53 protein-coding genes and 1 pseudogene (1 of these 54 running past the window's edge) are annotated in these 57,164 nt (G+C 63.8%); 30 read left to right on the forward strand and 24 right to left on the reverse strand.

The window, feature by feature from the left end; translation table 11 throughout:
- Positions 1-96: 96 nt before the first annotated feature.
- The 3 genes from AAE027_RS33065 (at position 97) to AAE027_RS33075 (ending at position 3,026) form a co-directional block, all read left to right on the forward strand.
- A complete protein-coding gene (locus tag AAE027_RS33065; RefSeq protein ID WP_370987954.1) occupies positions 97-489 on the forward strand; it encodes an endonuclease domain-containing protein in 393 nt (130 codons plus the stop codon).
- A gap of 314 nt (positions 490-803) precedes the next feature.
- The gene (gene glpK, locus AAE027_RS33070) at positions 804-2,309 is read left to right on the forward strand and encodes a glycerol kinase GlpK (RefSeq protein WP_370987955.1); all 1,506 of its coding nucleotides are present in this window, start codon (positions 804-806) and stop codon (positions 2,307-2,309) included.
- A 3-nt stretch (positions 2,310-2,312) separates the two neighbouring features.
- A complete protein-coding gene (locus tag AAE027_RS33075) occupies positions 2,313-3,026 on the forward strand; it encodes a helix-turn-helix domain-containing protein (RefSeq protein WP_370987956.1) in 714 nt (237 codons plus the stop codon).
- A gap of 17 nt (positions 3,027-3,043) precedes the next feature.
- On the opposite strand, the gene AAE027_RS33080 is transcribed toward AAE027_RS33075, so the two are convergent.
- Together AAE027_RS33080 and AAE027_RS33085 are read right to left on the reverse strand one after the other, a co-directional pair.
- Complete coding sequence (locus tag AAE027_RS33080; RefSeq protein ID WP_370987957.1) at positions 3,044-4,342, reverse strand: hypothetical protein; 1,299 nt, start codon at positions 4,340-4,342, stop codon at positions 3,044-3,046.
- A gap of 192 nt (positions 4,343-4,534) precedes the next feature.
- Positions 4,535-5,035: pseudogene (locus AAE027_RS33085) on the reverse strand (pyridoxal-phosphate dependent enzyme); the annotation flags it as partial.
- 247 nt (positions 5,036-5,282) lie between these two features.
- Between AAE027_RS33085 and AAE027_RS33090 the strand changes: the two are divergent.
- Positions 5,283-5,912 carry a glutathione S-transferase family protein gene (locus tag AAE027_RS33090; protein ID WP_370987958.1) on the forward strand — a complete coding sequence of 210 codons (630 nt, stop codon included), beginning with the start codon at positions 5,283-5,285 and terminating at the stop codon, positions 5,910-5,912.
- Positions 5,913-5,928: 16 nt separating this feature from the next.
- Here the strand turns inward: AAE027_RS33090 and AAE027_RS33095 are convergent, their stop codons facing one another.
- The 3 genes from AAE027_RS33095 to metF all read right to left on the reverse strand — a co-directional run bounded on the left by AAE027_RS33095 (position 5,929) and on the right by metF (position 12,239).
- Positions 5,929-6,825, reverse strand: a complete 897-nt coding sequence (locus AAE027_RS33095; RefSeq protein ID WP_370987959.1) for a hypothetical protein — start codon at positions 6,823-6,825, stop codon at positions 5,929-5,931.
- A gap of 629 nt (positions 6,826-7,454) precedes the next feature.
- Positions 7,455-11,312, reverse strand: coding sequence for a methionine synthase (gene metH, locus AAE027_RS33100; RefSeq protein WP_370987960.1), 3,858 nt, complete (start codon positions 11,310-11,312; stop codon positions 7,455-7,457).
- A gap of 6 nt (positions 11,313-11,318) precedes the next feature.
- Positions 11,319-12,239 carry a methylenetetrahydrofolate reductase [NAD(P)H] gene (gene metF, locus AAE027_RS33105; protein WP_370987961.1) on the reverse strand — a complete coding sequence of 307 codons (921 nt, stop codon included), beginning with the start codon at positions 12,237-12,239 and terminating at the stop codon, positions 11,319-11,321.
- Positions 12,240-12,609: 370 nt separating this feature from the next.
- Between metF and AAE027_RS33110 the strand changes: the two genes are divergently transcribed.
- Positions 12,610-13,626 (forward strand): LLM class flavin-dependent oxidoreductase, encoded by a 1,017-nt coding sequence (locus AAE027_RS33110; RefSeq protein WP_370987962.1) that lies wholly within the window; start codon positions 12,610-12,612, stop codon positions 13,624-13,626.
- A 143-nt stretch (positions 13,627-13,769) separates the two neighbouring features.
- Here the strand turns inward: AAE027_RS33110 and AAE027_RS33115 are convergent, their stop codons facing one another.
- Together AAE027_RS33115 and AAE027_RS33120 are read right to left on the reverse strand one after the other, a co-directional pair.
- Positions 13,770-14,627, reverse strand: coding sequence for a prephenate dehydratase (locus AAE027_RS33115; RefSeq protein WP_091890345.1), 858 nt, complete (start codon positions 14,625-14,627; stop codon positions 13,770-13,772).
- A 21-nt stretch (positions 14,628-14,648) separates the two neighbouring features.
- Positions 14,649-15,389, reverse strand: coding sequence for a 3-deoxy-manno-octulosonate cytidylyltransferase (locus AAE027_RS33120; RefSeq protein WP_370987963.1), 741 nt, complete (start codon positions 15,387-15,389; stop codon positions 14,649-14,651).
- Between the two features lie 219 nt (positions 15,390-15,608).
- Here AAE027_RS33120 and AAE027_RS33125 point away from each other — a divergent pair, with 219 nt between their 5' ends.
- From AAE027_RS33125 to AAE027_RS33150, 6 genes are all read left to right on the forward strand, one after another.
- On the forward strand, positions 15,609-16,163 hold the full coding sequence (locus tag AAE027_RS33125; protein WP_370987964.1) for a c-type cytochrome: 555 nt from the start codon (positions 15,609-15,611) through the stop codon (positions 16,161-16,163).
- A 211-nt stretch (positions 16,164-16,374) separates the two neighbouring features.
- The gene (locus AAE027_RS33130) at positions 16,375-18,276 is read left to right on the forward strand and encodes an extracellular solute-binding protein (RefSeq protein WP_370987965.1); all 1,902 of its coding nucleotides are present in this window, start codon (positions 16,375-16,377) and stop codon (positions 18,274-18,276) included.
- A 14-nt stretch (positions 18,277-18,290) separates the two neighbouring features.
- The gene (locus AAE027_RS33135) at positions 18,291-20,165 is read left to right on the forward strand and encodes an extracellular solute-binding protein (protein WP_370987966.1); all 1,875 of its coding nucleotides are present in this window, start codon (positions 18,291-18,293) and stop codon (positions 20,163-20,165) included.
- A gap of 2 nt (positions 20,166-20,167) precedes the next feature.
- Positions 20,168-21,277 (forward strand): microcin C ABC transporter permease YejB, encoded by a 1,110-nt coding sequence (locus AAE027_RS33140; RefSeq protein WP_128940026.1) that lies wholly within the window; start codon positions 20,168-20,170, stop codon positions 21,275-21,277.
- Entirely contained in the window at positions 21,277-22,455 is a 1,179-nt protein-coding gene (locus AAE027_RS33145; RefSeq protein ID WP_370987967.1) for an ABC transporter permease, read from the forward strand. Before AAE027_RS33140 ends, AAE027_RS33145 begins: the two co-directional genes overlap by 1 nt.
- 4 nt (positions 22,456-22,459) lie before the next feature.
- Positions 22,460-24,097, forward strand: a complete 1,638-nt coding sequence (locus AAE027_RS33150) for an ABC transporter ATP-binding protein (protein WP_370987968.1) — start codon at positions 22,460-22,462, stop codon at positions 24,095-24,097.
- 127 nt (positions 24,098-24,224) lie between these two features.
- Here the strand turns inward: AAE027_RS33150 and AAE027_RS33155 are convergent, their stop codons facing one another.
- Complete coding sequence (locus AAE027_RS33155) at positions 24,225-25,067, reverse strand: C40 family peptidase (protein ID WP_370987970.1); 843 nt, start codon at positions 25,065-25,067, stop codon at positions 24,225-24,227.
- Entirely contained in the window at positions 25,060-26,433 is a 1,374-nt protein-coding gene (locus AAE027_RS33160; RefSeq protein WP_370987971.1) for a leucyl aminopeptidase family protein, read from the reverse strand. Before AAE027_RS33160 ends, AAE027_RS33155 begins: the two co-directional genes overlap by 8 nt.
- Before the next feature lie 195 nt (positions 26,434-26,628).
- On the opposite strand from AAE027_RS33160, the gene AAE027_RS33165 reads away from it, so the two are divergent.
- Complete coding sequence (locus AAE027_RS33165; RefSeq protein WP_091881223.1) at positions 26,629-26,832, forward strand: hypothetical protein; 204 nt, start codon at positions 26,629-26,631, stop codon at positions 26,830-26,832.
- Positions 26,833-27,077: 245 nt separating this feature from the next.
- Complete coding sequence (locus AAE027_RS33170) at positions 27,078-27,890, forward strand: tetratricopeptide repeat protein (protein WP_370987972.1); 813 nt, start codon at positions 27,078-27,080, stop codon at positions 27,888-27,890.
- Between the two features lie 40 nt (positions 27,891-27,930).
- Here the strand turns inward: AAE027_RS33170 and AAE027_RS33175 are convergent, their stop codons facing one another.
- From AAE027_RS33175 to AAE027_RS33220, 10 genes are all read right to left on the reverse strand, one after another.
- Positions 27,931-28,905 (reverse strand): type II secretion system F family protein, encoded by a 975-nt coding sequence (locus tag AAE027_RS33175; protein WP_370987973.1) that lies wholly within the window; start codon positions 28,903-28,905, stop codon positions 27,931-27,933.
- A gap of 9 nt (positions 28,906-28,914) precedes the next feature.
- Positions 28,915-29,892 carry a type II secretion system F family protein gene (locus AAE027_RS33180; RefSeq protein ID WP_370987974.1) on the reverse strand — a complete coding sequence of 326 codons (978 nt, stop codon included), beginning with the start codon at positions 29,890-29,892 and terminating at the stop codon, positions 28,915-28,917.
- A gap of 13 nt (positions 29,893-29,905) precedes the next feature.
- Complete coding sequence (locus AAE027_RS33185) at positions 29,906-31,375, reverse strand: TadA family conjugal transfer-associated ATPase (RefSeq protein ID WP_091881232.1); 1,470 nt, start codon at positions 31,373-31,375, stop codon at positions 29,906-29,908.
- Between the two features lie 21 nt (positions 31,376-31,396).
- Positions 31,397-32,665 (reverse strand): CpaE/TadZ family protein, encoded by a 1,269-nt coding sequence (locus AAE027_RS33190; RefSeq protein ID WP_091881234.1) that lies wholly within the window; start codon positions 32,663-32,665, stop codon positions 31,397-31,399.
- The gene (locus tag AAE027_RS33195; RefSeq protein WP_370987975.1) at positions 32,662-33,396 is read right to left on the reverse strand and encodes a CpaD family pilus assembly protein; all 735 of its coding nucleotides are present in this window, start codon (positions 33,394-33,396) and stop codon (positions 32,662-32,664) included. The genes AAE027_RS33190 and AAE027_RS33195 overlap by 4 nt, the downstream gene beginning before the upstream one ends.
- Before the next feature lie 20 nt (positions 33,397-33,416).
- Positions 33,417-34,892 carry a type II and III secretion system protein family protein gene (locus tag AAE027_RS33200; RefSeq protein WP_370988019.1) on the reverse strand — a complete coding sequence of 492 codons (1,476 nt, stop codon included), beginning with the start codon at positions 34,890-34,892 and terminating at the stop codon, positions 33,417-33,419.
- A gap of 11 nt (positions 34,893-34,903) precedes the next feature.
- Positions 34,904-35,701, reverse strand: coding sequence for a Flp pilus assembly protein CpaB (gene cpaB, locus AAE027_RS33205; RefSeq protein ID WP_370987976.1), 798 nt, complete (start codon positions 35,699-35,701; stop codon positions 34,904-34,906).
- Between the two features lie 128 nt (positions 35,702-35,829).
- Positions 35,830-36,354 carry an A24 family peptidase gene (locus AAE027_RS33210; RefSeq protein WP_128940034.1) on the reverse strand — a complete coding sequence of 175 codons (525 nt, stop codon included), beginning with the start codon at positions 36,352-36,354 and terminating at the stop codon, positions 35,830-35,832.
- A gap of 118 nt (positions 36,355-36,472) precedes the next feature.
- Positions 36,473-36,613: a hypothetical protein gene (locus AAE027_RS33215; protein ID WP_370988022.1), complete on the reverse strand. Its 141-nt coding sequence runs from the start codon at positions 36,611-36,613 to the stop codon at positions 36,473-36,475.
- A 77-nt stretch (positions 36,614-36,690) separates the two neighbouring features.
- On the reverse strand, positions 36,691-36,855 hold the full coding sequence (locus AAE027_RS33220; RefSeq protein WP_014498224.1) for a Flp family type IVb pilin: 165 nt from the start codon (positions 36,853-36,855) through the stop codon (positions 36,691-36,693).
- 267 nt (positions 36,856-37,122) lie between these two features.
- Here AAE027_RS33220 and AAE027_RS33225 point away from each other — a divergent pair, with 267 nt between their 5' ends.
- Complete coding sequence (locus tag AAE027_RS33225) at positions 37,123-37,950, forward strand: sterol desaturase family protein (RefSeq protein WP_370987977.1); 828 nt, start codon at positions 37,123-37,125, stop codon at positions 37,948-37,950.
- 260 nt (positions 37,951-38,210) lie between these two features.
- The gene (locus AAE027_RS33230; protein WP_370987978.1) at positions 38,211-38,708 is read left to right on the forward strand and encodes a pilus assembly protein N-terminal domain-containing protein; all 498 of its coding nucleotides are present in this window, start codon (positions 38,211-38,213) and stop codon (positions 38,706-38,708) included.
- A 243-nt stretch (positions 38,709-38,951) separates the two neighbouring features.
- Here AAE027_RS33230 and AAE027_RS33235 read toward each other — a convergent pair whose 3' ends face one another.
- The 3 genes from AAE027_RS33235 to AAE027_RS33245 all read right to left on the reverse strand — a co-directional run bounded on the left by AAE027_RS33235 (position 38,952) and on the right by AAE027_RS33245 (position 41,323).
- On the reverse strand, positions 38,952-39,164 hold the full coding sequence (locus tag AAE027_RS33235; protein WP_370987979.1) for a cold-shock protein: 213 nt from the start codon (positions 39,162-39,164) through the stop codon (positions 38,952-38,954).
- 264 nt (positions 39,165-39,428) lie between these two features.
- On the reverse strand, positions 39,429-39,716 hold the full coding sequence (infA, locus tag AAE027_RS33240; protein WP_092292310.1) for a translation initiation factor IF-1: 288 nt from the start codon (positions 39,714-39,716) through the stop codon (positions 39,429-39,431).
- 23 nt (positions 39,717-39,739) lie between these two features.
- Positions 39,740-41,323, reverse strand: coding sequence for a DEAD/DEAH box helicase (locus AAE027_RS33245; protein ID WP_370987980.1), 1,584 nt, complete (start codon positions 41,321-41,323; stop codon positions 39,740-39,742).
- A 479-nt stretch (positions 41,324-41,802) separates the two neighbouring features.
- Between AAE027_RS33245 and urtA the strand changes: the two genes are divergently transcribed.
- The 15 genes from urtA (at position 41,803) to AAE027_RS33320 (ending at position 55,879) form a co-directional block, all read left to right on the forward strand.
- Positions 41,803-43,131, forward strand: a complete 1,329-nt coding sequence (urtA, locus tag AAE027_RS33250) for an urea ABC transporter substrate-binding protein (RefSeq protein WP_370987981.1) — start codon at positions 41,803-41,805, stop codon at positions 43,129-43,131.
- Positions 43,132-43,215: 84 nt separating this feature from the next.
- Positions 43,216-44,823, forward strand: a complete 1,608-nt coding sequence (urtB, locus tag AAE027_RS33255) for an urea ABC transporter permease subunit UrtB (RefSeq protein ID WP_370987982.1) — start codon at positions 43,216-43,218, stop codon at positions 44,821-44,823.
- Positions 44,820-45,989, forward strand: coding sequence for an urea ABC transporter permease subunit UrtC (urtC, locus tag AAE027_RS33260; protein WP_370987983.1), 1,170 nt, complete (start codon positions 44,820-44,822; stop codon positions 45,987-45,989). Before urtB ends, urtC begins: the two co-directional genes overlap by 4 nt.
- Positions 45,990-45,993: 4 nt before the next feature.
- Positions 45,994-46,755, forward strand: a complete 762-nt coding sequence (gene urtD, locus AAE027_RS33265; RefSeq protein ID WP_370987984.1) for an urea ABC transporter ATP-binding protein UrtD — start codon at positions 45,994-45,996, stop codon at positions 46,753-46,755.
- A 3-nt stretch (positions 46,756-46,758) separates the two neighbouring features.
- Complete coding sequence (urtE, locus tag AAE027_RS33270; protein ID WP_370987985.1) at positions 46,759-47,454, forward strand: urea ABC transporter ATP-binding subunit UrtE; 696 nt, start codon at positions 46,759-46,761, stop codon at positions 47,452-47,454.
- A gap of 31 nt (positions 47,455-47,485) precedes the next feature.
- Entirely contained in the window at positions 47,486-48,316 is an 831-nt protein-coding gene (locus AAE027_RS33275; RefSeq protein WP_370987986.1) for an urease accessory protein UreD, read from the forward strand.
- A 37-nt stretch (positions 48,317-48,353) separates the two neighbouring features.
- Positions 48,354-48,656 (forward strand): urease subunit gamma, encoded by a 303-nt coding sequence (locus AAE027_RS33280; RefSeq protein ID WP_027553946.1) that lies wholly within the window; start codon positions 48,354-48,356, stop codon positions 48,654-48,656.
- Positions 48,657-48,667: 11 nt separating this feature from the next.
- Positions 48,668-48,973, forward strand: coding sequence for an urease subunit beta (locus AAE027_RS33285; protein ID WP_035708642.1), 306 nt, complete (start codon positions 48,668-48,670; stop codon positions 48,971-48,973).
- 57 nt (positions 48,974-49,030) lie between these two features.
- Entirely contained in the window at positions 49,031-49,570 is a 540-nt protein-coding gene (locus AAE027_RS33290) for an HD domain-containing protein (RefSeq protein ID WP_370987987.1), read from the forward strand.
- Between the two features lie 34 nt (positions 49,571-49,604).
- On the forward strand, positions 49,605-51,320 hold the full coding sequence (gene ureC / locus AAE027_RS33295; protein ID WP_370987988.1) for an urease subunit alpha: 1,716 nt from the start codon (positions 49,605-49,607) through the stop codon (positions 51,318-51,320).
- Positions 51,321-51,448: 128 nt separating this feature from the next.
- Positions 51,449-51,748 (forward strand): putative quinol monooxygenase, encoded by a 300-nt coding sequence (locus AAE027_RS33300; protein ID WP_027553941.1) that lies wholly within the window; start codon positions 51,449-51,451, stop codon positions 51,746-51,748.
- 12 nt (positions 51,749-51,760) lie between these two features.
- The gene (locus AAE027_RS33305) at positions 51,761-52,390 is read left to right on the forward strand and encodes an urease accessory protein UreE (RefSeq protein ID WP_370987989.1); all 630 of its coding nucleotides are present in this window, start codon (positions 51,761-51,763) and stop codon (positions 52,388-52,390) included.
- On the forward strand, positions 52,371-53,099 hold the full coding sequence (locus tag AAE027_RS33310; protein ID WP_370988020.1) for an urease accessory protein UreF: 729 nt from the start codon (positions 52,371-52,373) through the stop codon (positions 53,097-53,099). Before AAE027_RS33305 ends, AAE027_RS33310 begins: the two co-directional genes overlap by 20 nt.
- Before the next feature lie 182 nt (positions 53,100-53,281).
- Positions 53,282-53,905: an urease accessory protein UreG gene (ureG, locus tag AAE027_RS33315; RefSeq protein ID WP_128936621.1), complete on the forward strand. Its 624-nt coding sequence runs from the start codon at positions 53,282-53,284 to the stop codon at positions 53,903-53,905.
- A gap of 315 nt (positions 53,906-54,220) precedes the next feature.
- Positions 54,221-55,879: a CHASE domain-containing protein gene (locus AAE027_RS33320; protein ID WP_091881277.1), complete on the forward strand. Its 1,659-nt coding sequence runs from the start codon at positions 54,221-54,223 to the stop codon at positions 55,877-55,879.
- 7 nt (positions 55,880-55,886) lie between these two features.
- Here AAE027_RS33320 and AAE027_RS33325 read toward each other — a convergent pair whose 3' ends face one another.
- Positions 55,887-56,501, reverse strand: a complete 615-nt coding sequence (locus AAE027_RS33325; RefSeq protein WP_370987990.1) for a TetR/AcrR family transcriptional regulator — start codon at positions 56,499-56,501, stop codon at positions 55,887-55,889.
- 180 nt (positions 56,502-56,681) lie between these two features.
- Positions 56,682-57,164 carry the end of an OpgC domain-containing protein gene (locus tag AAE027_RS33330; RefSeq protein ID WP_370988021.1) on the reverse strand. It continues 660 nt past the right edge of the window, so only the last 483 of its 1,143 coding nucleotides appear in the window; its start codon lies beyond the right edge, outside the window — the gene reads right to left on this strand; it ends in the stop codon at positions 56,682-56,684.

Below are 57,164 nucleotides of genomic sequence, written 5' to 3' on the forward strand. Positions count from 1 at the left end.
TTGCATTGGGGCCGCGCGCGCGCTGCCCTTCCCCCCCCGGGGCGGGGGGGGGTCGCGCGCGCACCGGCGCGCGGGGGGGGGGGGGAAGCCGCACAAATGGTCTCAACATCGATCCGACGCGCCGCCGCGAAAAAGCTGAGAGCCAACACCACGCCGCACGAGCGGATGCTATGGCGCGCACTCAAGGAAGTCCCGCTCGAAGGCTCGCACTTCCGCCGCCAAGCTCCAATCGGTCCCTACGTCGTCGACTTCTTCTTGCCAGCCAGGCGCCTCATCATCGAGTTAGATGGCGGACACCACAACGAAGACAATGAGACCAAGCGTGACCTCGTGCGCCAACGCTGGCTTGAGAATGAGGGTTACAGCGTCATCCGCTTTTGGAATTCGGAGATCGCTGCCGACCTGACTGCCGTGCTCGAACGCATCTATGTCGAGTTGTACGGGTCGCGCGAGGCAGAGACAGAACCCTTGAAACATCGCCGCCGGTAGCCACCCTTGTTTACCCTCCCCTGGAGGGGCAGGGTCGCTACGCATGCAGCGAAGCGAAATGCGTGGCGGGGTGGGGTGACAGACCATCCGCAGATGCGGTGCTCCCGTATGAACAGCGGCGTTCGTTCTGTCGACCTAAGCGAGACCACCTTTGTGGCTTCACCCCACCCCGCCCGCGCTCTGCGCGGTCGACCCTCCCCCTCCAGGGGAGGGTAAGCGAGAGCGAGCCTTGACCTTCCGCCTCCAATCCGCTCCCTTTGGCGCGACACAATGATCCCTCCAGGGAAAAAGCCAGAACGCCAAGGTAAGCCGCCATGTCTTTCGTCCTCGCCATCGACCAGGGCACCACCTCCTCGCGCGCGATCGTGTTTCGCAGCGACATTTCCATCGCGGCGAAGGCGCAAGCCGAATTCCCGCAGCATTTTCCGGCTTCGGGCTGGGTCGAGCACGAGCCGGAGGACATCTGGACCTCGACCGTGATGGTGTGCCGCGAGGCGATCGAGCAGGCCGGCATCACCGCAAAGGACATCGCCGCGATTGGCATCACCAACCAGCGCGAGACCACCGTGGTGTGGGACCGCGCCACCGGGCAGGCCGTGCACCGCGCCATCGTCTGGCAGGACCGCCGCACCGCCGACATCTGCGCGAAACTCAAGGCAGAAGGCCGCGAGCCCGTGATCTCGCAGAAGACCGGCCTGATCATCGATCCCTATTTTTCCGGCACCAAGGTGGCCTGGATCCTCGACCACGTCCCCGGCGCGCGGGCGCGCGCCGCCCGCGGCGAATTGATGTTCGGCACCGTCGATTGCTATCTGCTCTGGCGCCTCACCGGTGGCAAGGTGCACGCAACCGATGCCACCAACGCCTCGCGCACGCTGCTGTTCAACATCCACACCGGCCAGTGGGACGACGAGCTTTTGGAGATCATCGGCGTGCCGCGTTCGATGCTGCCCGAGGTGAAGGATTCCTCCGCCCGCTTTGGCGAGAGCACGCCGGACCTTTTCGGCGGCCCCATCGCGATCTCCGGCATCGCCGGCGACCAGCAGGCCGCGACCATCGGCCAGGCCTGCTTCCGCCCGGGCATGATGAAGTCCACCTACGGCACCGGCTGCTTCGCGCTGCTCAACACCGGCACCACGCCCGTGGTGTCGAAGAACAAGCTGCTCACCACCGTCGCCTATCAGCTCGGGGGAAAACGCACCTACGCGCTCGAAGGCTCGATCTTCGTGGCAGGCAGCGCGGTGCAATGGCTGCGCGACGGCCTCGGCATCATCAAGCACGCCGCCGAGACCGGCCCGCTCGCCGATCAATCCGATTCCATGCAGAGCGTCTATCTCGTCCCCGCTTTCGTCGGCATGGGCGCGCCCTATTGGAATCCGCGCGTGCGCGGCGCGCTGTTCGGCCTCACCCGCAACACCGGTCCCGCCGAGCTCGCCCACGCCGCCCTGGAAAGTGTCTGCTACCAGACTTTTGACCTCTGGGCGGCGATGCGCGCGGACTGGCCGAGCTCGGAAACCGCGAGCGTCGTGCTCCGCGTCGACGGCGGCATGACGGCGTCGGACTGGACCATGCAGCGCCTCGCCGATCTGCTCGACGCGCCGGTCGACCGCCCCGTGATCCAGGAGACCACGGCGCTCGGTGCCGCCTATCTCGCCGGCCTCAACGCCGGCGTCTATCCCGAGCCGACCAAGTTCGCCGACAATTGGCGATTGGAGCACCGCTTCAAGCCGAACATGAGTGACGCCACGCGGCAGCGGAAGCTCGCGGGATGGGCGCGCGCGGTGAAAGGCGTGCTGGCGAGCGATGAGGGGGAGGGGTGAGACTTGCTTACCGAACGCGAGATACTTGATGAGATCGATAACATTATCAGACACGACCAAGTTCACGGCTCTGCACACGTAAGCAGGCAGAGCGGCCGAAAGATTTTTGATTCATTGGCGCTTCCGGACAAGCTCTCGCGCTACATAAGAGAGTCGCGGCAGTCATCGTTGTCTGAGTTCTCTAAACTGACGGGCATAAGCGCGCAGACTCTTAGTTCGATCCTAAATGGCCGGAGCATTACCGAAAACATGCTCTTCCGCCTCCGGACCGGGCTTGAGTACGCAATTCAGCATCCGGGCCTTTCAGTGGTCGGGGACCGTGGCGATGTATTTCTTGGCGATTGGCGGACGACGGACACAGAAGGTATACAATCGGTTATCAACAACGTCGCCCTTCATCTCGTTGCGCTCAAGAGAGCGATTGAGACAAGCAATAGCTTGAATGGAGGAAATTCTCCGATAGACGCAATTCAGATTGCACAGCTTGTTGCATTGCTTGAGTCAACACTCGCCGCGATCAAGGCGCCGCTTGTTAATGTGCGGGAGACCAGCGGATTCTTTCGATGGTTACGTACGCTCGGAAAGCGAGCCGTTGAAAAAGGCGTCGAGGAGGGCGTTTCAGCGGCAATTCACAAAGCGGTAGATGCTGGCGGCGATTTGCTAGACAACTTAGAAGAGGGGTCTGTGATATCTGATTTGGGAAGTATTATAACGTAGTACTAATTCGCGCCGAACTACAGAACGGAGCTTATCACAAGAGGCCGAATGACATTCCAAATTGCTTTTAGGTCGGATCGACTAGGGTGAAAGTTGGCATTGTGGACATATTGATGCATTGAATGCGCCGATACGATCGGCTTGTCCCCTTCAAATTTCCGAATGATGCTTCGGCCCTTTACGTCGATAAAGCCGCGATTAAGCATGGAGTCTGCGACAGCGGAAACTCTCTTTGCGAATGGATCGTTCGGTCCGAAAACAATGCCTTGTGCCCTAGCGTAATGATTGATGGCGATCTCCAGCAGAACGCGCATCAGAACAGCAATCGCGTTGTCGTGTTCATCGAACTCCAGGTTGAACTGCAGCTCGCGCCATATCTTTTCCGCCCGCTCCAGCGGAGGAAATTTCACGAAAGGATTTTCGTCCGCTCGTGAGATCAGATTTCTTTCCTTGGATGCGCGACGCCTTTGCGCAGCCGGAGGCGGACCGTGGGGAGACGCTTCGGCCTTTTGTCCTTGGCGGGCCGGGACATTGTCAATCGACATTCCTTCGCTTTTTAGGCGGTCAAGGTACTGCCCCTTTTTCTCGTTATTCCATAGGTCGCCTAGCACAACGCGACGGTTACTCAAGTCGGTGGCGATACGCTGCAAAGTGGCGAGGTTGTCGGCCCTATTACCCAAATATGCGAGTGAGCCGCCAGCGAACGAAATCCCAGCTCGCCTCCGAATTGGTTCGGAGCTCAGAAGCCGTTCTATATTCGACCAAGGAAGTGCGGCCTCTGGAGGCAGCAAATTCTCAGATTTCAGAGCTTTCTCTATTGTCTCACCTAGCCCAATACTTTCCTTACCAGTTCGTTGTAAGAAGTTCGATTTCCCCTCCGGGTCCCATTGGCTTTGACCAACGCCTTCTTGACTGCCCGTGTGTCGCCGAAAGAGCTTTTCATCAATCACCGATAGGTCGTTCTCGATCTCGCAGTCAATCGTTGTGAAAGCATCGAGAACCTCTTCAGAAGATAGTTCAAGAAAGAACTCTTTCCATTTTGCGCTGGGCGCTAGGTCAGGATTTGCTAGGAGCTTGATGCAGCAAGTCCTGCGATTACCATCGAACACCGTGTAGGTATCGCGATCTTGACGAACAAGCGGATTTTCGTAGAGACGTTTCGTCCGCGCTAAATCGGTCGCGAGAGCGCGCATATGCATAGTGCGATTTTCAAGCAACCAGTGGATAGCCGCCGGTTCATCTCGCAGCGCACCATGTCTGTCATTGTGTGGATTAAGCCGAAGGCTCGATATTTCAATAGGAGCGATTTTTTCCATCAACTCACCCGAGCTAAGAACAAAATATCCCTCAACCTTGAATTGCTCTTAGACCGACGTCAAGTCAGCGGTACGCCAATCACCGTCTCTCAAAACTCCTCCGGCCGGTCGGGCGGTCCTGGGCGGCACCGATCATCGGCAGCGGGATCGATATCAGGATCAGTCCGCGCGGTCGCGTCATGTCATTCCCAATTAGCTATCGAAACTCACCGCCGTAGTGTTGGCGCCGCAAACCAGCACCGCAACCATTTCACCGGGTGACGGACGATAGCGCCCGGAGAGCAGCGCGGCAAAGGCGGCCGCGCCGCCGGGCTCGGTCACCAGGCGCAGGCCTGACCACAAGGCGGCTTGCGCCTGCCGGATCGCATCGTCGCTGACGAGGACAACGCGCTCGACATGGGCGCGTGCAATGGGAAACATCAGTTCACCGACGCGCCGCGGCGCAAGGCTGTCGGCGGCGATGCCGCCGGCCGGCGCATCAATCGGAGCGCCTGCCTCGAACGCGCTGTGCAAGGTCGGCGATTGCTCCGGTTCGACCGCGACGATGCGCGTCCGGCCGGCGAACCACGCGGCAATGCCACCGATCAGTCCGCCGCCGCCGACCGCCACCAGCAGCGTGTCGATGCCGGGCGCGTCCTGTTCCAGCTCCAGGCCGACGCTGCCCTGGCCGAGCAGGGTCTCGGCCTGGTCGTAGGTGCGCGCCAAGCGCATCAAGCAGTGGACGATGTACAAGCGCAACGAGACCGCGATCGCCGCCATCAAGCGCTCGATCCAGGACGGCCTTTGAGCGCGCGGCACGTGCCCTTTCGAGTGATGCTGCCGCGGGCGCTGTTGCAACCGGCGCAATGCTCCATTTCCAAGATCTTCCTTGCGCGGCAGCGGTCTTGTCGTCGACACTGATCGGCCCTGCCGTGTCCAACCATTGGGAAGAGCGAGAACGATGTTCCTGATCGGCCAATATGATTCCCCCTTCGTCCGCCGCGTCGCCATCGCGCTGAAGCTTTATGGCCTCGGCTTCGAGCACAAGCCGTGGTCGACCTTCGGTGATGCCGACAGAATCGCGCCGTATAATCCGCTGCGCCGCGTGCCGACGCTGGTGCTCGATGACGGCGAGGCGCTGATCGAGAGCACGATCATCCTCGATTATCTCGACGAGCTCGTTGGTCCCGACAAGGCGATGCTGCCGCGCAGCGGCGCCGAGCGGCGCAAGCATTTGCGCATCTGCGCGCTCGCCTCCGGCCTCGGCGACAAGGCGGTGAGCCTGCTCTATGAGCGCGTGCTGCGGAAGGAGCAGCTTGCGCTGTGGGTCGAGCGCTGCCAGGCGCAGATCGCGGACGTGCTCGCCGTGCTGGAGGCCGAGCGCGCCAAGGTGACGACGCCGTACTGGCTCGCGACGCGCATCGGCCATGCCGACGTTGCAGTCGCCTGCGTCGTCCGCTTCACCCGCGAGGCGCATCCGCAGCTGTTCGACGCGTCACGCTATCCTGCGCTGAGCGCGCATGCCGAGCGCTGCGAGGCACTGGCGCCGTTCAAGGAGATCGTGCAGCCGCTTGCGCCGCCGAAGGGGTGAACGCGCGGCGTCGATCCTACTCCCGCGTACAGGGCTTAGGCTTGCCGCTGGGAGAATCCAGAAGGATAGGATATGGCAACAGCCTTATGCCGAAGAACAGTTGCGAGCCGGCCACCTTGTCGTCCGCTCCCTGGTGTGCATCGAGGTCAAGCTTGGCTGCGATCTCGGATGTCAGCTTGGCCCGTTCCTCCATCGAAACCTTGTTGTGATATTTGATCTCGTAGACGACGTCGGCCTCGAGGACGGACCGGGTCTGGCACACGACGCCGCCGCTCGAAATGTTCTGAGTGACCGCGTCCGCGCATTCGGCCTTCAGCAACGCATTGCGCGTCGACATCAGCGACTCGTCGGAAACAAGCAGAATGTTGGCGTTCTCGAGCTTGAGGTGGATCGAATCGACCTGCTGCATGCCGGCGACGGCGGATAGCTTGTCCCTAACCTGTGCGGACACGTCGAGATTCTTCTCCAGCGATTGCTTCAACTCCCGGTCCACAGTCGGCGATTTCTGGATCTTGCCGGTCAGGAGCGCGGGATCGACATCGCAAGTCGGATGCAGCTCCAGCCGGCCGTTGCTCAGATACTCAATCGTGTTGATGGTGCCAGGGCCGCCGAACGTGCTCGGCGGCACCACCTCAAAATATCCGGTCTCGGAGAGGATGGCCGTGATCGTCTGCTTCTTTCGCGGGAATCCCGCCCAGGCTGCGATCATCACCAGTCCCACCGCGACAAAAACTCCGCTAGCAAGCCAAAACGATTTGCGGCCGGCTACTTTCCCGGACAGCACAGCTGATTTCGTTCGCCGCATGGCACGTAGCCTTTCGGACAGTCCGCCGCGGCAATCGTGGGCAGCACGACAAGAGTGATCGCAGCGACGAACAGTGCAATGACGTGTTTCATGTTCGATCCCGAGCAAACCACCGGTTTGAAGGTAGTACGCCGAGAGAGTATCGAATCTAGGTTGAGCGGCAAGTGATCCAGTTCACACCTCCGGTTCCCGCGCGAACACAAGCCGGTGATGCGAGCTGTGGGACTGCAATCCGTCTTGATCGTGTACGAGTGCGCTCAATGCGCGCACGCTAGGACCACTCGCACCGTAGCGCGAGCGTTGCCAGAAGCTGGATGCGTTTGAGATCGTGCCGCCGCTGGTACGACAACGACGTGACTCGCATCGCGAAGTGCGAAACTGGCCCGGCAGGCGATGGTGAATTGTTACAGGTGTTTTGCCCGACGGGTCAAGCATGCTGGCGGTCGTGGTCCCGTCGTCGACGATTTCGCTCGGCCCTGCAGTTCCGATAAAATTGTTCAGGCCTTTCAACCCCATCCCTACTGTGCATGGGGTTGTTTTTTCATTTTTTTGGTGATGGTCGGGCGCGCTACTCACCCTGACGTCGTCCCGGCCTAGCGCGCAATTGCGCGCGGGGGGCCGGGACCCATAACCACAGGATGTTGTGTGACGAAGATTGGTTGTTCGGTCTACGACCGTCCGCGATCGCGAGATCACGCGGTATGGGTCCCGGCCTTCGCCGGGACGACACCGTGCGCCTACCCCGCCCCTGCGCGCTTCTTCTGCCAGACCAGGTGCACCGCGCAGGTGCAGCCCGGCGGATGCGAGGCGAGGTCTTTCGGCATCTCGTCATTCGCCGGTGTTGCCGCGAAGGCCTTGTCGGTGCCCTGCTGGGAGGGAATGTAGTTCAGCACCGGCGCGAGCCAGCGCTCGGTCTCCGCCTCGCTCATCCCCTTGCGCGCGGCGTAGTCCTCGACCTGGTCGCGCTCGATCTTGCCGACGCCGAAATAATAGCTCTGAGGATTGGCGAAATAGAGCCCGGACACGGATGAGCCCGGCCACATCGCAAAGCTCTCGGTCAGCTTCACGCCGGCGGTCGCTTCTGCATCGAGCAGCGCGAACAGCGTCGCCTTCTCGGTGTGATCGGGCTGCGCGGGATAGCCGGGCGCGGGCCGGATGCCCTGATACTTCTCGAGGATCAGCTCCTCGTTGGTGAGCGCCTCGCTAGGTGCATAGGCCCAGAACTCGCGGCGGACGCGGGCATGCATGCGCTCGGCGAAAGCTTCGGCGAGGCGGTCGGCCAGCGCTTTGCACAGGATCGAGGAGTAGTCGTCATTGGCTTTTCTGAAGCGGTCGGCGACGACGTCTTCGCCGATGCCGGCGGTGACGACGAAGCCGCCGACATAGTCGGGTACGCCCGTGCCGGTAGGCGCGACGAAGTCGGCGAGCGCGGCATTGAAGCGGCCCTCGCGCTTCTCGAGCTGCTGGCGCAGCGTGTGCAGCGTCGCAATGCTCTTGGTCCGGCTTTCATCGGCATAGAGCACGATGTCGTCACCTTGCGCATTCGCCGGCCAGAATCCGATGGTCGCACGCGCTCGGAACCACTTCTCCTTCACGATGGTGTCGAGCATCTTGCGCGCATCGTCATAGAGCGAGCGCGCGACCTCGCCGACCTTGGCGTCGTCGAGGATGGCGGGGAAGCGTCCGGCGAGCTCCCAGGTCTGGAAGAACGGCGTCCAGTCGATGTAAGGCACGAGCTCGGCGATGTCGTAGTCGTCGAAGCTGCGGATGCCGAGGAAGGTCGGCTTCACCGGCTGGTTCGCAGCAAAGTCCACCGGCACCCGGTTGGCGCGCGCGTCCGCCAGCTTCAGCCGTTTCTTGTCGGCCTGCGCGCGCAGATGCGCCTCCGAAATCTTCGCGTATTCGGCGCGCACCTCGGCGGCATAGGCCTCGCGCTTCTCCGGCGAGAGCAGCGCCGAGGCGACGCCGACGGCGCGGCTGGCGTCGTTGACATGCACCACCGGACCGGCGCGATAGCTCGGGTCGATCTTCACCGCGGTATGCACGCGGCTGGTCGTGGCGCCGCCGATCAAGAGCGGCAGCTTCAGGCCTTCGCGCTGCAATTCGCCGGCGAAGAATGCCATCTCGTCCAGCGAAGGCGTGATCAGGCCGGATAGCCCGACGATGTCGGCCTTCTCCGCCTTCACGGTCTCGACGATCTTTGCCGCCGGCACCATCACGCCGAGGTCGATCACCTCGAAATTGTTACACTGCAGCACGATGCCGACGATGTTCTTGCCGATGTCGTGGACGTCGCCCTTCACGGTCGCGAGCACGATCTTGCCGGCGGACGAGGAGCCTTCGGTGCCAATGCCACTGGCGAGGTTGCGCGCCTTCTCTTCCTCCATGAACGGCATGAGGTAAGCCACCGCCTGCTTCATCACGCGCGCGGACTTCACCACCTGCGGCAAGAACATCTTGCCGTCACCGAAGAGATCGCCGACGACGTTCATGCCGGCCATCAGCGGGCCCTCGATCACGTCGAGCGGCCGCGAGGACAGTTTGCGGGCCTCTTCGGTGTCCTGTTCGATGAATTCGGTGATGCCATGGACGAGCGCGTGGCTCAGCCGCTTCTCCACCGGCCATTCGCGCCAGGCGAGATCGGCTTCCTTAGCTTCCGTCTTCTTGCCGCGGAATTTTTCCGCGAGCGCCAGCAGGCGCTCGGATGCGCCGGCATCGCGATTGAGGACGACGTCCTCGCAGGTCTGGCGCAGCTCGGGGTCGATGTCGTCATAGACGATCATCTGCCCGGCATTGACGATGCCCATGTCCATGCCCGCCTTGATGGCGTGATACAGGAACACCGAGTGCATGGCCTCGCGCACCGGCTCGTTGCCGCGGAACGAGAACGACAGGTTGGAGACGCCGCCCGAAACGTGCGCGCCCGGCAGGCTCTGGCGGATCCAGCGCGTCGCCTCGATGAAGTCGACGCCGTAATTGTTGTGCTCCTCGATGCCGGTCGCGATCGCGAAAATGTTGGGATCGAAGATGATGTCCTCGGGCGGGAAGCCGACGCGGTTGACCAGGATGTCGTAGGCGCGCTTGCAGATCTCGGTCTTGCGCGCGAACGTATCGGCTTGGCCGACCTCGTCGAACGCCATCACCACGACGGCCGCGCCATGGCGGCGCGCGATCTTGGCCTCGTGAATGAACTTGTCCTCACCTTCCTTCATCGAGATCGAATTGACCACCGGCTTGCCCTGCACGCATTTCAGGCCGGCCTCGATCACCGAGAATTTCGAGGAATCGACCATCACGGGAACGCGAGCGATGTCGGGCTCGGCGGCGACGAGGTTGAGGAAGGTCACCATCGCCGCTTCGGAATCGAGCAGGCCCTCGTCCATGTTGACGTCGATGATTTGCGCGCCGTTCTCGACCTGGTCGCGCGCGACCTGCAGCGCGGCGGTGTAGTCGCCGGCGGTGATCAGCTTGCGGAAGCGGGCCGATCCCGTGACGTTGGTGCGCTCGCCGACATTGACGAAGGGAATCGCATCCGTCAGCACAAACGGCTCGAGGCCGGAGAGCCGCAAGCGCGGCGCGATCTCCGGCACGATGCGCGGCTTGTGCGGGGCCACCGCGGCGGCAATCGCCGCGATGTGATCCGGCGTGGTACCGCAGCAGCCGCCGACAATGTTGACGAGGCCGTCGCGCGCGAACTCGCCGATCAGGCGCGCCATGTATTCCGGGCTCTCGTCATACTGGCCAAACTCGTTCGGCAGGCCGGCATTGGGATAGGCACACACGAGCGTGTCGGCGACGCGGCCGATATCGGCGATATGCGCGCGCAGGTCTTCGGCGCCGAGCGCGCAGTTGAAGCCGATGGTAACAGGCTTGGCGTGTCGCACCGAATTCCAGAACGCTTCCGGCATCTGGCCCGAGAGCAGGCGGCCGGATTTGTCGGTGATGGTGCCTGACACCATCACCGGCATGTCGATGCCGCGCTCTTCGGTGATCTCGGCGATCGCGTAGAGCGCCGCCTTGGCGTTGAGCGTGTCGAAGATGGTCTCCACCAGCAGCAGATCGACGCCGCCGTCGATCAGGCCGCGGATCTGCTCGCCATAGGATTTGCGCAGGTCATCGAAGGTGACGGCGCGATAGCCCGGATTGGAAACGTCGGGCGAGATCGAGGCGGTGCGGTTGGTCGGTCCGATGGCACCGGCGACGAAGCGCGGCTTGCCGTCCTCAGCCTCGACGCGCCTTGCCGCGTTGCCTGCAAGGCGGGCGCCTTCGCGCGCCATCTCGTAGACGATGTCGGTGAGGTCGTAATCGGCCTGCGCGATCGAGGTCGTCGAGAAGGTGTTGGTGGCGACGATGTCGGCGCCGGCACGCAAATAGGCGGCGTGGATGTCCTCGATCGCCTGCGGCTGGGTCAGGATCAACAAATCGTTGTTGCCGCGCAGGTCGCGATGAAAAGTCTTGAAGCGCTCGCCGCGGAAGGCGGCCTCGTCGAGCTGGAGATTCTGGATCATCGTGCCCATGGCGCCGTCGAGCACGAGGATGCGTTCGCGCGCGGCATTCAGCAGGGCAGTTCGCTTGGGAGAGGTGGCTACGGTCATCTGATCTTACGCAGCTTTCTGCGCGCTCTTGGCGCGAATGCCGAGCAAATGGCTGATCGCGAACACGAGATCGGCGCGGTTCATGGTGTAGAAGTGGAAGGTGTCGACGCCGTGCTTGGCCAGCTTCTGCACCTGGCCGGCCGCAACGGTTGCGGCCACCAGCTTGCGGGTCTCGGCGTCGTCGTCGAGGCCTTCGAATTTCGCGGCGAACCAGTCCGGCACGGTGGTGCCAGCGCGGGTGACGAAGGCTCTCGCCTGCTTGAAATTGTGCATGGGCATGATGCCCGGCACGACCGGGATGTTGATGCCGCGGGCGCGGACGCGGTCGAGGTAGCGGAAGTAGAGGTCGTTATCGAAGAACACTTGGGTGATCGCGCGCGTCGCACCCGCATCGACCTTGGCCTGCAGCGTGTCGATGTCGGCGTCGAAGTCGCGCGCCTCGGGGTGCTTCTCGGGATAGGCCGACACGCTCACTTCGATATCGCCATGCCGCTTCTTGATCCCCGCGACGAGCTCGGCCGAGCTCTGGTAGCCGTCGGGATGGCTGAAGTAGGGCGTGCCGATGCCGCCAACGGGATCACCGCGCAAGGCCACGATGTGGCGCACGCCGACCTCGTGATAGCGGTCGACGATCTCGTCGATCTCGCCGCGCGATGCGCCGACGCAGGTCAGATGCGCCGCCGGCAGCAGCGCGGTCTCTTTCAGGATGCGGGCGATGGTGGAATGGGTGCGCTCGCGGGTCGAGCCGCCGGCGCCGTAGGTCACCGAGACGAATTTCGGGTCGAGTGGGGCGAGCCGGTTGATGGTGTCCCAAAGATTCCGCTCCATCTCCTCGGTCTTGGGCGGAAAGAACTCGAAGGAGATCGTAGGCCGCTTCAGGTGCGCGTCTTGCCCGTTGGCCTTACCAGGCGTCGTCACGTCAGTCATGGCACCACTCACTCCAATTTCAGGCGGCGATCCGTCTACTTGGGAGACCTAAAATACGGCAAAGGCCGTTTGATCGACAGCCCATCGATGATGGGAAATTGCCCACTACGGGGTGAACAGAAGGAATTTCGTTGCTATTTGCGATCTTGGTGGGAAAGAGGTGGGAAGGCTATAATATGTTGATATAAAACGAATATTTTCGATAACTGCTCTTCAGCGATCCGATTCTGCCGGTGGGCAAATCGAAATTAGTTATACAGAAGCAACATTTGTCCCAACTAGAAGTCTCAGGGTGCCCGCCGGTCCGTACACGTCAGGCCTGCGCAGCCTGCCGTTGCCGCTGCCCGGCACTCCATTACGTTAACGCGCCATGATCCCGCTCTCAGTCCTCGACCTCTCGGTCGTCACCACCGGCACCAAGCCTGCCGCGGCGCTGCGCAACAGCATTGATCTGGCGCGCCATGTCGATGGGCTCGGCTATGTCCGCTACTGGCTCGCCGAGCATCACAACCTCGCCTCCGTCGCGAGCCCCGCGCCCGACGTGATGATCGGGCAGATCGCGGCGGTGACGAAACATATCCGTGTCGGCTCCGGCGGCGTGATGCTGCCCAACCACGCGCCGCTGGTGGTGGCCGAGCGCTTCAAGATGCTGGAGGCGCTGTTTCCTGGTCGTATCGACCTCGGTCTTGGCCGCGCCCCCGGCACCGACGGTGCCACCGCCTATGCGCTGCGCAGCCGGCTCGACCGCCGCGAGGGCGACGATTTCCTGGAGCGGCTGCACGAGCTGATTTTGTGGGAGACCCGCGAATTCCCCTCGGGCCACCCCTACAACAATGTCGTCGCCATGCCCGACGACACCAGGCTGCCGCCGATCTGGCTGCTCGGCTCGAGCGATTATTCCTCCGAGCTCGCCGCACAGGTCGGCATGGGCTTCGCCTTCGCCCATCACTTCGCCTCACACGATGCGATCGATGCGATGGTGCATTACCGCAACCGCTTCCAGCCCTCGGCCTGGCGCGCCCGCCCGCACGCAATCCTCGCGGTCGCGGCCATCACGGCCGACACCGATGAGGAGGCCGAAAGGCTCGCCAGCTCCTTCGACCTCAACCGCCTTCGCCGCGACCGCGGCCAATATCTTCCGCTGCCGAGCGTCGAGGAGGCGCTGGCCTATCCCTATACGGATGCCGAGCGCATCTCGATCCTCCGCAACCGCTCGCGTCTCTTCGTCGGCAGCCCGGAAACCGTGCAGAAGAAACTTCAGCCGCTGATCTATGCGAGCAAGCCGGACGAGCTGATGGTGATCACCGCCGTGTATGACCACGAGGCGCGGAAGAAGTCGTATTCGCTGCTGGCGGAGGCGTTCGGGCTGGCGAAAAGCGCGGCTTAAGGCGTCGTCCCGGCCTAGTGCGCAATTGCGCACGGGGGCCGGGACCCATACCGCGGAATCTTTCCGCGGAAACTCGATTTCAGAGACCTTCCGCAACAACGCGCAGCCGTGGTTATGGGCCCCGGCCTTCGCCGGGGCGACCTCTAATCCTGCGCCTCGCTGAACGTCGCACGGAACGGGTGTCCCGGATACACCCCGACGATGCGGAATTCGCGCGAGAAGAATTTCAGCTCCTCGATCGCGAAGGCGAGGCCCTTGTCATCGGGATGGCCGTCGACGTCGGCGTAGAACTGCGTGGCGAAGAAATTGCCGTCGACCATGTAGCTTTCGAGCTTGGTCATGTTGACGCCGTTGGTGGCAAAGCCGCCGAGCGCCTTGTAGAGCGCGGCCGGCAAATTGCGCACCCGGAAGACGAACGTCGTGACCAGCGGGCCCGAGCCTTGCGCGGCCCATTTCGGCTCGCGCGCCAGTACCACAAAGCGCGTGGTGTTGTGGGCCTCGTCCTCGACGTCCTCGGCGAGGATGTCGAGCCCATAGATCTTCGCGGCGAGGCGCGAGGCGATCGCCGCGACGGTCTTGTCCTTGCGCTCGGAAATGTCGCGGGCGCTGCCGGCGGTGTCGGCGTGCACAATCGGCTTGATGCCGAGCTTGCGGATGATGCGGCGGCACTGTCCGAGCGCATGGACATGGCTCTCCACGCTCTTGATGTCTTCTAGCTTGGTGCCCTTCACCGCCATCAGCTGATGCCGGACCGGCAGGAACCATTCGCCGATGATGAAGAGGCCGGAGGCCGGCAGAAGGTGATGGATGTCGGCGACGCGGCCGGCGACCGAATTCTCGATCGGGATCATGCCGAGATCGGCATCGCCCGACGAGATCGCCGACAGCGCGTCCTCGAAGGTGGCGCAGGGCATCGGCTCGGCGTCGGGATAGGCTTCGACGATGGCGATGTGGGAATTGGCCCCAGGCTCGCCCTGGAATGCGATTTTCAGCTTGCTCATGATCGGCCTTGTAACAGCGGCTCAGGATTTGGAAAGGATGCTACGCGCGGTTTCGAGATCGGGCGGCGTATCCACGCCACGTGGCACGCTGTCGACAATCATGATGTCGATGCGCATGCCGGCTTCCACCGCCCGGAGCTGTTCCAGGCTCTCCTGGCGCTCCAGAGCCGATGGCGGCAGCGACACGAACCGTTCCAGCGCGGCGCGACGGTAGGCGTAAAGGCCGATGTGGTGGTAACGCGGTCCGTTGCCGTATGGGGCTGTGGCGCGGGTGAAATAGAGTGCCCGTAGCCGCCTCGGCCCGATCGGCGAGCCCACAGCCTTCACGACGCTCGGGGCGAGATCCTCCTCCTCGGTGTGGATCTGCGAGGCCAAAGTCACGATATCGACCGCAGGCTCGGCAAAGGGTGGCAGCACCTCGCGGATGGTCTGGGGCGTGATTGTCGGGAAGTCGCCCTGGAGATTGATCACGATCTCGGCCTTGCCATCCGGATCGAGCTTTTGCATGGCCTCGTGGATGCGGTCCGAGCCCGAGGGGTGGTCCGGGCGGGTCATCACCGCCTCACCGCCATGGGCGGTCACCACGGACGCGATCTCCGGCGTGTCGGTTGCGACCGCGACCCGGCCGATTGCAGCGGCTTCTGCGCGGCGCAGCACATGTACGATCATCGGCAATCCAGCGATATCGGCGAGCGGCTTGCCGGGCAGGCGGGTGGCGGCCATGCGGGCCGGGATCAGCACCAGGATGCGGGGATCGATCATTGGGTCAAGGGCCTGGAAACGGTGCGTTTTCCGCGCCGAGAAATGGAGTGGGGACGGGCTGAAAGCCGGGTCGCTTATACGGGTTGCCAGACCCCGGGCAAACCGATATCTCAATGGCAAAACTCGGGGAAACAATAAGGAACGTTTTGATTCTCCCGAGGCTCGTCCTGGCGGCCGCTTGGGCCGCTGTTTCCTTGTTGCGGTGGGGCCTGGCCGGAAATGGACTCTTTCGAACTCAATAAGATTCTCGGTGCCGTGCTCGGCACCTGTCTCGTTCTGCTGGTGACGAGCTTCACCGCCCAGGCGCTATTCTCCCCCAAGATGCCGGAAAAGCCGGGCTTCGAGATCGCGGTCAAGGAAGATGCCAGCCACGGCAAGGAAGGCGGCGCCGCCGCTGCAGCCTCTTCCGAGCCGATCGAAAAGCTGCTCCAGACCGCCTCCGTCGAAAAGGGCGCGGCGGCTGCCAAGAAGTGCGGCGCCTGCCACACCTTCGAGAAGGGCGGCCCGAATCGCGTCGGTCCGAACCTCTATGGCGTCATTGGCGAGCCGAAGGGCGAAGGCCGCGGCTTCAACTTCTCGGCTGCCATGAAGGCCAAGGGCGGGACCTGGACGTTCGACGACCTCAACAAGTTCATTGCCAATCCGAAGGGCTTCGTCCCTGGCACCGCGATGGGCTTCGCCGGTATCCCGAAGGATTCCGAACGCGCCGACGTCATTGCCTATCTGAATTCGCTGTCGGAGCATCCGCAGCCGCTGCCGACGGCATCGAAGTAAGGCGTCGAAAACCTATCTTGGAATACGCGGCCAGGCTGAAAAGCCTGGCCGTTTCCGTATCCGGGCCTCGCGGCGACGTTATCGGGGCTTTTGGCCGCATCTGAGAGGCAGTCCGGGCTTCCAAGATGAGGAAAAAGCAACATATTCGGTCGAAACCTCGCCTATATTGGGAACTTAAAGGAGTAGCCTCCTTCAAGACAGGAATGTTGATTTGGCCATCACCCGACGCGATCTCCTGCTCACCGGCACTGCGGCCGCAGCGCTCCCCGCCCTCGGTTCCGTGGGCAGCGTTTCCGTCATCGGCACGGCACAGGCGCAATCGGGTGAGCTGCCTGGGCTTCCCTGGCGCCATGCGCTGTCGCTGTTCGGCGACATCAAGTATCCCGCCGACTTCAAGCGCTTCGATTACGTCAATCCGGATGCGCCCAAGGGCGGCGTCGCCCGCCTGATCTCGATCGGCACCTTCGACAATTTCAACCTCGCGGTCGCCGGCATCAAGGGCTCCCTCGCTCCAGCCGCGGCGATGATATACGAAACGCTGATGACCCGGGCGCAGGACGAGGTTGCGACCGAGTACGGCGAACTTGCCGAGGCCGCACAACATCCGGACGATTTTTCCTGGGTGATCTATCGTTTGCGCAAGGAAGCCCGCTGGCATGACGGCAAGCCGGTGACGCCGGAGGACGTCATTTTCTCGCTGGAGACGTTCAAGCAGCAGAGCCCGATGTACGCGTCCTATTATCGCCATGTGACCAAGGCGGAGAAGGTCGGTGAGCGCGACGTCAAATTCAGCTTCGACGGGCCGGGCAACCGCGAATTGCCGACCATCGTCGGCGAACTGATCGTGCTGCCGAAGCATTGGTGGGAAGGCACCGACGCGCAGGGCCGCAAGCGCGATGTCAGCGCGACCACGCTGGAGATTCCGCTGGGCTCCGGCCCATACCGGATCAAGGAATTCGTGGCGGGACGCTCGATCAAGCTGGAGCGGGTGAAAGATCATTGGGGTGCCAATCTCCCCAGCCAGATCGGCACCAACAATTTCGACGAGCTGCGCTTCGAGTTCTTCCGCGACAACATCGTGGCGCTGGAAGCCTTCAAGGCCGACCAGGCCGACTGGATCGCGGAAAACTCCGCCAAGCAGTGGGCGACGGCCTACGATTTCCCCGCGGTCGCGGAGAAGCGGGTGATCAAGGAAGAATTTCCGATCAACGATTCCGGCCGCATGCAGGCCTTCGTCGTCAACATCAGGCGCCCCCAGTTCAAGGACGCGCGGGTACGGCGCGCCTTCAACTATGCCTTCGACTTCGAGGAGATGAACAAGCAGCTCTTCTTCGGTCAGTACAAGCGCATCAACAGCTATTTCGAAGGGACGGAACTTGCCGCGACCGGTCTGCCCAAGGGAGAGGAATTGCAGATCCTCGAAACCGTAAAGGACAAGGTGCCGCCAGAGGTTTTCACCACGCCTTACCAGAATCCGGTCGGCGGCACCCCGGAGGCCGTGCGGGCCAATCTGCGCGAAGCGGCAAAGCTGCTGAAAGAGGCCGGTTTCGAAGTGCGCGACCACAAGCTGGTGGACGCCGCGGGCAAGGTCCTGACGGTCGAAATCCTGGTGCAGGATCCCTCATCCGAGCGGATCGCATTGTTCTACAAGCCGTCACTGGAGCGGATCGGCGTCAATGCGTCGGTTCGTACGGTCGATGATGCACAGTACCAGAACCGGTTGCGCAGCTTCGACTTCGACATGATCATCGACCAGTGGGGCGAGTCGCTCTCGCCGGGCAACGAGCAGCGAGAGTTTTGGGGCTCGCAGGCCGCCGACATGCCTGGTGCGCGCAACACCATCGGCATCAAGAACCCTGCTGTGGATGCCTTGATCGAGAAGGTGATCTTCGCCAAGGATCGCGCTGGTCTCGTCGCCGCCACCCATGCGCTCGATCGCGTGCTGCTCTGGAATTTCTACGTGGTGCCTCAGTTCACCTATCCGTTCGCACGCTATGCCCGTTGGGATCGCTTCAGCCACGCCGAGCCAATGCCGAAATATGGACGGTCTGGCCTGCCGACGCTGTGGTGGTATGACGCCGAAAAAGCGGCGCGGAACGGAAAACGCTCTTGAGGGAGCCTTTGCGCATGGCGCAGCTTTCACGCCGGCATGTGCTTGCCCTGGGTGTCGCCGGCGCGCTCGGCGCCGCCTGGCAGCGCGGCGCAACGGCGTCGGAAAGGCCGACCGAGGCCCACGGGATCTCGGCGTTCGGCGATCTCAAATATCCCGCCGATTTCCACCATTTCGATTATGTCAATCCGGGTGCGCCGAAGGGCGGCACGTTCTCGCTCATCCCGTCGGTGAAATCGTATAATCAGTCCTACCAGACCTTCAACTCGCTCAACGCCTTCATCCTCAAGGGTGACGGCGCGCAAGGCATGGACATGACGTTTGCGCCGCTGATGGTGCGGGCAAATGACGAACCGGACGCAATGTACGGGCTCGCCGCCAGATCCGTGCAGATATCGCCCGACAAGCTTGTCTATCGCTTCACCATGCGGCCCGAGGCGAAATTCCATGACGGCAGCAAGCTCACCGCGCACGACGCAGCGTTTTCGCTGACGGCGCTGAAGACCAAGGGGCATCCGCTGATCATCGTGCAGATGCGCGACATGGTCAGTGCGGAAGCGATCGACGATGCGACGCTCGTCGTCACCTTCGCCAAGGGGCGCGCACGCGACGTCCCGCTCTATGTCGCGGGCCTGCCGATCTTCTCGAAGACGTATTATGCGTCCCGCCCGTTCGACGAGTCGTCGCTGGAGGTTCCGCTCGGCTCAGGTCCGTACAAGGTCGGCAGGTTCGAGGTCAATCGTTACATCGAGTTCGAGCGGGTCAAGGACTGGTGGGCCGCCGATCTGCCGGTTTGTCGCGGCAGCTACAATTTCGACGTTGTGCGCTACGAGTTCTATCGCGACCGCGACGTCGCCTTCGAAGGTTTCACCGGCAAGAACTATCTCTACCGCGAGGAGTTCACCTCGCGCATCTGGGCGACGCGCTACGACTTTCCGGCCGCCAAGGACGGTCGGGTCAAGATGGAGGTCGTGCCCGACGATACGCCGTCCGGTGCGCAAGGATGGTTCATCAACACACGGCGCGATAAATTCAAGGACCCTCGCGTGCGCGAGGCCCTGATCAATGCCTTCGACTTCGAGTGGACCAACAAGACCATCATGTACGGCGCCTATGCCCGTACGGTGTCGCCATTCCAGAACTCGGACCTCATGGCCGGCAACGGGCCTCCGTCGCCGGAAGAGCTGAAGCTGCTGGAGCCGTTCCGCGGCCAGGTTCCCGACGACGTGTTCGCGGCGCCCTTCACGCCGCCAGTCTCCGACGGCTCCGGGCAGGACCGCAGCCTGTTGCGCAAGGCGCAGCAATTGCTGAACGAGGCCGGCGTATCGATCAAGGACGGCAAGCGGGTGCTGCCGAATGGCGAGATCTTCAGGATCGAGTTCCTGCTGGACGAGCCCTCCTTCCAGCCGCACCATGCGCCCTACATCAAGAACCTGGGGACGCTCGGCATTGAGGCGAGCGTGCGCGTCGTCGATGCCGTGCAGCACAAGGCGCGCCAGGAAGATTTCGACTTCGACATGACGATCCAGCGTTTCAGCATGTCGGCGACGCCGGGCGATGCCATGCGCGCGTTCTTCTCGTCGCAGGTTGCCAACACCAAGGGCTCGTACAATCTCGCGGGCGTCGCCAGCCCGGCGATCGATGCCATGATCGAGAAGATCATGACGGCCGACAGCCGCGAGGAATTGACGATCGCCTGTCGCGCCTTCGATCGCCTGTTCCGCGCCGGCCGCTATTGGGTGCCGCAATGGTATAACAAGACGCACCGGCTGGCGTATTGGGATCAGTTCAGCCATCCCCAGAAGCTGCCGCGTTACGCCAACGGCGTCGGTGCTCCCGACATCTGGTGGCATGATGGCGCCAAGGCGGCCAAGCTCGAGCAGGCGAAATAATCATGAGCGCCTATATTGCCCGCCGCATCCTCTTGATGATCCCGACGCTGCTGGGGATCCTCTTCGTGTCCTTCATCGTCGTGCAGTTCGCGCCGGGCGGCCCGGTCGAGCGCGTGATCGCGCAGCTCTCGGGCGCCGACACCGGCGGCAGCTCGCGCATTTCGGGCGGCGGCGATTTCGCGCAACGCGCGCCGGGGCAGTTGGGGGCCGGCGGCGATGCCATCAACTCGAAATATCGCGGTGCGCAGGGCCTCGATCCTGATTTCATCAAGAAGCTGGAGGCGCAGTTCGGCTTCGACAAGCCGGCGCCGGAACGCTTTCTCCTGATGGTGTGGAACTTCGCGCGCTTCGATTTCGGCAAGAGCTATTTCCGCGACGTCAGCGTGATCCAGCTGATCAGGGAGAAGCTGCCGGTCTCGATCTCGCTCGGGATCTGGCTGACGTTGATCACCTATCTGATCTCGATCCCGCTCGGCATCCGGAAGGCGGTCAAGGACGGCACGCGCTTCGACACCTGGACGTCGACCGTTCTTGTGCTTGGCTATGCCATTCCCGGCTTCCTGTTCGCTGTCCTCCTCATCATCCTGTTCGCCGGCGGCTCCTTCTTCAACTGGTTCCCGCTGCGCGGACTGACCTCGGACGGCTGGTCGCAGTTTCCCTGGTACTGGAAGATCATCGATTATTTTTGGCATCTGACGCTGCCGCTGATCGCCATGGGGCTCGGCGCGTTCACCACCATGACGTTCCTGACCAAGAACTCGTTCCTGGACGAGATTCGCAAGCAATATGTCATGACCGCGCGTGCCAAGGGGTGCGGCGAGGGCCGGGTGCTTTACGGCCATGTCTTCCGCAATGCGATGCTGATCGTGATCGCCGGTTTTCCCGGGACCTTCATCCACGCCTTCTTCTCGGGCTCGCTGCTGATCGAGACCATCTTCTCGCTGGACGGGCTCGGGCTGCTCAGTTTCGAGAGCGTGCTCAACCGCGACTATCCCGTGGTGTTCGGCACGCTCTACATCTTTTCGTTGGTCGGCCTCGTGATCAACCTGATCTCCGACTTGACCTATATGTGGATCGACCCCCGGATCGATTTCGAGGCGCGGGAGGTCTGATGACGATTACCGCGCCGACGCCCATCGAGACCACGACTCAATCCCCAATGGGGGAGGTCGTTCCGATCACGCGCAAGTCGTTCGCCCCTTCGCCGCTCAACAAGCGGCGCTGGCAGAATTTCAGGGCGAACCGCCGCGGCTACTGGTCGTTCTGGATCTTCATTATTCTGTTCGTGGTCTCGCTGTTCGCCGAGCTCATCGCCAACGACCGGCCTTTCCTGATCAAGTTCGACGGCCGGCTCTATTGGCCCGCCTTCGTGACTTATTCGGAAACGACCTTTGGCGGCGATTTCGAGACGGCGGCCGACTACCGCGACCCCTATTTGCAGAAGCTGATCAAGGACAAGGGCGGCAGCATCGTCTGGCCGCTGATCCGCTATTCCTACGACACCCACAATCTCGATCTGCCGACGCCGGCGCCGTCGCCGCCGACCTGGATGCTGACCGAGAAGCAATGCAAGCCGGTGGTGGAGAAGAAGGGGCTGAAGAGCTGCCGCGACCTCGAATATAACTGGCTCGGCACCGACGATCAGGGGCGCGACGTGGTCGCGCGGCTGATCTATGGCTTCCGCATTTCGGTGCTGTTCGGCCTGTGCCTCACCATCGTCTCATCCGTCATCGGCATCGCGGCGGGGGCGGTGCAAGGCTATTTCGGCGGTCGGGTCGATCTCATCTTCCAGCGTTTCATCGAGATCTGGACAGCGATTCCCTCGCTGTACCTTCTCCTGATCCTGTCCTCGGTCCTCGTGCCCGGCTTCTTCGTGCTGCTGGGTATCCTGTTGCTGTTCTCCTGGGTCTCGCTGGTCGGTCTCGTGCGGGCCGAGTTCCTGCGCGGGCGCAATTTCGAATACATTCAGGCGGCGCGGGCGCTCGGTGTCTCCAATCCGGTCATCATGTTCCGCCATCTGCTGCCGAACGCCATGGTCGCGACCATGACGTTCCTGCCTTTCATCGTGTCGAGTTCGGTGATGACGCTGACGGCGCTCGATTTCCTGGGCTTCGGCCTGCCGCCGGGGTCGCCTTCGCTGGGCGAATTGCTGTCCCAGGCGAAGGCCAATGTGCAAGCACCTTGGCTCGGCTTCTCCGGTTTCTTCTCGGTCGCAATCATGCTGTCGCTCTTGATCTTCATCGGCGAAGCCGTGCGCGACGCCTTCGATCCGCGCAAGACGTTCAGGTAAACCTATGGACGCGATGAACCAGCCCCTGCTCAGCGTGCGCGATCTCTCGGTGGCCTTCCACCAGGGCGGCGCCACCACGCTCGCGGTCGACAAGATCTCGTTCCAGATCAAGCGCGGCGAATGCGTCGCGCTGGTCGGCGAATCCGGTTCCGGAAAATCGGTCAGCGCGCTCTCGATCCTGAAGCTGCTGCCCTATCCGAACGCCTCGCATCCCTCGGGCAGCATCCGCTTCAAGGGCCAGGAGCTGATCGATCAATCCGAGCAGCAGATGCGGGAGATTCGCGGCAGCGACATCTCCATCATCTTCCAGGAGCCGATGACCTCGCTCAATCCGCTGCACACGATCGAGGCGCAGATCGGTGAGATCATCCAGCTGCACAATCCGACCAGCAATGCCGAGGCGCGCAGGCGGACGCTCGAATTGCTGACGCAAGTCGGCATTCCCGAGCCCGAGACGCGGCTGAAGAGCTATCCGCACCAGCTCTCTGGCGGCCAGCGCCAGCGCGTGATGATCGCAATGGCGCTCGCCAACGAGCCGGACCTCTTGATCGCGGACGAGCCGACCACGGCGCTCGACGTCACCGTGCAGGCGCAGATCCTGGCGCTGCTCGCCGAGATCCGTTCGCGGCTCGGCATGAGCCTGCTCTTCATCACCCATGACCTCGGCATCGTGCGCCGCATCGCCGACACCGTCTGCGTTATGAAGGGCGGCGTGATCGTCGAGCAGGGGCCGGTCGAGCAGGTCTTCAGGAGCCCGAAACATCCCTATACGCGCGACCTGCTCGCGGCCGAGCCGAAGCCCGATCCGGCGCCGCCGCAGCCGGGTGCGCCGGTGGTGATGTCGGCCAATGAGCTGAAGGTGTGGTTTCCGATCAAGCGCGGCTTGATGCGCAAGACGGTCGGCCACATCAAGGCGGTCGACGGCGTCAGCGTCGCCGTGCGCAAGGGCGAGACCCTCGGCGTCGTCGGCGAATCAGGCTCAGGCAAGACCACGCTGGGGCTCGCACTGCTACGGCTGATCTCTTCGAACGGCCGCATCGTGTTCCTGGGCAAGGACATCCAGGGCCTGCGCTTCAAGGAGATGCGGCCCTTCCGGCGCGATATGCAGATCGTGTTCCAGGATCCGTTCGGCTCGCTCTCACCGCGCATGTCGATCGCCGACATCATCGCCGAAGGCCTCTCCGTGCATCAGCCCAATCTCTCGCGCGAGGAGCGCGAGGCGCGCGTGGTCAAGGCGCTCGAGGATGTCGGGCTGAAGCCGGATACCCGCTACCGCTATCCGCATGAATTCTCCGGCGGCCAGCGCCAGCGCATCAGCATCGCGCGGGCGGTGGTGCTGGAGCCGGATTTCGTCGTGCTGGACGAGCCGACCAGCGCGCTCGACATGCTGTTCCAGGCGCAGATGGTCGATCTGTTGCGCGAGCTTCAGCGCAAGCGCGACCTCACCTACATGTTCATCTCGCACGATTTGCGCGTCGTCGCCTCGCTCGCCAGCCATCTCATCGTGATGCGCGGCGGCAAGGTGGTCGAGGAGGGACAGGCGGCCGAGCTCTTCAAGAATCCGAAGACGGATTACACCCGCGCGCTGTTCGCCGCTGCGTTCCGGCTGGAGACGGCGGGGAATGGGGCGGTTGCGACGTAGCGTTTGGTAGGGTGGGTTAGGCGAAGCCGTAACCCACCACTTCTCTATCCGCGGAAGCTGAAGAGTGGGTTACGCCAGCGGACTGCGCCGCGCGCAGCCGCGAGCTAACCCACCCTACGGGGTCTCGCTATAGCCGCTTGATCGCGACGATCTCGCAGCCAGTCGCCTTGATCCGCGCGATCGCCGGCTCGATCGGCTCGATCACGGTCGCCATGTGGTGCGCATTGGCGTGAACCATGGAGCTGGCGTCGCGGACGATGGCGACATGGCCCTTCCAGAAGATCAGATCGCCGCGTAGCAAGCTGCCCCGCTCGTGCGGCTCCAGCTCGCGGCCGAGCCCCGCCTGCTGCATGTCGCTGTCGCGCGGGCAGCCGATGCCGGCAGCAGTCAGCGAGACCTGCACCAGGCCCGAGCAATCGATGCCAAAACTGCTCTTGCCGCCCCAGAGATAGGGCGTGCCGGCGAAGCGCTCGGCGACGGCGACGAAATCCGGCTCGCGATGATCGAGCGGGGCAAGATGCGTTTTCGGCAAGAACGTTCCTTCGCGCGTCACCGCGAAGGCGCCGTCCTCGCGCACGATCGTAAGCTTTGATCCCAGCACCAGCGTGTCCGTCGGCGGCAATTTGATCGAGGGGCCGGGGAAGGCAAATGTTCGCAGCGCGCTGACCACGTGGGTCGGGGCGGCCGCGGGCTTCATGAGCGCTGCATCCGGCAGCCAGCCGACATAGCCGTCGCCATTGAGCTGGCCCCAGGTCCAGCCTTCGGCGTTGCGGTCGTAGATGGTGACGCGCTCGCCGCGCAGCGCCTCCGTCATCAGCATCGCGTTCGGGAATGGCTGCTGGCGCACCGGCGCGATCGCCTCGACCACCTCGAATTCCTCGCCGGTGACGAAGCGATCCGCCTCAACCTTGCCTTCGAGATATTTCGCGGCGATGTCGCCCCGCGCCGGCGTCAGCCGCGGGTCATGCATAGCGTTCGCTCAAGAGTGCGTAGATGGCGCGTGCGGCCTGGCACTCGCCGCCTTCGGGCCGCGCCGGCTTCGCCGACGGCGTCCAGCCGTAGATATCGACATGCAGCCAGCTCTCGGCGTGCTCGACGAAGCGTTGCAGGAACAGCGCGCAGGTGATCGAGCCGGCGAAGCCGCCGGACGGCGCGTTGGTGATGGTCGCCGTCTTGGAGTCCAGCCAGGCATCGTAAGGCGGCCACAGCGGCATGCGCCACAACGGATCGTTCTCCTTCACCGCGCAACGCGCGACGTCGGCAGCCAGCGTCTCATCATTGGTGTAAAAGGGCGGTAAATCCGGCCCCAGCGCAACGCGCGCCGCGCCGGTCAGCGTGCCCAGGTCGATCAGCAGCTCCGGTTTCTCCTCATCGGCCAGCGCCAGCGCGTCGGCAAGCACGAGCCGGCCTTCGGCGTCGGTATTGCCGATCTCGACCGTGATGCCCTTGCGCGAGGTGAAGATGTCGAGCGGGCGCAAGGCGTTGCCGGCGACCGCGTTTTCCACGGCTGGAATCAGCACGCGCAGCCGCACCTTCAGCTTCGCATCCATCACCATGCGTGCGAGCGCGAGCACGTTGGCGGCGCCGCCCATGTCCTTCTTCATGATCAGCATGCCGCTCGACGGCTTCAGGTCGAGACCGCCGGTGTCGAAGCAGACGCCCTTGCCGACCAGCGTCACCTTGGGATGAGCCGGATCGCCCCAGCCGATGTCGATCAGCCGCGGCGCGCGGCTGGAGGCCATGCCGACGGCGTGGATCAGCGGAAAATTCGTCTTCAGATCCTCTCCGATGGTGCAGGCGAAGCTTGCGCCGAATTCGGCGGCGAGCGCTTGCGCGGCTGCGGCGAGCTGCTCCGGTCCCATGTCGTTGGCCGGTGTGTTGATGAGATCGCGCGCCAGCATCGCCGCATCTGCCATGCGATCGATTTCGGTCGCCTCGACTCCATCCGGCGGCACCAGCCGGACGTCGGGCCTGTCAGCCTTGCGGTAGTGGGCAAAGCGGTAGCTGCCGAGCGCGAAGGCGAGCGCCGCCAGCCGTGCATCGTGCGGTGCATTGACAAAACGATAGGTGCCCGGCGGCAGCAGGCCGGGCAGCGCGCCCGGCCGGAACAGGTCGCGCGATCGGGCGCCCTCGTCCTCGAGGCCGAACAGCACCTGTGCGATTGCGCCATCCGGCGCGGGCAGCGCGAGATAGCCGCCGGGCTTGGCGGCAAAGGCGCTTGCGGTGGCGAACTGGCGTTGCGCCGGCGGCAGCACCTCAGCGACCTGATCCCAGCTCGATTTGGTGACGAAGGTGATCGGGATGGCGGTGGGCGACGTCTCGAAGACAGAAGGCATTGGCGGGTCCGGATCGTCAGATCAAGCAGGTCGTAGGAACGAGACTTCGCAGAGTTTCGCCGCCGCCGCAATCGGCTTTGCTTTCACCGGTCAGCGAGCCGCTACTCGCAGTGCGGGGGCCATGCTAGGTTCCGAGGACGGCCGCCAGCTGTTGGAGTTCGCCGGCGGCCGACGAGCCTGCCGGGAGGAATTGCAATGGAATTCGTGTGGAGCGTGGTCACATTCATCGGCCAGGTGATCGAGGCGATCTTCGGCTATGTCGAGCACCATCATTGGATCTTCGCGTTCCTCGCCGGCGGCTACGTCTTCTATCTCCACGACCGCTCCGTCCACGCGCGGTTCGATGCGCTGGACAAACGCATCGATGAAATCCGCAAGCGGCTTGCCATTGAATATTGACCGGGCGCGAAGACGCCATCGGAAGGAGTCGAAGTCCAGCTTCAGGCGCTACGGAGAGTGCAATTACTGCGGGACCTGAACGAACAGGCGAAGGTGCTCGGCCTCGATCTCGGGCCCGGCGGGAAGGTGCCGCCGCAGACGCCGCCGTGAGCGGTGCGACTTGCCCGGTGTTAACTGGCCGTTAGGGTTAACAGTCTATTGCTGGCGCGTTCGGCTCGATCAATCGGCTCGAGAGTCAAAGCGTCATGCGTCAACGGTTCAGTCTTGCCAGGCTTCTTGCGTCCACCTCGCTGATCGCGGCAGTGGCTACGGGCCTCGGCGGCTGCACGGGCATGTCGAAGCTCTCCGAGGTCACGGGCTCGGTCGGGCCGCGGGCGGAAGCCGCTCCCGCCGATCCCGCGCGCGCTGTCGAAGTCTATGGCGAGCGCTATCGTGCCAATCCCAAGGATGCCGGCGCCGCGCTCGCCTATGGCCAGGCCTTGCGCGCCAACGGGCAGCGTGCCCAAGCCGTCGCCGTGCTGGAGCAGGCGACCATCGCCAATCCCGGCAACAAGCCGCTGCTCGCCCAGTACGGCCGCGCGCTCGCCGACAACGGCAATTTCCAGCAGGCCTTCGACGTGTTGTCGAAGGCGCATTCGCCCGACAATCCGGACTGGCATCTGCTTTCGGTGCAGGGCACTGCGCTCGATCAGATGGGCCGGCACGACGAGGCGCGCTCCTATTATGCGAGCGCCCTGAAGATCGCGCCGGGTGATCCCGGCGTCCTCTCCAATCTCGGCCTGTCCTACATGTTGACGAGGAACCTGCCCAAGGCCGAAGAGGCGCTGCGACAGGCTTACGCTTCGCCGCGCGCGAGCGCCCGGGTGCGGCAGAATCTCGCTCTGGTCGTCGGCCTCCAAGGGCGCTTCGCCGAGGCCGAGACCATCGTCAAGGCGGACCTGCCGCCGGACCAGGCCGCAGCCAACGTCGCCTATCTCAAGGAAATGCTGAACCGCAACGACGCCCCGCGCGGCGCACCGAAGCGGACCCCGGTCGCTTCGCTCAGCCAGCCCGATTGATCGGCTTGAACTTGACGTCGCCGGCGGACGGCGCGGCGCGTCAGTGCAGCTCGGTGATCTTGATGCCCGTCGGTCCGAGAATGACGACGAACAGCACCGGCAGGAAGAACAGGATCATCGGCACCGTCAATTTCGGCGGTAGCGCAGCGGCCTTCTTCTCGGCCTCATTCATGCGCATGTCGCGGTTTTCCTGTGCCATGACGCGCAGGGAATGCCCGAGCGGCGTACCGTAACGCTCGGCCTGCTGAAGCGCGAGACAGACCGACTTGACGCCTTCGAGCCCGGTGCGCCGCGCCAGGTTCTCATAGGCCATCTTCCGGTCCTGCAGGTAGGACAGTTCGGCCGTGGTCAGTGCGAACTCCTCCGACAGCGCGATTGACTGGCCGACAATCTCGGTGGAGACCTTCCGGAACGCCATTTCGACCGACATGCCGGATTCGATGCAGATCAGCAGCAGGTCGAGCGCGTCGGGAAAGGCGCGCTTGATCGAGAGCTGGCGCTTGGAGATCGCGTTCTTGAGGAACAGCATCGGTGCCTGCAGGCCGAGATAGGCCGCGCCGACGCAGATGCCGATCTTGATCGGCATCGTCTGCTTCATGTGCGCGATCAAGAAGACGTAGACGGCGGCACCGATGAAGAGCCCGATCGGAGCGACCATGCGGGCAAACAGGAAGGTGATGTAGGGCGCCTGGCCGCGGTAGCCGGCCATGATGAGCTTGTCGCGGGCGGCTTCCTGCGCGAGCCATTTGGTGAGGTTGAAGTCCTCGACCACCTTGGAGACGAGCTGCTTCGGCGTCTGGCGCAGCGACACCTTCTCGTTCTTGTTGAGGCGCTCGCGCTCGCGCTGCCGCAGGCGTTCGCGCTCGCTCGCCACCGCCTTCATGCGCTTGGAGAGTCCCTCGCCGGCAAACAGCGGCATCACCAGCGTATAGACGGTGGCGCTGGCGGCAATGGCCGCCAGCAGCATGGTCATGAAGCGGACGTCATGTAGCTTCGAAACGAGAAACTCGACCATACGGCACCGTCAGAAATCGAAGTTGATCATCTTCTTCATCACCATGATGCCGATCGACATCCAGACGACGCAGCCGACCAGCATCAGCTGACCGGTCGGGTGGGTCCAAAGCAGCGAGATGTAGTGCGGCGTCGTGAGATAGACGAGGAACATCACGATCGGCGGCAGCGAGCCGATGATGCCGGCCGAGGCCTTGGCCTCCATCGACATCGCCTGAATCTTCTCCTTCATCTTCTTGCGGTCGCGCAGCACCTTGGAGAGGTTGCCGAGCGCTTCGGAGAGGTTGCCGCCCGACTTCTGCTGGATCGAGATCACGATGCCGAAGAAATTCGCCTCTGGGAGCGGCATGCGGTCATACAGCCGCGAGCAGGCCTCGCCGAGCGGCATGCCGATCGCCTGCGTTTCGATGATCTGGAGGAATTCGCTGCGCAGCGGCTCCGGTGAATCGGCGGCGACAACCTTGATCGACTCGAACAGCGGCAGGCCGGCCTTGATTCCGCGGACGATCACGTCGACCGCATCGGGCAGTGCCGCCAGGAACTTGGTCTCGCGACGCTTCTTGAGGAAGCCCAGCGCCCAGCGCGGCAGGCCGAAGCCGCCGGCAAAGCCGAGGCCGGCGGCGCCGAGCAGGCCGCCTCCGACGAACAGAGCAGCCGCGAACAGCACGCCCGCCACGACGGCGGACACGACCCAGAATTTCTGCGGGGTCCAGTCGAGCCCCGCCTGAGAGAGGCGGACGCTGAGCGGGACTCTCTTCTCCTGCTGGCGCCGCGCCTCGAGATCCTTGAGCGAAGTCTCGACCTGCTCACGGCGCGATCGTTGGCTCTTCTCGGTCTGCTTGGCTGCGGGCGTGTCGGCACGCGCGATCGAAGCGCGGCGGTTTTCGGCCTTTCGCTCCCCTGACAGGAGTGGATAGAGGAAGACCCAGGCGATGCCGCCGACGGCAGCCGTGGCGAGAAATGCGAGGGCGAGGACCTGCATCTTCATGACGCTGACCTGCTCATGTTGTCGGCGCCAATTCCGCGGCGTCGAGCGCGGCGGCAAGGCGCTTCTCTTCGCCGTAATAGCGGGCGCGTTCCCAGAATTTCGGGCGGCCGATGCCGGTCGAGCGGTGCCGGCCGATGATCTTGCCGTTGGCGTCTTCGCCGATCAGGTCGTAGAGGAAGATGTCCTGGGTGATGATGGTGTCGCCTTCCATGCCCATCACTTCGGTGATGTGGGTGATGCGGCGCGAGCCGTCGCGCAGGCGCGCGGCCTGGACGATGACGTCGATGGATGCGCAGATCATCTCGCGAATGGTGCGCGAGGGCAGAGAGAACCCGCCCATGGTGATCATGGATTCGCAGCGCGACAGCGCCTCGCGCGGATTGTTGGCATGCAGCGTCCCCATCGAGCCGTCATGGCCGGTGTTCATGGCCTGAAGCAGGTCGAACGCCTCGGGTCCGCGGACTTCGCCGACGATGATGCGTTCGGGGCGCATACGCAGGCAGTTGCGCACCAGCTCGCGCATGGTGACCTGGCCTTCGCCTTCGATGTTGGGCGGGCGGGTTTCGAGCCGGACCACATGAGGCTGCTGGAGCTGGAGCTCGGCCGCGTCCTCGCAGGTGATGACGCGTTCGTCGTGCTCGATGTAGTTGGTCAGACAGTTGAGCAGCGTCGTCTTGCCCGAGCCGGTGCCGCCGGAGATCAGCACGTTGCAGCGGACCCGGCCGATGATCTGGAGGATCTCGGCGCCTTCCGGCGAGATCGCGCCGAACTTGACGAGCTGATCGAGCGTCAGCTTGTCCTTCTTGAATTTGCGGATGGTGAGGGCGGGGCCGTCGATCGCGAGCGGCGGCACGATGGCATTGACGCGGGAGCCGTCGGCGAGGCGCGCGTCGCAGATCGGCGAGGATTCGTCGACGCGCCGGCCGACCTGACTGACGATGCGCTGACAGATGTTGAGGAGCTGCTGATTGTCGCGAAAGCGGATTCCGGTGCGCTGGATCTTGCCCCCGACCTCGATGAAGACGGTGCCGGCGCCGTTCACCATGATGTCGGCGATGTCGTCGCGCGCGAGCAGGGGCTCCAGCGGGCCATAGCCGAGCACGTCGTTGCAGATATCGTCGAGCAGTTCCTCCTGCTCGGCGATCGACATCACGATGTTCTTGATCGCGATGATCTCGTTGACGATGTCGCGAATTTCCTCGCGGGCGGACTCCGAATCGAGCTTGGCGAGCTGGGCGAGGTCGATGGCCTCGATCAGCGCACCGAAGATGGTCGCCTTGACCTCGTAATAATTGTCCGAGCGCCGGCTCTCCATGGCGGGAGGCGGCGGCGCCTTGGCCGGGGCAAGCGATGGCGAGGCGACGGCCGGCGGGAGCGGGGCGCGCGATACCGTCGCCGCCGGAGCCTGGGAAGGCTCGGGCAACACGGCGCCGGGCTTGGGAGCCCGAAAGTCGGTGTCTGTTCCGCTACGCTTACCGAACACTTAACAACTCCATGCGGCGGCTTATTTTCCCCGCAACTTCTCAATCAGGGGTGAAAACAAGGACGACTTTTGTTTCTTCGTCTCGCTGCGGCCGGTCAGGCGCTGGGCGATCTGAAGGAACATCTCGATCGACTTGTGATTGGCCGAGATCTCCGCGATCATCTGGCCGTTGTTGGCCGCCGAGCCGAAGATCTGCGGCTCGAACGGGATCGAGGCGACCGGCTGGCTCTCGATCGCCTTGGCGAATTCCGTGGCGGCGATTTCGGGCCGTTTCGGGACACCGACCTGGTTCAGGCAGTAGAGCGGCGGCCGGTCGTTGGGGCGCGAGGCCTTCAACAGATCGAACAGGTTCTTGGTATTGCGCAAATTGGCGAGATCGGGCGCGGCCACGATCAGGATGTCGTCGGCTCCGATCAAGGCGCGCTTGGTCCAGCCCGACCATTGGTGCGGGATGTCGAGCACGATGCAGGGCATGGTGGAACGCAGCGTGTCGAACACGGCATCGAAGGCGTCGGAGCCGAAGTCATAGACCCGGTCGAGCGTCGCCGGCGCCGCCAGCAGGCTGAGATGGTCGGTGCATTTCGACAGCAGGCGGTCGATGAAGGCCGTATCGACGCGATCGGGTGAGAACACGGCGTCGGCAATGCCCTGTGGCGGGTCCTGGTTGTAGTCCAGCCCGGCGGTGCCGAAGGCGAGGTCGAGGTCGGCGACGACCGCATCCATCGCAAGGTCGCGCGCGATCGCCCAGGCGACGTTGTGGGAGATGGTGGAAGCGCCGACGCCGCCCTTGGCGCCGACCACGGCGATGATGCGGCCGACCGCCTTGGCTTCCGGCGCCGAGAACAGGTTGCAGATCGAGCGCACGACGTCGATCGCGCCGACCGGCGCGAGCACGTAGTCGCTGACACCGCGGCGCACCAGCTCGCGGTAGAGCATGACGTCGTTGATGCGGCCGATCACGACCACGCGGGTGCCGGCGTCGCAGACGGTAGCGAGCTGATCGAGCCCGCCCAGGAGGTCGCTGCGACCGTCGCTTTCGAGCACGATCACGTTCGGGGTCGGAGCGGAGCGATAGGCTTCGATCGCCGCCGCCATGCCGCCCATCTGGATCTTCAGATGGGCCTTGCCGAGACGGCGATCCTCGCCGGCCGACTGCACCGCGGCAGCGGTCTCCACGGTCTCGCAGAACGCCTGCACCGAGACACGCGGCGAGGGCGCAATATGCTCCTCGACCGGCGGGGGCGGTGTTTCCGGCTGCTCTTCTTGAGGCTGGCGAGCGTAGCTGATCATTTGCCGGTGTCGCTGAGTTTGGCCTTGTCGGCTTCGGGATGGAGGGTCGCCGTCGTCGTTCCCTTGCGATACTTCTCGAAGGCCGTGGTGCGACGCGCTATATAAGTCGGTGTTTCAGCCCTCGGTTGCTCGAGGTCCGACGGATTGTCGACCATCGCCGCGAGGTTGCGCTGATAGGCGCAGCCGTAATTGTAATAATCCTTGTTCTCGAACCAGCTCTTGTTCTTGATCGAGGGGCCGATGTCGTCCGGCCACAGGCCGCAGGGGCCCGCGACCGCGGCGATCTTGGAGTAAGTCAGTCGGATCGGCGGCAGGAAGCGCCTGTCTTCCGGCTGATAGGGGCGAACGATGACGCCGCGCGGCGGAACGCCTGCCGCCGCCAGCATCGCCTGGATCTCACGCATGGTGTCCGCGACCGGTCGCGCGTTGGGCGTGCCGGATGGCATGTCGATGCGAATGGCGCCGGTGCCCTCGTGCAGCCAGGCCGAGGCAACGCCCATCACGTCGGCGCGCTGGGCGGCGGTCAAGCCGCCGCGTGCGTGACCGACGAAGACGACGATCGAGCGGTCCTGCTCTTCGATCGCGATCGGATGGCGCTGCTTGTAATCGTCGGGAATGGAGGCGGTGACCGCTTCGTCGTGCTGGCAGCCGCCGAGCGCGAGCGCCATGCCGACGAGCGCGCCACCGAGGCGGATGGCGCGTTTGCGAAGCTGGGGTGGTCTTGTGATCATCGTGAAGTCCCCGTTCCGCTTCAGTCGGTGATGAAGCCGTAGGTGCCGCGGTAGTTCCTGGCCGGTTCGGTCCGGCCGGGCACGCCGTAGATGCGGTTGATGTTGCCGAGCAACTCGGCCTGCGGATCGGCAGGGGCGGCGAAGCCGTCATCCGGGCGCGACAGGTCCTTTTGCGCGACCGCGCGAACGACATAGGGCGTCACGATCACGACCAGTTCGGTTGCGTTGTTGACGAAGTCGCGGCTGCGGAACAGCGTGCCGAGAATCGGGAGCTGCATCAGCCCCGGCAGTCCGCTGACCGCCTGCTTGGTCTGCTGCTGGATCAGGCCGGCCATCGCCATCGCGCCGCCCGAGGGAATTTCCAGCGATGTCTCGGCGCGGCGCGTCCGGATCGAGGGCACCGTCAGCGAGTTCACCGACGTCGAGGTCACGGCCTGGGACAGCGTGATCGCATTTTCGTTCGACAGCTCCGAGACCTCGGTCATGACGCGCAGGCTGATCTTGCCCTCGCTCAGAACCACCGGGGTGAAGTTGAGCGAGATGCCGAACTTCTTGAAACTGATCTGGGTGGTACAAACATGCGTGGTCGGGTCGCAGGCATAGCCTGCCGGCACCGGGAATTCACCGCCGGCAATGAAGGTCGCCGACTCGCCGGAGATTGCGGTCAGGTTCGGCTCGGCCAGCGTACGGATCACGCCCGCGGTCTCCATCGCGCGCAGGGTGGCCTGCACGGTCGGCGTCGCGCCGAACTTCGTGGTCAGGTTGTTGCCGTCCACGAGGTTCTTGCCGAGAGCCGTGAACGGATTCGAGTTGGAGAAGCTCACCACCGAGGTGCCGTAGTTCAGGTTCGCGGAGAGGTCGATGCCGAGCTGCTTGACGATGTTGCGCTGGACTTCCGCCACCGTCACCTTCAGCATGACCTGGTCGCGGCCGCGGACCACGATCGAGTTCACCACTTTGTCGGCGCTGCCGGCGAGCCGTGCGGCGAGATCGTTGGCCTGCTGCGCTTCCAACGGGTTCGCCGCCGTGCCAGTCAGGACGATGCCGTCGCCGAGGCCGTCGATCTGGATGTCGGAATTGGGCAGGATCTGCTTCAGCGCGGCCCGCACGCCGTTGAGGTCGCGCTTGACCGCGATGTCATAGGCCGCAATCTGCTGGCCGGCGGAATCGAAGAACACGATGTTGGTCTGGCCGACGGTGGCGCCGATGATGTAGGCGCGCTGCGCCGAGCGGACCACGGCATTGGCGATCTTGGGATCGGCGACCAGCACGTCCTTGATGTCGCGCGGCAGGTCGATCACGACAGACTTGCCGATGCCGAGCGAGAGGAAACGCGCGTTCATCTGGCCGTCGGCCGCGACCGGCGCCACGGGACGGTAGTCGGCGGCGACCACCGGGCTGAGGGCCGGGTTGAGCGTCAGCGCGAGGGCGGCCGAAAACGACAGGGCGCGAACCAGTGAGGTTCGCATCGTCGCCAGATTTGCCCTGCATTTCATATCGACTGCCTTCATCTTGCTTTCGCCGTCTGACTTGGAATGCCGTAGCGAATGATCGAAACGCCGTCGCGCTTCTGTGCGGATTCGTCGAGCGTGATCTCGCTCATCTTGACGTCGGCTATGCTGCGCAACGCCAGCGACAGCGTTCCGGCCTGGCGGGCCGACGAAAGCGCCTGGGTCTGCGCGGGATTGAGCTCCAAGGTCACGGTCTTGCCGACCACCGTGTTCTGGCCGTCCTTCTCCTTCGGCGCCTGGTCGATGGCCAGGACGCGAACGTTGGTCAGGATGATCTCGGAGGTGACGATGTCCGGAGCACCGTTGCTCTGGTCCGGATTCTTGAGGCGGCGCGTGAGGATCACATCGACGCGATCGTTGGGCAGGATGAAGCCGCCTGCGCCAGTCTCCGGCGAGATCTCGGTCGAGATCGCCCGCATGCCGCTCGGCAGGATGGCCGCCATGAAGCCGGAGCCCTCGGCCTTGACCAGCTTCTGGTCGCGGATCGGCTCACCCTGAATGAAGGGAGCGCGCGCGATCGAGCCGGTCACCTGGGTCACGCCATCGGGACGCTCGTTGCGGCGGATGAAAGTGGCGCTGGCGGTCGCGGCCGGCCAGGTCTGCCATTGCACGTCTTCCGGCTTCACGGTCTGGCCGAGACCGATGTCGTTCTTGGCGACCAGGACGTCGACGGTCGGAAGCTGTGCGACCGGAGCCGGAGGCGGCGCAGAATTGTCCGTGCCGCTCGCCAGGTACGCGGCGACGCCGCCGGCGCAGATGGCGACCGTCAGGACGACAATGCGTGCCCTATTCATACGCTTCACTTTCCAACAAAACGCCGCGACGCTGCCGCCGCCGTGATCGGCAGTTGACCAGCTATTCGTCAAAGCATGGTTAATGAGGCGTATCTAAATCGCCTTAACGCCGGGTTTATCCGGTGCGTTCAGCGCAGCGCGAGGTGAGCGAGATCGATCGCCTTCACCCATTCGGTCTCCGGGTAAACCATCAGCGCGCTCAGTGCGAGCGCGATGCCATAGGGAATGCCGCTCTCCTTGGCGTGCAGCCGTGCGAGCCAGGCTTGGCCCGCCAGTCCGTAGGGCAGCGGCCACTGCCGGAACTGAAGCAGAAGCAGCGTCAGCGCCCCGCCGAACAGCGAGGCGTAGAGCAGGAAGTTCATCAGATGTGCAAAGCCGAACCAGAGTGCGACGGAGGCCGCGACCTTGGCATCGCCGCCGCCGACCCAGCCCATCGCAAAGCAAGTGAAGGCCACGACCAGCAGAAGTGCGCCGGCACCGACATGGCTCAGCATCTCATAAGGTGCCATGCCACCGGCGAGAGCGAGGGCGAAGAAGCCGGCGACCAATGCCAGCGACACGCGGTTCGAGATCGTCATCGTGAAGAGGTCGCTCGCGGCGGCGAACGCCATGAGAGCCGGGAAGAGCAGAAGGCGCGCAAGGTCGAGGATCATGGGCTGCGTCTTGAGGCCTGTTGTGTCGCCGAAGCTGGCGGCGCGGATGCTAGCCGGCAGTGCTAAACAAACCGACAACGGCAGCCGGGCGGCGAGGCTGGCCCCGCCGCGAGCGCGCTCACCAGAGGCTGGCAATGCGTACGGCAAGCACGACAGTCGCAAGCAGCAGCGCAAGGCAGACCCAATAGGCCGGCGAGCCGGTCTGCGCCGCCTCCGCCTCGTTCGCCGCGACCGCGGCATCGGTTCTGTACTCGCGCAACGCCACTGGAACTCGCCGTCTTCAGAAAAACAAAGGCCCCGGAGATCCGGGGCTTTTGCGAATCGCTCGTCGGTCGCTTACTTCAGCGAGCTGCTGATCGAGCCGAACTTGGTGTTCAGCGAGCTGCCGAGATTGTTGACGACGGTGATGATGGCCAGCGCGATGCCGGCGGCGATCAGGCCGTATTCGATGGCGGTGGCGCCGGATTCGTCCTTCGCGAAACGCGCAATAAGGTTCTTCATGAACAAAACTCCGTCTGGGTGGGATCGCCTCGTTCGGCGCTGTCTTTGACGCGACGAAGATGAGAGTCGAGCTCTTTCGGTAGCGTTAATTCATTCGAGCAAATCCGCTCGTTGCGCGATGCTTTTGGCCAGAGTGAATTTCGTCTTAAGGCGGCCGTTGAATTCGGCCCGGTTCCGAATGCAGCGCACGCGCCGGCCGGCTTCACCCTCCCTTAAATCTAGCGGAGTAGGCCTAGGCGGGACCAGCAATTCGGAAGTGAGGCGACGATGTCGAGCCTGCCCATGCAAGTTGCCCTGATGCTCGGCGAGACCATCGCGAAGGTGGTCCCCGTCACCCTGGTGCTCGCGGCAGTCTTCACCGTGCTCGAGCATTTCTGGGCCTGCAATCCCGGCGCGCCGTGGTGGCGCAAGCGCGAGATCCTCACCGACATCTGCTACTGGTTCTTCGTTCCCGTGTTCGCCCGCACCATGCGGATCGGACTGCTGATCGCCGGCGCCGGCGTCGTCTTCAACATCCACGAGGCCGATGAGCTCATCGCCTTCTACGACAATGGCCATGGCCCGCTGTCACAGCTGCCGCTGTGGGTGCAGGCCGTGCTGTTTCTGGTGCTGTCCGATTTCATGCTGTACTGGCTGCACCGGCTTTTTCATGACGGCGGGTTCTGGAAGTACCACGCAGTCCATCATTCGTCGGAGGAGATCGGCTGGATTTCCGCGGCGCGCTTCCATCCGGTCAATCTCATGCTCGGGACGATCAGCGTCGACGTCGTGCTGCTGATGGCCGGTATCTCGCCGAACGTCATGATCTGGGTCGGCCCGTTCACCACCTTCCATTCGGCCTTCGTGCACGCCAACTTGAACTGGACCTTCGGAGCGTTCAGATACGTGCTGGCGACGCCGGTGTTCCACCGCTGGCACCACACTTCGCTCGCAGAGGGCGGCGACACCAATTTTGCCGGGACATTCCCGATCTGGGACGTGCTGTTCGGCACCTTCCGTATGCCGGAGGGCAGGCTGCCGCAGGATTACGGCAAGGACGAAGCGACCATGCCCAAGGAAATCGGCGGCCAGCTCGCCTATCCGTTCCGCCGCTAGGGCATGATCCGGAAAAGTGTGCAGCGGTTTTCCGAAAAGATCATGCTCAAACAATAACCTAAAGCGCGATGACGATTCGTCTCATCGAGCTTTAGGGCGGCGTCAACGCCTCCGAGGGCTACAAAGCGCTGGTCCCTTCAAACAATAGTCGGCGAGTTTGCGGAACGTTCACGAATTAAGGGCAGGTTAGCCGGGTCGGGCACCGGCTCCGCTGTATCTGATCGTTTCTGCCGGTTTGTGACGTCCCGGGGGTAAGTGTAATGCGTAAAGAGTTGCTGCGCCGTCAGGCGCGCGTTTGCCTTCTGGTTGCGGCTGCGGTGCTGGCATCGCCTGGTGCCGGCGTTGCCGAGCCGACCGCCGATACCATTGCCGTCAATGTCGACCAGGCCAAGCTGGTCCGGCTCCCCGGCAAGGTCGCGACCATCGTGGTCGGCAATCCCCTGATCGCCGACGTCACGCTGCAGCCCGGCGGCATGATCGTCGTGACCGGGAAGGGTTATGGTGCCACCAATTTCATCGCGCTCGACCGGGGCGGCGAGATCCTGGTCGACCGCCAGATCCAGGTCGAAGGTCCGAGCGACCGGCTCGTCACCGTCTATCGCGGGATCGAGCGCGAGTCCTACAGCTGCATGCCGCTTTGCCAGCGTCGCTTGACGCTCGGCGACAGCGACGCCTACTTCAACCACACGATGACCCAGGCAGGTTCGCTGAGCAACAATGCCAGCGGGGCTGCTGGCGGGGCCGCCAAGACCAACTAACAGGACCGATTGGCGCTTTGCCCGGGAGGATCTCGGTCCACCCGGAAAGCTCGCGCGCGGGCGCAAGAATTCTTCTCTGTGCCGCGGGTCGTCCGTGGTTAACGCACCTCTACGGCCTGCACGACGCTACTGAGCGCAGCCACTTCCTTCCGACATGAAAAAGGCCGTGCGTTGCGCACGGCCTTATTCCTTGGCTCGCCTGAGCCGGCCCGAGTCAATATCCGGGCGAGAGGCCCGGCAGGCTCAGCCCGCGGCGCGGAGGTTGTCCGCTGCCGACTTGCCGGAGCGGCGGTCGGCCACGATCTCATAGGAGACCTTCTGACCTTCGTGCAGCGAGCCGAGGCCCGCGCGCTCGACGGCGCTGATGTGAACGAACACGTCCTTGCCGCCATCGTCGGGCTGGATGAAGCCAAAGCCCTTGGTCGCGTTAAACCACTTCACGGTTCCCATGCTCACTGGGGTAGTCCCTTCTAGATAACACAATGTAAGAGCCCGCTCGCGCAGGCAGGTTAGATCGAATTTTGGAAGGGTCGTCAGCGTGTCTGAACCGGCTGTACCGGTGGATGCTAATGTCGTCCGGCCGAAAATCGATTAATTCATTTTATCGGAATTAAAGCCTCAAAACAATCCTGACGCGCACGATTTTTTGATCCGCCGTGATGTCACGGCGGATCAGGTACGGATCGGAATTCTACTGCCGCGCTCGCGCGCGAGAACCGATTAGCGGCGGCGGAACTGGCCGCCGCGCTGGCCGGGACGCGGCGGTCCACCCGCCGCGCTGGGACGTTCGTCCTTGTGGCGGAAAATCAGCCGCCCCTTCTCGAGGTCATAGGGCGACATTTCCACCGTCACGCGGTCGCCCGCGAGCGTCTTGATGCGGTTCTTCTTCATCTTGCCGGCGGTATAGGCAACGATCTCGTGTCCGGCGTCGAGCTGCACGCGGTAGCGGGCGTCGGGGAGGATTTCGGTGACCAGTCCTTCGAACTGGATCAGCTCTTCCTTAGCCATGAATTTCTCCAGGTCGTGGACAGCTAGTGCGAATAGGGTTTGCGGTTCGGTTGGCCGTTCGGCCGACTCTCCCGGCGCAAAAAGGCAACGCCTTGTATCCCATCGGAGGTCCCGGCGCTATGCGCGGAACGCTGTTCCGGGCGGTCTGCAGGCGAGGAATGCATCTGAGTGCCGGAGCGGCGGCGACGTGAACCCTTTGAGGCCTTCGGGCCATTGCCGGGCCGTCCGTCAGCATGCCTGGCCTCGCCATGCCGTCCCTCGCCGGGCCGGCCGTCGCTCGGCTTGCCGCCGCTATGGTGGCGCCCGTCGGCATGCCTTTCGTCGGCACGCCGCCCGTCACCGTGCCGTGCGCCTTGCGGACGCTGGCCCGGGCGGCCGCCCGGCCGGCCCTGTCGTTGCTGCGACGGGGGAGGGCCCGCATCGCGGCGGCCGGCATCGGTGCGGAGATCTTCCCGCGGCAGCGCCACGCGGATCAGGCGCTCGATGTCGCGGAGATAGCTGAGCTCTTCGCCGCCGGCGACGAGCGAGATCGCGGTGCCGTCGGCGCCGGCGCGCGCGGTGCGGCCGATGCGGTGGACATAGGTCTCGGGCACGTTGGGCAGATCGAAATTGATGACGTGGCTGATGCCGTCGACGTCGATGCCGCGGGCGGCGATGTCGGTGGCGACCAGGGTGCGGATCTCGCCCGAGCGGAACTGGGCGAGCGTGCGCTCGCGATGGTTCTGCGACTTGTTGCCGTGGATGGCATTGGCGGCGATGCCCGCCTTGGCCAGCGTCTTCACCACCTTGTCGGCGCCGTGCTTGGTGCGGGTGAAGACCAGCGCGCGGTTGATCGGCTCGTCCTTCAGCAGCTTGGTGAGGAAGGCGGGCTTGGCCGAGAAATCGACCTGGAGGATGCGCTGGTTGATCCGCTCGGCGGTCGAGGAGACCGGGGTCACCGCGACGCGGGCGGGATCACGCAGCATGGCGTCCGCGAGCTCGGCGATGTCCTTCGGCATGGTGGCCGAGAAGAACAGCGTCTGCCGCTTGATCGGCAGCTTGGCGACGATTTTGCGGATGTCGTTGATGAAACCCATGTCGAGCATGCGGTCGGCCTCGTCGAGCACGAGGAATTCAACGCTTGAAAGCTTCAATCCGTTGCTCTGCACGAGGTCGAGCAGGCGGCCGGGGGTGGCGACGAGCACGTCGACGCCCTGCATCAGGGCGCGGACCTGGCGGCCCATCGGAACCCCGCCGATGGCGAGCGTCGAGGACAGGCGGATGTGGCGGCCATAGGCGTTGAAGCTGTCGAGGATCTGCCCGGACAGTTCGCGGGTGGGCGACAGCACCAGCACGCGGGCCGTCTTGGGCTGCGGCTTGATGCGGTTCTCAAGCAGGCGATGCAGGATCGGCAGCGCGAAGGATGCGGTCTTGCCGGTGCCGGTCTGGGCGATGCCGACGACGTCGCGGCCGGTCAGCGCCAGCGGGATGGTCTGGGCCTGGATCGGGGTGGGGGTGACGTAATTCTCTTCACGAAGAGCGCGCGCGATGGGTTCGGCGAGGCCGAAATCCTGGAACGAAGTCAAAAGAGGGGTACTTTCCATGTCAAAAGCGGGCGCCCGGCGCATTCGGCGCGGCGCGCGCATAGGGTGTCGAGAAGACACCTGCGTGTTTGGGGTGTCGGATGGGCTTGGGAGATATGGGGCAAGCCAGAGGCCCGTAGGGCCTTAAGAACACGCAGCTCGCAACGACGGCTTGATTCGCAAGCAGTCTCGACCGCTCATATGGAACATCGCAGGGGCGCTTTCAAGGCAAGCTCGCCTCAAACGGCGGTTGCAGTGCAAAAATAGTTATGCCGGAAATTTAGCCAGAATTGGCAATTTGCATAAAAAATAGACTGCCTGCCGCTTTCGCATACATTTCAGTTGCCCAGGGTTTAGGCGGACAGACTGCGGCTAAACTTGGAATTCTGGTTGTTTTTCAAGCAAATCCAATGGCTTGAGAGGTGCTCAGTCCATGGCATGGTTCTTGCGAATCCGTTAATCGCAGGCGGCCGTGGGGCCGTTTCGCAGCGTTTTCACGTCTGCGTCAGGGAGATGATACACTCATGCTTAGCAAATCCACTCACGATATAGCGGCGTCATTTAGCCGCCGCGGCGTCCTCGCTGCGACCGCCGGACTGATGCTCGGTCTGGCTTCATTGACTGGCGCCAAGGCCGCAGACGACACCATCAAGGTCGGCGTGCTTCACTCCCTTTCCGGCACCATGGCCATCAGCGAGACCACGCTGAAGGACACCATCCTCTTCCTGATCGACGAGCAGAACAAGAAGGGCGGCGTGCTCGGCAAGAAGCTCGAAGCCGTCGTCGTCGACCCCGCTTCCAACTGGCCGCTGTTCGCCGAGAAGGCGCGCGAGCTGATCACCAAGGACAAGGTCTCGGTCGTGTTCGGCTGCTGGACCTCGGTGTCGCGCAAGTCGGTGCTCCCGGTCTTCAAGGAGCTGAACAACATCCTGTTCTACCCCGTGCAGTACGAGGGCGAGGAGAGCGAGCGCAACGTGTTCTACACGGGTGCTGCGCCGAACCAGCAGGCGATCCCCGCCGTCGACTATCTGATGAAGGAAGAGAAGGTGAAGCGCTGGGTGCTCGCGGGCACCGACTACGTCTATCCGCGCACCACCAACAAGATCCTGGAAGCCTATCTGAAGTCCAAGGGTGTCGCCCAGGAAGACATCATGATCAACTACACGCCGTTCGGTCACTCCGACTGGCAGACGATCGTGGCCGACATCAAGAAGTTCGGCTCGGCCGGCAAGAAGACCGCGGTGGTCTCGACCATCAACGGCGACGCCAACGTTCCCTTCTACAAGGAGCTCGGCAACCAGGGCGTCAAGGCCAAGGACATCCCGGTGGTCGCGTTCTCGGTGGGTGAGGAAGAGCTCGCCGGCATCGACACCAAGCCGCTGGTCGGCCATCTCGCCGCCTGGAACTACTTCGAATCGATCAAGACCAAGGACGGGTCGAACGAGAAGTTCATCAAGGACTGGCAGGCCTACACCAAGAACCCGAAGCGCGTGACCAACGATCCGATGGAAGCGCACGTGATCGGCTTCAACATGTGGGTGAAGGCGGTGGAGAAGGTGAAGTCGACCGATCCGGACAAGGTGATCGACGCGCTTCCCGGCATCGAGGCGCCGAACCTGACCGGCGGCGTGTCGAAGATGCTGCCGAACCACCACATCACCAAGCCGGTGTTCATCGGCGAGATCAAGGGCAACGGCCAGTTCGACGTGGTCTGGAAGACCCCGGGCCTCGTTGCCGGCGATGCCTGGTCGAAGGAGCTGGACGGTTCCAAGGACCTGATCGGCGACTGGGTCGGCAAGAAGTGCGGCAACTTCAACACCAAGACCAACAAGTGCCTCGGTTCGGGCTCCTGATCCCGACCTGACGCACCATGACACGATCGGAGAGGGCGGCGATCCCGCCGCCTTCTCCAACCATTTCTGCCGGGGTCATTCACAGTGCCAGCCCATTTGTCTGCCCGTCTCTGCTCGCTTGCGCTCTCGCTGTTTCTGATCGCGTTCGCGCTGCCGGCCTTCGCCGGTCCGTTCGAGGATGCGGTCGCCAAGTTCGCCAACGACGATTTTTCCGACACGGAGGAGGCGATCGGCGCGGTCGCGAGCAGCGGCAATGCGCTGGCATTCCCTATCATCAGCGCGCTGCAGGACGGCCGCCTCATGGCCGATCCGGATAGCAAGAAGGTTTATGTCACCGGCGCCGACGGCAAGTCGATTGACGCCGCAACCGGCCAGCCCGTGGCCAGCGTTCCCGACAGCGCGAGCGCGGTTCGCCTCAACAACCGCCTGCGCCGCAGCGTGGACGCCGCGCTCGGCAGCCTGACGCTTCAGTCGCCCGATCTGTCGACGCGCCTCCAGGCTGCGCAGTCGGTCTTCAAGTCGCATGAGGAAGCCGCGCTCGAGGCGGTCGAGGCCGCGCTGGCCAAGGAAGGCAACAGATCCGTCAAGATCGCGCTCGGCGAAGCCCGCGCGGCGATCCTGCTGTTCAAGTCGGACGCCACCGAGGTCGAGAAGCTGGAGGCCGTTGCCACCCTCAAGGCGCGCGGCGACCAGGAGGCGCTGGCGCTGCTCACCGGCATGGGCGACCAGCCGGCCTCGGTGAGCAAGGCTGCCGCGAGCGCGATCGGCTCGATCCAGAACTCGCTTGCGGTCTGGTCCATGGTGCAGAATGCCTGGTATGGCCTCTCGCTCGGCTCGGTGCTGTTGCTCGCTGCGATTGGCCTTGCCATCACCTTCGGCGTGATGGGCGTCATCAACATGGCCCATGGCGAGATGGTGATGCTGGGCGCCTACACCACTTTCGTGGTGCAGGAGGTCATCCGCACCCGCTATCCCGCTCTGTTTGACTATTCGCTTTTCATCGCGGTGCCGCTCGCCTTCCTGGTCTCCGGCGCGATCGGCGTGCTGATCGAGCGCAGCATCATCCGCTTTCTCTACGGCCGTCCCCTGGAGACGCTGCTGGCGACCTGGGGCCTGTCGCTGGTGTTGCAACAGGCGGTGCGCACCATGTTCGGCCCGACCAACCGCGAGGTCGGCAACCCCTCCTGGATGAGCGGCGCCTTCGAGCTCGGCCAGATCACCATCACCTATAACCGGCTCTGGATCCTCTGCTTCACGCTGGCCGTGTTCGCGATCCTGCTTGCGATGCTGCGCTATACCGCACTCGGCCTCGAGATGCGCGCGGTGACGCAAAACCGCCGCATGGCGGCCTCGATGGGCATCGCCACCTCGCGCGTCGACGCGCTGACCTTCGGTCTCGGCTCGGGCATTGCCGGCATCGCCGGCGTGGCGCTGTCGCAGATCGACAATGTCAGCCCCAATCTCGGCCAGAGCTACATCATCGACAGCTTCATGGTCGTGGTGTTCGGCGGCGTCGGCAATCTCTGGGGCACCCTGGTCGGCGCCTTCACGCTCGGCATCGCCAACAAGTTCCTGGAGCCGGTCGCCGGCGCCGTGCTCGGCAAGATCGCCATCCTGGTTCTCATCATCCTGTTCATTCAAAAGCGGCCGCGCGGCCTGTTCGCGCTCAAGGGCCGTGCGGTGGAAGCATGACTCCTCACATGCTGACGCGCTCGCTGGACCGCAGTGCGACGATCTTCCTTGCTGTCGTCGCAGCCTGCGGCATCCTCATCCCGCTCTCCAACCTGCTGCTGCCCGCGGGCTCGTTCCTGCAGGTGCCGACCTATCTCGTCGCGCTCTGGGGTAAATATGTCTGCTACGCCATCCTCGCGCTCGCGATCGACCTGATCTGGGGCTATTGCGGCATCCTCTCGCTCGGCCACGGTGCCTTCTTCGCGCTCGGCGGCTACGCCATGGGCATGTATCTGATGCGGCAGATCGGCACCCGGGGCGTCTACGGCAACCCGATCCTGCCCGACTTCATGGTATTCCTGAATTGGCAGAAGCTGCCCTGGTACTGGTACGGCTTCGACATGTTCTGGTTTGCGGCCCTGATGGTGCTGGTCGTGCCGGGCCTGCTCGCCTTCTGCTTCGGCTGGCTCGCCTTCCGCTCCCGCGTCACCGGCGTGTACCTGTCGATCATCACGCAGGCGATGACCTATGCACTGCTGCTCGCGTTCTTCCGCAACGATTTCGGCTTTGGCGGCAACAATGGCCTGACCGACTTCAAGGACATCCTGGGCTTCAACGTCCAGGCGGAGGGTACGCGTGCGGCGCTGTTCGCGCTGAGTTGTCTGGCGCTGATTGCAGGTTTCCTGATCTGCCGCGCCATTGTCTCGTCCAAGCTCGGCAAGGTGCTGATCGCGGTGCGCGATGCGGAATCGCGGACGCGCTTCCTCGGCTACCGCGTCGAATCCTACAAGCTGTTCGTGTTCACGGTGTCGGCCTGCATGGCCGGCGTCGCCGGCGCGCTCTACGTGCCGCAGGTCGGCATCATCAATCCATCCGAATTCGCCCCCGGCAATTCGATCGAGGCGGTGATCTGGGTTGCGGTCGGTGGCCGCGGCACGCTGGTCGGTGCGGCGCTCGGCGCCGTCGTCGTCAACTACGCCAAGACGTTCTTCACCTCCGGCGTGCTGGCGCCGTACTGGCTGTTCATGCTGGGCGCGCTGTTCATCCTGGTGACGCTGCTGCTGCCCAAGGGGATCGTCGGCACCTTCAACGCCTGGTGGGACTCCTCGAGGGAAAAGCGCACCGCTGCAGCCATTGCGAGCGCTGCGGCCGAAGACGGCATCACCGAACCCAAGATGGCGGAGTAGGGCGATGAACGTCATGGACAGCCGCGCGACTTCCGCAATGCTCTATCTCGACGGCGTGCACGTCTCGTTCGACGGGTTCCACGCCATCAACAATCTGTCGCTGACACTTGAGCCCGGCGAGATGCGCGCCATCATCGGCCCGAACGGCGCCGGCAAGACCACGATGATGGACATCATCACCGGCAAGACCAAGCCGAACGAGGGCACCGTGCTATTCGACGGCGTCACCGATCTGACGCGGCTCGACGAGACCCGCATCGCCGAGCTTGGCATCGGCCGCAAATTCCAGAAGCCGACCGTGTTCGAGAGCCAGACCGTGCATGACAATCTCCTGCTTGCGCTGAACGTCGATCATTCGGTCCGCGGCACGCTGTTCTGGCGCGGCAGCAAGGCTGAGTCCGAGCGCATCGACAAGGTGCTGGAGACGATCCGCCTCACCGATGCCCGCAACCGCCTCGCCGGCAGCCTCAGCCACGGCCAGAAGCAGTGGCTCGAGATCGGCATGCTGCTGGCGCAGGATCCGAAGCTGCTCCTGGTCGACGAGCCGGTCGCGGGGATGACCGACGTCGAGACGCATCTCACCGCCGAGCTGCTGAAAGAGATCAACAAGACCCACACTGTGATGGTGGTCGAGCACGACATGACCTTCGTGCGCGAGCTCGGGGTCAAGGTCACCTGTCTGCATGAAGGCACCGTGCTGGCGGAAGGCACCATCGACCAGGTCTCGTCCAACGAGCGGGTCATCGAAGTCTATCTGGGACGCTGAGCGATGCTTGAGGTCAGGGACATCAATTTGTTCTACGGCGCGGCCCAAGCGCTGCGCGGCGTCTCGATCTCGGCCGAGCCGGGCAAGGTCACCTGCGTGCTCGGGCGCAACGGCGTCGGCAAGACCTCGCTGCTGCGCGCCATGGTCGGGCAATATCCGATCTCCTCGGGCGCGATCGTGCTCGACGGCAGCGACATCACGGGCCTGAAGCCCTATGAGCGGGCGCGCAAAGGCATTGGCTTCGTGCCGCAGGGCCGCGAGATCTTTCCGCTGCTGACGGTCGAGGAGAACCTCAAGACCGGCTTCGGCCCGCTCAGGCGCGAGGACAAGCACATTCCGGACGACGTATTCTCGCTCTTCCCGGTGCTGCAATCCATGCTCGGCCGGCGCGGTGGCGACCTCTCCGGCGGCCAGCAGCAGCAGCTCGCGATCGGGCGCGCGCTGGTGATGCGGCCAAAGCTGCTGCTGCTCGACGAGCCGACCGAGGGCATCCAGCCCTCGATCATCAAGGACATCGGCCGCGCCATCTCTTACTTGCGCAACCTCGGCAACATCGCGATCGTTCTGGTCGAACAATATCTCGACTTTGCCTGCGAACTCGGCGACAGTTTCGCGGTGATGGATCGCGGGGCGGTGAAGTTCACCTGCGACCGCTCCAATCTCGACGCGAGCGAGATCAGCCGCCAGATGGCGTTGTAAGCCATTCTGCCGCGACCGGCTGGGGAGGCGGATGCGCAGCGACGTTTCGGTCACATCTGGAGTTTTCGAGGCGAACCGCGCCCGCGGCGCCGTGCGCTTCGACGTCCATGCGCGGGATGGTGTGACGCGGCGCGGGACCTTGCATGAGTCCGGTTCGCTGCGCGTGCGCTTTCCCTCGCCCGAAGGCGAGGGGCTCTCCGGCGTGTTCGTCAACACGGCCGGAGGTGTCGCCGGCGGCGATCGCTTCGACATTGACATCACGGCCGCTGACGCTGCGCGGCTGACGCTGACGACGGCGGCCGCAGAAAAGGTCTATCGTGCGCAGGGCAAGGCGGCCGAGCTCAATATCGCGCTGAAGGTCGGCGCAGGGGCGCATCTGTCCTGGCTGCCCCAGGAAACGATCCTGTTCGACCGGGCCCGAGTTCATCGCCGCTTCGACATCGCGCTCGATGAGGCGGCTTCGCTCCTGCTTTGTGAGATCGTCGTGTTCGGCCGCACCGCCATGGGCGAGCGGATGGAGCAGGGCGAGTTCGTCGACCGTTGGCGGCTCTCTCGCGGCGGCGGGCTGGTGTTCGCCGAAACCGTCAGGCTGGATGGTCATATCGGTGAAAAATTGGCGCGATCCGCCGTGGCCAAGAGTGGCGCCGCGATCGGCACGGCCCTGATCGTGCCCGGCGACGAGGCGTTGGTCGAGCGCATTCGCGAGGCCTCGGAATCGTTCGCCGGCGAGGTCGGGATATCCGCCTGGAATGGCTTTGCAATGGCGCGGTTCTGTGCCCAAGATGCGGCGCGTTTGCGCGCCGACATGATGGCCGTGCTGGCGCGCACCGGCGCGGCCCTGCCGCGGCTCTGGCTGAACTGACTGGTTGAATTGACGTGTTGAACGGAAGAGATGTCGCATGAATCTGTCTCCCCGCGAAAAGGACAAGCTTCTGATCTCGATGGCGGCCATCGTGGCCCGCCGTCGGCTGGACCGCGGCGTCAAGCTCAACCATCCCGAGGCGGTCGCGATCATCTCCGACTTCATCCTCGAAGGCGCCCGCGACGGCCGCACCGTCGCCGAGCTGATGCAATCCGGCGCGCAGGTGCTGACCCGCGACCAGGTGATGCCCGGCATCCCCGAGATGATCCACGACATCCAGGTCGAGGCGACCTTTCCGGACGGCACCAAGCTCGTCACCGTGCACGAGCCGATCAGGTAGGAGCGAGAAGCATGATCCCCGGCGAACTCTTCATTCAGGACGGCGAGATCGAGCTCAATGCCGGCCGCAAGACCGTGACGCTGACGGTCGCCAACACCGGCGACCGCCCGATCCAGGTCGGCTCGCACTACCATTTCTTCGAGACCAACCCGGCGCTGAAGTTTGACCGCAAGAAGTCCCGCGGCATGCGCCTCGACATCGCCGCCGGCACCGCCGTCCGCTTCGAGCCCGGCCAGACCCGTGACGTCCAGCTCGTCGCCATGGCCGGCAAGAAGACCATTTATGGCTTCCGCGGCGACGTCATGGGGAAGCTGTGATCTCCGAAGGAACGAGCCTGGTGCGGCACGGTTGAGGCGAAAACGGAGGTCTTTGCCATGCTGACACCGATTCGCCTTGTCTCCGAAGCTGCCGAGCTCGCTGCGCACCGCCACAACGGCATGGCGCGCAAGGGGCGCGGCAACGAGCCTTATATCAATCATCTCGCCGAGGTCGCGAACCTGCTGGCGACCGCGACCGAGGGTGCCGATGCCGAGCTGGTCGCGGCCGGCTGGCTGCATGATATGATCGAGGACACCGACACCACGCGCGAGGAGCTGGCGCAGAGATTTTCGGCGCGTGTCGCCGCCCTCATCGCGGAATGCACCGACGACATGAGCCTGCCAAAGGCCGAACGGCGGCGGCTTCAGGTGCTCGAAGCGCCGAAGAAATCCCCCGGCGCAAAACTGATCAAGATCGCCGACAAGATCAGCAATACAGAGGCGCGCATTCAAACCGACCCGAGCGCCGAGGAGCGGGACGATCTCGCCGATTACATCGGATGGGCCACGCAGGTCGTTGCAGGCTGCCGCGGCGGCAATGCGTGGCTCGACGAGAAATTCGATGATGCCGTGAAAGCAGCGAGATCCTTGCTGTGACTGACCAGATGTTCAAACGCAATCGGGGCTTGTGATGTCCGTCAAGATCAAACGTTCCGTCTATGCCGACATGTTTGGCCCGACCACCGGCGACAAGGTGCGGCTGGCCGACACTGACCTCATCATCGAGGTGGAGAAGGATTTCACAACCTACGGCGAGGAGGTGAAGTTCGGCGGCGGCAAGGTGATCCGCGACGGCATGGGCCAGTCGCAGGTCACCAACAAGCAGGGCGCGGCCGACACCGTCATCACCAATGCGCTGATCGTCGACCATTGGGGCATCGTGAAAGCCGACGTCGCCATCAAGGACGGCATGATCTCTGCGATCGGCAAGGCCGGCAATCCCGACATCCAGCCCGGCGTCACCATCGTCATCGGCCCGGGCACTGACGTGATCGCGGGCGAGGGCAAGATCCTCACCGCCGGCGGCTTCGACAGCCACATCCATTTCATCTGCCCGCAGCAGATCGAGCACGCGCTGATGAGCGGCGTCACCTCGATGCTCGGGGGCGGCACCGGCCCCTCGCACGGCACCTTCGCCACCACCTGCACGCCGGGGCCGTGGCACATCGCGCGGATGATCCAGTCGTTCGACGCCTTCCCGGTCAATCTCGGCATCTCCGGCAAGGGCAACGCCTCGCGGCCGGCCGCGCTGGTCGAGATGATCAGAGCCGGCGCCTGCGCACTGAAGCTGCACGAGGATTGGGGCACGACGCCGGCGGCGATCGACAACTGCCTGTCGGTCGCGGACGATCACGATATCCAGGTGATGATCCATACCGACACGCTGAACGAATCCGGCTTCGTCGAGGACACGATCAAGGCGTTCAAGGGCCGCACCATCCATGCCTTCCATACCGAAGGCGCCGGCGGTGGTCACGCGCCTGACATCATCAAGGTCGCGGGCCTGAAGAACGTGCTGCCGTCCTCGACCAATCCGACGCGGCCGTTCACGCGCAACACCATCGACGAGCATCTGGACATGCTGATGGTGTGCCACCACCTCGATCCCTCGATCGCCGAAGACCTGGCCTTCGCGGAAAGTCGCATCCGAAAAGAGACCATCGCCGCCGAGGACATCCTGCACGATCTCGGTGCGCTCTCGATGATGTCCTCGGACTCGCAGGCGATGGGCCGCCTCGGCGAGGTCATCATCCGGACCTGGCAGACCGCTGACAAGATGAAGAAGCAGCGCGGGTCGCTGCCGCAGGACAGAGGCAAGGACAACGACAATTTCCGCGTCAAGCGCTACATCGCCAAATACACCATCAATCCCGCGATCGCCCACGGCGTGTCGAAACTGATCGGCTCGGTCGAGAAGGGCAAGCTCGCCGACCTCGTGCTGTGGTCGCCGGCCTTCTTCGGCGTCAAGCCGGACTGCATCGTCAAGGGCGGCAGCATCGTCGCAGCGCCCATGGGCGATCCCAACGCCTCGATCCCGACGCCGCAGCCGGTGCACTACCAGCCGATGTTCGGCGCCTTCGGCAAGGCGCGGACGGCGTCCTCGGTGGTGTTCACCTCGAAGGCGGCGGTCACGGGCGGTCTTGCGCGAAAACTCGGTATCGACAAGAAGCTCTATGCGGTCCAGAACACCCGCGGCAAGATCTCCAAGAAGAGCATGATCCACAACGACGCCACGCCCGATATCGAGGTCGATCCGGAGACCTATGAGGTCCGCGCCGACGGCGAGCTGCTGACCTGCGCGCCCGCCGAGGTGCTGCCCATGGCGCAGCGATATTTCATGTACTGAAATAGCGCCTCAACGCATGTCCCCGCATCAAGTCCGGAGACGGCTTTTCCGGTGTTGCGTTCGATCCGGCCTGGTCTAATGTCCGGCCCGGTATCGTACCCTTAGAAGAAAAGCCGGGAGGATTTCTCGTGATCTATGTCGTTGCTACCTTGACCATCAAGCCCGAAACGCGCGCCGAATTCATTGCAGCCGCCACCGCCTGCATCAAGGAGACGCGGAAGGAGCCCGGCAATATCGCCTACGATTTGCACGAGAGCGTCACCGATCCCAGCAAGATGGTATTCGTCGAGCAGTGGGAGAATGCCGAGGCGCTGGTGCCGCATCGTGCCATGGAGCATATGAAGACGTTCGGCCGCGTCGCGGTGAAGTGCTTCACGGCGCCGCCGAAGATCGAGGTGATCACGCCCGAGAAGGTCGAGACACGGTAACGAGGTAAACGCATGATCCGGGCGACGCAGGTCAAGGGGCAGCACCGCTTCACGGAAGCACCCGTGGATACGGTCGTGCTCGATTTCGACGATCGGCACCGCCGCCGCATGGCGATGACGGGAACGCGGGGGCTCGAATTCCTGCTCGACCTGGAGCACGCCGTCGCGCTGCGCGGCGGCGACGCGCTGGTGCTGGAGGACGGCCGGCTGGTCGAGGTGGTGGCGGCACCGGAGCCGCTGCTGGAGATCCGCGGTCGCGATCCGCACCATCTCATCCGCGTTGCCTGGCATCTCGGCAACCGCCATCTGCCGACGCAGATCATGGCCAAAGCCTTGCGCATCCGCCGCGACCACGTCATCGAAGCCATGGTGAAGGGTCTCGGCGCCCGCGTGATCGAGATCGAGGCGCCGTTCGATCCCGAGGGCGGTGCCTATGCCGATGCCGGCCACGCGCACGGTCACGACGATCATGCGCATCACGATCACGGCCATCACGATCACCATGACCATCACGGTCATGATCACCACCATCATGGCCATGCCGCGCATGACCATGATCACGATCATCACCATCACCACGACGAGCATTGCGACCACCCCGACCATCACCACGGCCACAAGCATGCTCATGACCACAAATGAGCCGGTCAGCCCCGCTGACCTCGCCGGGCGCGAGGCGGCGGCGCTGTACCGGTTGATGACCTGGCTGTCGCCGGCATTCCCTGTCGGCGGGTTCTCCTATTCCAGCGGCATCGAATGGGCAGTCGAGGCCGGCGATATCACCGACACCGCGACGCTGGCGGACTGGCTCGATGCGATGCTTGGCGACGGTTCGGGCTTTTGCGATGCGACGTTCCTGGTCCATGCCTATCGCGCGGCGGAAGCGGGCGAGACCACCACTTTGAACGATATCGCCGAGCTCGCAGCCGCCTTCGTGCCGTCGCGCGAACGACAGCTGGAGACGACCTCGCAGGGCCGCGCCTTCATCGACATCGCCCGCGCCGCGTGGGATGCCGATGGCCTGGATGCCATGGTTGCGGCGTGCCGTACGCCCCTGGTCTATCCCGTCGCGGTCGGCGTGGTCGCCGCGATGCATGGCGTGCCGTTGGCGTCGACACTCCACGCCTTCTTGCATGCGCTGGTCTCGAACTGGATTTCCGCGGCCAGCCGTCTCATTCCGCTCGGCCAGACCGACAGCCAGCGTGTGCTGGTGAGGCTGGAAGCCGCCGCCGCCGCGACCGCCAATCGTGCGCTGAATGCGACACTGGACGATCTCGGCAGCGCGACTTTCCGCGCCGATCTCGCCAGCCTAAGGCACGAGACGCAATATACGCGGCTGTTCAGATCGTGAGCACGTTGCGTCACACTCCGCCGTCGTCCCGGCGCAGGCCGGGACCCATAACCACGAATCTTCGTGGAGATGGAAGGATGCGGCCACAGCCCGTCCTATCAACCGGGTTCGGTGGCTATGGGTCCCGGCCCCCGTGCGCGAACGCGCACTAGGCCGGGACGACGTTAGGAAGAGCGAGCGACATGTCGAAATCTCACGGACCCTTGCGCGTCGGTGTCGGCGGCCCGGTCGGATCGGGCAAGACCGCGCTGATGGACCTGCTCTGCAAGACCATGCGCGAGCGCTATGACATCGCCGCGATCACCAACGACATCTACACCAAATGGGATGCGGAATACCTCGTGCGCTCGGGCTCGCTGACGCCAGACCGCATCGCCGGGGTCGAGACCGGCGGCTGCCCGCACACCGCGATTCGCGAGGACGCCTCGATGAATCTCGCCGCGGTGGCGGACATGCGCGCGAAATTCCCGGACCTCGATCTCGTGCTGATCGAGTCCGGTGGCGACAATCTGGCTGCCACTTTTTCCCCGGAGCTGGCCGACCTCACCATCTACGTCATCGACGTTGCCGCCGGCGACAAGATCCCGTCCAAGGGCGGCCCGGGCATCACCCGGTCAGACCTTCTTGTCATCAACAAGATCGACCTGGCACCCCATGTCGGAGCCTCCCTGGAAAAGATGGAGACGGATGCCAAGCGCATGCGCGGCCAGCGCCCCTTCGTCATGACCAACCTGAAGAAGAGCCAGGGTCTCGATCGCATCGTCGGCTTCATCGAGACCAAGGGTGGCTTAAAACGGGACGCTTAAAACCGCGGGGCCCGACGGACGCGACGACTTAGCGCAGGCGTTTTTGCCCTAACACCCCGGGGCAGGGCCGCAACCGCGGAACAAATTTCGGACAGGGCGATTAACTACCTCTTGGCCCCCAAGGGGCAAATCCGTGCGGCCGGACCATCGGCCGGACGGATTAAGCTTTTCAGCCGACCTACGTTGCGTACTGATGCCTCCTCCTCCATTATCTCCGCCACTGGGGGTTCACCCTGTTTCGGCACATGGCCGTTCGATCGGCGTTCATATGCTCCATGTTTATTGCCGACCTCCTGCTTTCGCCTGAGTAGTCGCGTGGTCCGGCTGGGTTTCATCATTGGCTTCATCGCTCTGCTCGGAGCCCTGCTCTCCGGGCTTGCGGCCTATCGCGTTCACGATCAGGAGCTGGCGCTGGACCGGATCGCGCTCGCGCGTGCGATCGACGTTCACGCAAGCCTGGTCCAGGATCGCCTCACCGAGCGGGAGCTGCTCGCGCGTGTCGCCTCCGGCTTGTTCCGTGCGCCATCCGTGATCAAGCCGAGCATGCTGGAGCCGCTGCGCTCGGCCATCTACGCCTTCAAGACCGACTTCGTGGTGGCCGGCTGGATTGCCCGGCTGAAGCCGAACGAGCTTACGGCGGCGCAGGCTGCCATTGCCGGCGCCGGCTTCCCCAATCCGCGGATCCGCATGTTTGACGACAAGCCGATCAATTCCGCCGATGTCACCCAGCCGATCGACGTGCTGATGGACCTCGAGCCGCGCAGCAACGAGACCAAGGCGCTGCCTGGCCGCAGCTACGATCAGGATCCGGTTCGCAGCGCCATGCTGACGCGCGCCCGGGTCGAGAAGCGGTCGATCGCCTCAGACCCGATTCCGCTGCTCGGCGGCAACGGCCCGATCGGCGTCATCGTGGCCGCGCCCGTCATTCCCGAAGGTGCAACGGAGCCCGCCGGGTTCGTCACATTTTCCTACGAGCTTGCTTCGCTGATGCTGACCAATGACGACATGTCGTTGTTCTCGGTCGCGCTCAGGGATCCGCGCAGGGACGGCGGCGAGCTCGTTGCCAACGACCAGGGCGTGGTCTCCACGCGTATGACGGCGGCGGACGGACTGGCGCCGTCGGCCATGCGCACGGTGAGCTTCGGTGGCCGTGACTGGCAGCTCGCCTATTACGCGAAGACCAATTCGGCGCGTCGTGCCGAGCAGACCGCCATCATCGTCGCGGCGATCGGCCTCGCCATCACCGCGATGGTGTGCGGCCTGTTCGGCTATGTCGCCTACAACAATCTGCGCCTCAGCCGGGAAATCCAGGTGCGGATCGGCTTCGAGCGCCGGCTCACCGCTGTCATCGACGAGCTCAACCACCGGGTCAAGAACATCCTGGCGGTGATCCAGTCGATCGTGACACGCACGCTGCGCCACGGCTCGGACATCGACGTCGCGCGCGAGCTGCTGATCGGTCGCATCCACGCCATGTCGAACGTGGTTTCGCTGCTCAGCGAGAGCCAGTGGCAGGGTGTGAAGCTGAAGGGCCTGTTCGAAGCGCGCGCCATCCCGCATGCCGATCGCATCGCCGTCACCGGTCCCGACATCGCGGTCAGCGCGCGCGCGGCGCAGAGCCTGTCGCTGCTGTTCTTCGAGCTCGCCTCGCATTCCGACGAAGGCCTGTCGCTGGTCGGCAAGCATCCGCACATCACCGCCAATTGGACGGTGACGGGCGAGGAGCCCGACGAGATTTTCAATTTCCGCTGGGAGGAGTTCAACACCAGCGAGGCGACGCGCCGCCCCGATTCCGATTTCGGCCTGATCCTGCTCGACCGCGTCGCGCCCGAGGCGCTCGGCGGCACCGCCAAGCGCTACTTCACCGACGTCTCCTATGTCTACGAGCTGATCGCGCCAATGGAGACGGTGGTCGACATGACCGAGCGCGATCGTACCGACAAGATTTCGGCCCCGGTCAGGCCTGTGCGGTGATGCGAGGTCAGCCCTTCGGCCGCAGCACCAAATCAACCAGATTGCGCGCGTAAGCCGGCGTGATCGGTGCGATGCCGAAGACGTAGCGGTAGAACAGGCCGCCATAGATCGCGTCGTAGAGATCCTCGGGCAGTCCCTCGGCCAGGATGCTGCCGTCCTTCTGGCCCGCCGCGATCATCCCGACCAGTGCGTCGCGGCGGAACTGCAGATAGCGGGCGTAGAACAGCTCGGCGGAGCCGGTCTTCGAAATGCATTCGGAGATCACGGCGAGCTGCACCTTGCCGAACTCGCCCTGGAGCGCCTCGGCATAGGCCGCGGCATGGCGGCGTGCACGCGCCGCGGGCGTTCCGGAGCTCACCGGCGGCAGCGGCAGCATCTGCGCGGCGTGGTGGAGAAAGGCGTCGATCAGAAGCGCCTCGCGGGACGGCCACCATTTGTAGATCGTCATCTTGGAGACGCCGGAGTGCCGCGCGACCGCGTCGATGGTGGTGGCGGCAAGGCCGGTGGTGGCCATCAGCGCATAGGCGCTTTCGAGAATGGCGTTGGTGGTCTCGATCGATCGCGGCCGGCCGCGCCGGGGCGCGCCGTCGGCCCCATCACCCTCGCTGTTCGCCGTCACCACGTCCGGTCTCCTCGCTACCCGCTTCTGCTCCGCATAGCGCAGCCGCGGCCGCCGGCCCAGAGCTTGATCCGGAAAAGTGTGTAGCGGTTTTCCGAAAAGATCATGCTCAAACAATAACCTAAAGTGCGATGACGATTCATCCTGATCTCACGCGCTTTAGGGGAATCGGATGCGCACCGGCTAGGCCTGCTGCCGCAAGGCGGCGGGCAGGTCCTGCCACTTCGACCAGGCGATGTAATAGGCGACCGCGGTCATCGCGGCGAAGCCGGCGAGGCTCACCACGACCTGCATCACCACCATATTGGGCCCGGTGATCAGGATGAGATGACCTGCAAAGGACAGGAATACGCCGACGCAGAACACGGCGAGCCATTCCTCGCCGCACCTGATGACCGCCTGTAGCGGCTTTAGTTGCAGGCCGGGATGATCGGCCGGAATGAGATGGGTCGCGAGGAAGGCGAGCGCGAGGAAGTGAAGCACGCGATAGGGCGCGAGGTTTTCCTTGTCGGTCGGCGCAATGCCGTTGAGGAGGACGTCCGGCAGATAAGCGGAGAGCGCCGGTGAATGGCGCATCAGGGTGACGGCCATCGCGAAGATGAGATAGGTCCCGGCGAGGATCCGCAGCCAGGGCATGCCGCGCAGCGCCCGCCCGGGCGCGCCTGT

The organism is Bradyrhizobium sp. DN3 (assembly GCF_041357655.1).
Lineage (GTDB): Bacteria > Pseudomonadota > Alphaproteobacteria > Rhizobiales > Xanthobacteraceae > Bradyrhizobium.

Bases quoted from the DNA above. Each gene is read 5' to 3' on its own strand.
- AAE027_RS33195 (WP_370987975.1), bottom strand. From the start codon at position 33,396: ATGATCACAAGACCACCCCAGCTTCGCAAACGCGCCATCCGCCTCGGT.
- AAE027_RS33125 (WP_370987964.1), top strand. From the start codon at position 15,609: ATGGACTCTTTCGAACTCAATAAGATTCTCGGTGCCGTGCTCGGCACC.
- AAE027_RS33180 (WP_370987974.1), bottom strand. From the start codon at position 29,892: ATGAAGATGCAGGTCCTCGCCCTCGCATTTCTCGCCACGGCTGCCGTC.
- glpK (WP_370987955.1), top strand. From the start codon at position 804: ATGTCTTTCGTCCTCGCCATCGACCAGGGCACCACCTCCTCGCGCGCG.
- AAE027_RS33145 (WP_370987967.1), top strand. From the start codon at position 21,277: ATGACGATTACCGCGCCGACGCCCATCGAGACCACGACTCAATCCCCA.
- AAE027_RS33220 (WP_014498224.1), bottom strand. From the start codon at position 36,855: ATGAAGAACCTTATTGCGCGTTTCGCGAAGGACGAATCCGGCGCCACC.
- urtD (WP_370987984.1), top strand. From the start codon at position 45,994: ATGAACGTCATGGACAGCCGCGCGACTTCCGCAATGCTCTATCTCGAC.
- AAE027_RS33140 (WP_128940026.1), top strand. From the start codon at position 20,168: ATGAGCGCCTATATTGCCCGCCGCATCCTCTTGATGATCCCGACGCTG.
- infA (WP_092292310.1), bottom strand. From the start codon at position 39,716: ATGGCTAAGGAAGAGCTGATCCAGTTCGAAGGACTGGTCACCGAAATC.
- AAE027_RS33120 (WP_370987963.1), bottom strand. From the start codon at position 15,389: ATGATCGATCCCCGCATCCTGGTGCTGATCCCGGCCCGCATGGCCGCC.
- AAE027_RS33225 (WP_370987977.1), top strand. From the start codon at position 37,123: ATGTCGAGCCTGCCCATGCAAGTTGCCCTGATGCTCGGCGAGACCATC.
- AAE027_RS33230 (WP_370987978.1), top strand. From the start codon at position 38,211: ATGCGTAAAGAGTTGCTGCGCCGTCAGGCGCGCGTTTGCCTTCTGGTT.
- AAE027_RS33190 (WP_091881234.1), bottom strand. From the start codon at position 32,665: ATGATCAGCTACGCTCGCCAGCCTCAAGAAGAGCAGCCGGAAACACCG.
- AAE027_RS33090 (WP_370987958.1), top strand. From the start codon at position 5,283: ATGTTCCTGATCGGCCAATATGATTCCCCCTTCGTCCGCCGCGTCGCC.
- AAE027_RS33160 (WP_370987971.1), bottom strand. From the start codon at position 26,433: ATGCCTTCTGTCTTCGAGACGTCGCCCACCGCCATCCCGATCACCTTC.
- urtA (WP_370987981.1), top strand. From the start codon at position 41,803: ATGCTTAGCAAATCCACTCACGATATAGCGGCGTCATTTAGCCGCCGC.
- metH (WP_370987960.1), bottom strand. From the start codon at position 11,312: ATGACCGTAGCCACCTCTCCCAAGCGAACTGCCCTGCTGAATGCCGCG.
- urtC (WP_370987983.1), top strand. From the start codon at position 44,820: ATGACTCCTCACATGCTGACGCGCTCGCTGGACCGCAGTGCGACGATC.
- AAE027_RS33135 (WP_370987966.1), top strand. From the start codon at position 18,291: ATGGCGCAGCTTTCACGCCGGCATGTGCTTGCCCTGGGTGTCGCCGGC.
- AAE027_RS33210 (WP_128940034.1), bottom strand. From the start codon at position 36,354: ATGATCCTCGACCTTGCGCGCCTTCTGCTCTTCCCGGCTCTCATGGCG.
- AAE027_RS33200 (WP_370988019.1), bottom strand. From the start codon at position 34,892: ATGAAATGCAGGGCAAATCTGGCGACGATGCGAACCTCACTGGTTCGC.
- urtE (WP_370987985.1), top strand. From the start codon at position 46,759: ATGCTTGAGGTCAGGGACATCAATTTGTTCTACGGCGCGGCCCAAGCG.
- AAE027_RS33310 (WP_370988020.1), top strand. From the start codon at position 52,371: ATGCTCATGACCACAAATGAGCCGGTCAGCCCCGCTGACCTCGCCGGG.
- metF (WP_370987961.1), bottom strand. From the start codon at position 12,239: ATGACTGACGTGACGACGCCTGGTAAGGCCAACGGGCAAGACGCGCAC.
- AAE027_RS33170 (WP_370987972.1), top strand. From the start codon at position 27,078: ATGCGTCAACGGTTCAGTCTTGCCAGGCTTCTTGCGTCCACCTCGCTG.
- AAE027_RS33065 (WP_370987954.1), top strand. From the start codon at position 97: ATGGTCTCAACATCGATCCGACGCGCCGCCGCGAAAAAGCTGAGAGCC.
- AAE027_RS33150 (WP_370987968.1), top strand. From the start codon at position 22,460: ATGGACGCGATGAACCAGCCCCTGCTCAGCGTGCGCGATCTCTCGGTG.
- AAE027_RS33155 (WP_370987970.1), bottom strand. From the start codon at position 25,067: ATGCATGACCCGCGGCTGACGCCGGCGCGGGGCGACATCGCCGCGAAA.
- AAE027_RS33080 (WP_370987957.1), bottom strand. From the start codon at position 4,342: ATGGAAAAAATCGCTCCTATTGAAATATCGAGCCTTCGGCTTAATCCA.
- cpaB (WP_370987976.1), bottom strand. From the start codon at position 35,701: ATGAATAGGGCACGCATTGTCGTCCTGACGGTCGCCATCTGCGCCGGC.
- AAE027_RS33275 (WP_370987986.1), top strand. From the start codon at position 47,486: ATGCGCAGCGACGTTTCGGTCACATCTGGAGTTTTCGAGGCGAACCGC.
- AAE027_RS33285 (WP_035708642.1), top strand. From the start codon at position 48,668: ATGATCCCCGGCGAACTCTTCATTCAGGACGGCGAGATCGAGCTCAAT.
- AAE027_RS33305 (WP_370987989.1), top strand. From the start codon at position 51,761: ATGATCCGGGCGACGCAGGTCAAGGGGCAGCACCGCTTCACGGAAGCA.
- AAE027_RS33110 (WP_370987962.1), top strand. From the start codon at position 12,610: ATGATCCCGCTCTCAGTCCTCGACCTCTCGGTCGTCACCACCGGCACC.
- AAE027_RS33175 (WP_370987973.1), bottom strand. From the start codon at position 28,905: ATGGTCGAGTTTCTCGTTTCGAAGCTACATGACGTCCGCTTCATGACC.
- AAE027_RS33280 (WP_027553946.1), top strand. From the start codon at position 48,354: ATGAATCTGTCTCCCCGCGAAAAGGACAAGCTTCTGATCTCGATGGCG.
- AAE027_RS33245 (WP_370987980.1), bottom strand. From the start codon at position 41,323: ATGCGCCGGGCGCCCGCTTTTGACATGGAAAGTACCCCTCTTTTGACT.
- AAE027_RS33165 (WP_091881223.1), top strand. From the start codon at position 26,629: ATGGAATTCGTGTGGAGCGTGGTCACATTCATCGGCCAGGTGATCGAG.
- AAE027_RS33290 (WP_370987987.1), top strand. From the start codon at position 49,031: ATGCTGACACCGATTCGCCTTGTCTCCGAAGCTGCCGAGCTCGCTGCG.
- ureG (WP_128936621.1), top strand. From the start codon at position 53,282: ATGTCGAAATCTCACGGACCCTTGCGCGTCGGTGTCGGCGGCCCGGTC.
- ureC (WP_370987988.1), top strand. From the start codon at position 49,605: ATGTCCGTCAAGATCAAACGTTCCGTCTATGCCGACATGTTTGGCCCG.
- AAE027_RS33115 (WP_091890345.1), bottom strand. From the start codon at position 14,627: ATGAGCAAGCTGAAAATCGCATTCCAGGGCGAGCCTGGGGCCAATTCC.